We start from the raw sequence: 57,671 nt of genomic DNA, 5'->3' as shown, positions 1-57,671 counted from the left end.
GATTTTAGCGGCCATATCGTGACTGGTCGTTCACTTTCGACCTTTGACATCAGCGTTTCTTGTCTATATTTTTTCGTTTCTGAATAAAATGGTGCACTTATAAGGTGCATTTCCTACATCTGCCCGGGGTCAATGGGGATAGACACCGGGCTTTGCTGTCGAGCGCCACGCGCCTCACAACAAAAAAAACGAGGTCATACATGACGACTGCTCTACGCCAACCCACGCTGTCCAGCCAATGCCTGGCCGAGTTCCTCGGCACCGCCCTGCTGATCTTTTTCGGTACCGGCTGCGTTGCCGCCCTCAAGGTCGCCGGCGCCAGCTTCGGCCTATGGGAAATCAGTATCATCTGGGGCGTCGGCGTGAGCATGGCGATCTACCTCACCGCCGGCATTTCCGGCGCGCACCTGAACCCGGCCGTGAGCATCGCCCTCACCCTGTTTGCCGGTTTCGACAAGCGCAAGCTGCCCTTCTACATGCTGGCCCAGGTGTGCGGCGCGTTCTGCGGGGCAGCGCTGGTGTATACCCTGTACAGCAACCTGTTCTTCGATTTCGAACAGGCCCACGCCATGTTGCGCGGTAGCGAAGCCAGCCTGGAGCTGGCCTCGGTGTTCTCCACCTACCCACACCCGTCGCTGTCCACCGGCCAGGCATTTCTGGTGGAAGTGGTGATCACCGCCATCCTGATGGCCGTGATCATGGCCCTGACCGACGACAACAACGGCCTGCCACGCGGTGCCATGGCACCGCTGCTGATCGGCCTGCTGATTGCCGTGATCGGCAGTGCCATGGGCCCCTTGACCGGCTTTGCGATGAACCCGGCCCGCGACTTCGGGCCAAAACTCATGACCTTCCTGGCCGGCTGGGGCGAAATCGCCTTCACTGGCGGGCGGGATATTCCTTATTTCCTGGTTCCGGTGTTCGCACCGATCCTTGGCGCCTGCGTGGGTGCCGCGACCTATCGCGGCCTTATCGCCCGCAACTTGCCAACGGCACCTGCCGCGAACCCTGAGACAAATGACATCCGCCAGGGCGATACTCAAGCCAGTTGATGCCGGCATCACGCCCAGCCCTGACCCCTATTTTTGCAAGGCCTACGACCATGACAGACACCCAGGATAAGAACTACATCATCGCCCTGGACCAGGGCACCACCAGTTCGCGGGCGATCATTTTCGACCGCGACGCCAATGTGGTGGGTACCTCCCAGCGCGAGTTCGCCCAGCACTACCCGCAGGCGGGCTGGGTCGAGCACGACCCGATGGAGATCTTCGCCACGCAAAGCGCGACCATGGTCGAAGCCTTGGCCCAGGCCGGTATCAGCCATGCTCAGGTCGCCGCACTGGGCATCACCAACCAGCGCGAAACCACCGTGGTATGGGACAAGGAAACCGGTCGCCCGGTGTACAACGCCATCGTCTGGCAGTGCCGCCGCAGTACCGAAATCTGTGCCCAGCTCAAGCGTGACGGGCATGAAGACTACATTCGCGAAACAACCGGCCTGGTCACCGATCCCTACTTCTCTGGCACCAAGCTGAAGTGGATCCTCGACAACGTCGAAGGCGCGCGTGAACGTGCCGAGCGTGGCGAGCTGCTGTTCGGCACCATCGATACCTGGCTGATCTGGAAGTTCTCCGGCGGCAAGGTACACGTCACCGACTACACCAATGCCTCGCGCACGCTGATGTTCAACATCCACAGCCTGCAGTGGGACGCCAAGCTGCTGGAGATCCTGGGCATCCCGCACCAGATGCTGCCAGAGGTGCGCCCGTCCTCGGAAGTGTACGGCCACACCAAGAGCGGCATCGCCATCGCCGGTATCGCCGGCGACCAGCAGTCGGCACTGTTTGGCCAGATGTGCGTGGAGCCAGGCCAGGCCAAGAACACCTACGGCACCGGCTGCTTCCTGCTGATGAACACCGGCGACAAGGCGGTAACGTCGTCCCATGGCCTGCTCACCACCATCGCCTGCGGCCCGCGTGGCGAGGTGGCCTATGCACTGGAGGGTGCGGTGTTCAACGGTGGCTCCACCGTGCAATGGCTGCGTGACGAACTGAAAATCGTCAACGATGCTTTGGATACCGAGTACTTCGCCAGCAAGGTCAAGGACAGCAACGGCGTCTACCTGGTGCCCGCCTTCACCGGCCTGGGTGCCCCGTACTGGGACCCGTATGCCCGCGGCGCGCTGTTCGGCCTGACCCGTGGCGTGAAGGTGGACCACATCATCCGCGCCGCACTGGAGTCGATCGCTTACCAGACCCGCGATGTACTCGACGCCATGCAGCAGGATTGCGGCCAGCGCCTGTCCGAGCTGCGCGTGGACGGCGGTGCGGTGGCCAACAACTTCCTCATGCAGTTCCAGGCCGACATCCTCGGCACCTGCGTAGAGCGGCCGAAGATGCGCGAAACCACAGCGCTGGGCGCCGCCTACCTGGCTGGCCTGGCCTGTGGCTTCTGGAGTGGCCTGGACGAGCTGCGCGATAAAGCCATCATCGAGCGCGAATTCAGCCCACAGCTGGATGAAGCGCAGAAAGAGAAGCTGTATGCCGGCTGGAAAAAGGCGGTCGAGCGCACCCGTGACTGGGAAGATCACGAGGCGTAATGCCTATCGGGGCCGCCTCGCGGCCCCAATCGTCTACTGGCCGTCATCCGCGTCCTACGGCATCATTGCAGAATTTGTCCGGCAGCCCCAAAGGACCGCCCCATGAATCTGCCCCCTCGCCAACAACAAATCCTCGAACTGGTGCGTGAGCGCGGTTACGTCAGTATCGAAGAAATGGCGCAGCTGTTTGTCGTGACACCGCAAACCATCCGCCGTGACATCAACCAGCTGGCCGAACTCAATTTGCTGCGTCGCTACCACGGTGGCGCGGCCTACGACTCGAGCGTGGAAAACACCGCTTACGCCATGCGTGCCGACCAGATGCGCGACGAAAAGCAACGCATTGCCGAAGCGGTAGCCCGGCAGATTCCCGACCATGCTTCGGTGTTCATCAACATTGGCACCACCACCGAGTCCATCGCCCGGGCACTGCTCAATCACAACCACCTGAAGGTCATTACCAACAACCTGCATGTGGCTGCAATCCTCGCCGCCAAGGATGACTTCGAAGTACTGGTGGCCGGTGGCACGGTACGTCGCGATGGCGGGGTGGTCGGCCAGGCCAGCGTCGACTTCATCAACCAGTTCAAGGTCGACTTCGCCCTGGTCGGCATCAGCGGCATCGATGAAGACGGCAGCCTGCTCGACTTCGACTATCAGGAAGTGCGGGTATCCCAGGCCATCATCGCCAATGCCAGGCAAGTGATCCTTGCCGCCGACTCCAGCAAGTTCGGGCGCAACGCCATGGTGCGTCTGGGCTCGATCAGCCTGGTCGATTGCCTGGTAACCGACCAGGCTCCGACCACCACCCTCACCCAGCTGCTCAACCAGTACAAGATCCGCCTCGAAGTGGTTTGAGCCGCCTGCGGGCTGCCAAGCGGCCCGCCATTTTCGTAAATGTTCACTTTATTGTCATCTGATCAGTTTTTTCTATAAAGACTGACTGGCGACCGGCTTTCTCTTGCGCTAGTATTTTCGAAAACGAACATCAATGTTCATATTCGATGTGAACAGCCTCAGGAGGCCTTGCCCGTGTCCCAGCCCGTTTCGTCCCAGCCCCCACTCGCCGACTGCTATGACCTCGCCGTGATCGGCGGTGGCATCAATGGCGTGGGCATCGCTGCCGACGCCGCTGGGCGTGGCCTGAAGGTATTTCTTTGCGAGAAGGACGACCTGGCCCAACACACCTCGTCAGCCAGCAGCAAATTGATCCACGGCGGCCTGCGCTACCTGGAGCACTACGAGTTCCGCCTGGTGCGTGAAGCGCTGGCTGAACGTGAAGTGCTGCTGGCCAAGGCACCCCACATCGTCAAACCGATGCGCTTTGTGTTGCCACACCGCCCGCACCTGCGCCCGGCGTGGATGATTCGTGCAGGCCTGTTCCTGTATGACCACCTGGGCAAGCGCAAGCGCCTGGGTGCCTCGCGCAGCCTGCGCTTCGGCCCGGGGTACCCGCTCAAGCCGGCAATCACCCGCGGTTTCGAATACGCCGATTGCGCGGTGGACGACGCCCGCCTGGTGGTGCTGAACGCCATGGCAGCTCGCGAACATGGCGCACACGTGCGCACCCGCACCCGTTGCCTGCGCGCCGAGCGCGTCGATGGCTTGTGGGAGGTGTCGCTGCAACACGCCGATGGCAGCTTGCAGACCATCCGCGCCCGCGCCCTGGTGAACGCCGCCGGCCCATGGGTCGCCAGCTTCATCAAGGACGACCTCAAGCTTGACGCCCCCTACGGTATCCGCCTGATCCAGGGCAGCCACATCATCGTCCCGCGCCTGTACGAAGGCGAGCATGCCTACATCCTGCAGAACGAAGACCAGCGCATCGTCTTCTGCATCCCCTACCTGGATCGCTTTACCCTGATCGGTACCACCGACCGCGAATACAGCGGTGACCCGGCCAAGGTGGCGATTACCGAGCAGGAAACCGACTACCTGTTGAAGGTTGTGAACGAACACTTCAACCATCAACTCAGCCGCGCCGACATCCTGCACACTTATTCCGGCGTACGTCCGCTGTGCAACGACGAGTCCGACAACCCGTCGGCGGTAACCCGCGACTACACCTTGGCCTTGTCTGCCGCCGAGGGCGAAGCGCCACTGTTGTCAGTGTTCGGAGGCAAGTTGACTACCTACCGCAAACTTGCGGAATCGGCGATGGCGGAACTACAGCCGTTCTTCCCCCAGATGCGCGCCAGTTGGACCGCTGACGCGCCATTGCCGGGCGGCGAGCAGATGACCACCACGCAAGGCTTGTTAGACACTCTGCTTGCCCGACATGGCTGGCTGCCCGTTGACATCGCCAAGCGCTGGGTAGTGACCTACGGCAGCCGCGTGTGGCGCCTGCTGGAGGGTGTTGCCGGCCCGGATGACCTGGGCCAGGCAGTAGGCGGCGGCTTGTTCACTCGCGAAATCGACTACCTGCGCAGCGAAGAGTGGGCGGTTGATGCCGAGGATATTCTGTGGCGTCGGACCAAGCTGGGCCTGTTCACTAGCGCCATGGAACAACAAACCCTGAAAGACTACCTGCAAGACAGCCGCGCCGGTGTCGAAGCCGCTTGAAGCCCCCAGGCGCCGTGCATCGCTCACACGCTGCACGGCGCTGTTGCAAGCAAGCGGTTCAGACTGACCAGCGCGAATAAGCCTCTGCGGTCAATTGCTCGATCAATGCACGCTCACGGACTTCCAGGTCCGTCTTCAGTTCGTTGCATCGTTCCAGATAGGTCAGCTCATCAATACTGCCGTCTGCCACAAGCCTGTCGTACGCTTCCAGAAATTCGCGCTGGGCATCCACCAATGCCCTGAAACGGCCCGAATAGGTCGCCCGCAGATAGTCCTGCCAATACTCCTGATTGGCCAGTGACTGCATCAACCGCTCGCTGCTTTCTGAGGTAAGTATTTTAACCCTGGCAACATTGATGTCCTCGGTCGTCACCAGCGACTCGCGAAGGTAGTGCATGGTCACTGGCTGGCCTGGTATCTGCAATGGCCCCGCCAGCCCCACGCGGTAGGCAAGGTACGTTTCGACATCGTCAATGCTTTCAAGTCGCGCGGGGCTGTTCGCAAATTCTTTCCTGAGGCTGGTGAGTTTTTTCGCCGCAATTCTATCCAGCTCTTGCAACCGATAGAGCGAACGCCCAAGTTTCAGTAACGCTCGCTCACTCTGCATCTGAGGTAGGCCTGCAGTCTCTCGATGAACCAGGGCACGTATTTCCATCTGGCTGAACACCCAAAGCAAGCGATCCTCACAGGTCGCGACCCCGCCCGCCTGCTCGAACAACAGTTCACGCAGCTCGCTGTTCTGCTCGCACGCTTCGATGATCGCCCACACCCTGGCGCGGTAGTACGCGGGGTATTTCAGGTAGTCCGGTGACTGAGCAAAGTCGCGCAGGAAGTTGAAGAAGTCATCGCCGCCAGACGCGTGCCGAAGGTTGCTCCATAACATCTCGCGCTCAATCCTTTGAGCGCCAATCGACCCCGTCAGCCACGTCGATAACTCTGCCTGTCGAACAAGATGATGGCGGTAGTCAGGGCTGTGCCGGACGACGGGTTGAACAGCGCTCGATGGCCCTGGCTGTTCTTGCAGATACCGCTCGCTGGCTTCGTCCAGTGGATTGTCATGCAAGGCCATTTGCTGCAAACGCACACGCAACCCTTGTAGGTCCTGGTTGACTTGCTGAATCCGGTTTTCACGCAGATCGGCAATACCTCGCCACGGCATTTGCTCAATTCGGGCGGGAAGCGCTTCTATCTCGGCCGCACGCATCCCCACTGCTCTCAAGTTCAACATCTGCCGCACAGCAGGCGCGTCGCCCAACGGGTTGTAATTGAGTTCCAGCCTTTCAAGGTTGATCAATGCGTTCAATCGCTGGCTATCGGCTTGCGTAAAAACGATCTGGTTATTGTCCAGGCGCAGCACGCGTAGTTCTGTCAAATGTTCCAGCCCATGGGGAATCGACAACAGCCGATTGCTACGCAAATCAAGTTCCGTCAGGTTCGGGAAGCGGCCTAGGAAGTCGGCATCGATCTCTGCCAGATCCATGTCTCGCAGCACCAACCGGGTAACATGCTCGAACATGATGCCGTCAGGTAACTGCGGCAAGCTGCCCACCCGCTCGCCACGAACTTCAAGCGCATAGGTGCCATCTGCTCGCCGACCCAACTTACGGCGCCAACAACGCCGAATGGTGTTGACCACCCTGCTACGCCTCAACAGATCAACAAGCCTCACATACTCCGCTCGCCAGCTCGCCAGCGCCTGCCTCAGTGCCCCCCATTGTGCGTGTAATGCCTCGTAGTGGGACCATGAGTCGACGCCCCTGGAAACCAGGTCAAGCATGTACTGCTGCATTTGAGCATCATCGAATGTCGGAAAAATTTGCCGAATTCCGCGCCTGCTGGCCTGGCCTCTGCTTTCACCCCGGCCGCTGAGGGGATAGCCAAGTCGACCATCGGCAAAACGCACGGGCGGGCGAACGCCACCAGCGATCGGTACTTGCCCAATAAGCCTGGACGACAATTCCCGATGGTCACGCGCGTATGCCGCCAATTTTTCAACCAGTTGCGGTTCGGTGAGCATCGCATCACCCAACAACGATTTCTGTTCATCCCCCATGCAGAGCAACAGGGCGTTCATGAAGCTGTCGGTTGCAAGGGTATTGGCCTGGGCTCCGACTGTTCGCATATGCACGCTGTAGCCCTGCTCCTGTCGTACGATGCTGATAACCTGCTGTGCCAACTCTGCGCCCACCTGCCCAAGTACCGGCCCCCCGGATGCCCCCTCACGCAGTTCGACACGCAGCGTTTCAGGCCAGGCGGCCAACTCATGTACCAGCCCTATGGCCAGTTTCTCAGTGTCGGTAGTCACAGCCTGCCTCAAGCGCAATCCGGCACACGCGCGGTCCAGACGGCTGTCACCAAGGAACCAGCGCACTCTCTCCGCCATTGCCAGCGGCACACGCCCGGTCTTGTTCAGTTGCTCCAGGTCCCGGCCGTCAACCTGCTTGCGTATTTCCTTGGCACCCCGCACGGAAAGCCCGGGAAAGCTCCGCCGCAACAAGGCATCCTCCACCTCTTCTGCCTCCTGGGCTTGTGCGACCAACACCTCCAAGGCCTGCGCCTCCAGCGTTGGATGCAACGCATGCAGGCGATAGCGCTCGAACGCATCCTGAAGCCGAGCAGGCGCTGGTGCGCCTTCCGCACAAAGCTGCCGCAGCCGCGCCTCATCGAACCCTGTGCAATCAAGCAACGCGGTGGCCTGCTCCTGGGTGATATCGGCAAAACGGGCATCCAGCCGGCGCAAAAGCCGTAGTTCGCCGCCCCACTCCTGGGGCTGCTCCAACGCATGTCGCCAACCGCCACTGCCGTTTCTTTCGAGCCTGGGCCGGTAAGCGCTCTCGCGCAGCGGGTGACGAATCGACAGACCTTTGCCATCCGCCGCCCCAGCCAACTGGAATGCCCCATCATGCAAGTGCAGGTGCCAGCCTTGCGGGTCAGCATGGATCTGCCACACGGACAGGTCTGTATGCTGCTCCAGACGGTAAGCAGCCAAGTCAGTGGTACAGAGTTTCACACGGCCACTTTCAGCCACCACCGGTGCAAGCTCGTCGACGAACATGACACGCTCAAGCACCTTGGCGCCGGCTGCCACCCCCACCCCAACGGCAGCCCCCAGGGCTACGTTTTCTGCTACCGAGAACAGATGCCCCAAAGCGGCCTCACGGTCACCAAGCCGCCAATCCTGATAACCCTCGTACACTTCATCGGCAATCTCCAGCGCAGCCACGCCCATCATGACCTCACCCAACACCGGAACAAACAGCCCGGCAAGGCCAAGTAATGTAAGGCCAGCATTTTCATAGCCTTTCAGGCGCTGGTTGCGAGAGGCAGCGTCCTCGACCCCGGTTGGTACCGCCAGTGCTTTCGCGTCACCCAGAATCTTATTGAGCCGCTGGGCGCGCAGGTAGGCGAACAGTGGCTCGGTAATCGGGAAGTTACGCCCATCAAGTTCGAGTGCAGTACCCACCTTGGTGGCAGTTAACAGGTGCTCAAGCTTGGTACAGAACGCTACGCGGTCTGTCTCGGCAATGAACCGGGAAAAATAACGGGCGTAGGACGCTTCGCGCAGTCGTCCTCCCAGTGCCTGGTAGAGTGCCTGCCACGAACTGTACTGCCGGACAGGCTGCTCTGGGTCACCCGGTGTCCACAGCAGGAGGTTCTGCAGACGGGAGCCCTGGCTATCCCACACCTCGACGACCACTACCCCCTGCACACACTTGCCGAGCACAAAAAGCTGGCGATATTTGAGCTTGGTGGTATCGGCCGGCACGATCGCTTTGCGTGAGAACACTCTCAGCAACTGCAAATAACTACTTTCCTGGATCTGCCCCTTGAGCAAGGCAAGGCGCACGGCCGCCTCCATTGCCGCACGTGATGCCTCTTCCAGCAACGCTTCGACTTGCCTGCGCGGCGCGCCAGCGGGGCTACCGTCAACGTCGGGTGGCAGTAGATGCTCATGCAGCACAGCCTGGTAGCCACCGCCCAGATCAAGTTTGCGACAAAGCTTGGCGAACTGAACGAAGGAAATCGGCAGCAGGGCTCCCGAGGCGCTTTCCAACCGACGACGAACCAGTGGCCGAGCCTGCAACTCTTCCTCGGCAAAATTGTGCAATGCAGCAGCCAAAAGCGGCACTGAAGCGGTTCGTACGGTTCGGACTATAGGTGGCAAAGGAAATATGCTGGGAAACTCCTTGCGCACCACCGTGCACAACACACCATTGCGCACGTCCACCTTGACGTTGTGCTGCGCCTGCAGTGCTTGTTCAAGCAAGGGCGTGGCGTATTCGGTAAGCCCGGGTATACGACCCAGAAGTTGCTTTACCTGCTCTGCACTTGCCTGCTCTTGCTTCAACGCCAGGTGCAATTCGCGCAGCGCGCTGCCGGTAGCGTTGCTGACCCAGGCGGGCAGCTGCCTGGCAAGCAGTGCATCAATGGAGTCTGTGGGGTAAGGGTATTCATTGGAGCTGGACATGGAGCGAGCCTCCTCGATAGGAAGCACGCAAGAAGCCACAGCCCAATTCTCGGGAAGCGGTAATTACATCTGAGGGTAGCTACTCGACCACACACCCATTCGGATTACCGAACAATGGCAGTCGACACATTCGGATATCCGGACGAAAAAGCACGTCACACTTAGGTCAGAAAACTTTAATCCCCAGCATTTTTGCGGCGTTATGATCGGCATCAGGGCTTGGCACGACTCATGCTCTACACTTGGTAGCCGAATGCACTCGCTTCTTGCGGTATTCGTTGAACGAAAGAGTCCGCCAACGGCTCCATAAAAAAAACAAACACGTCGAGGAAAATTTGATGCGTATCGTTCGTCAATTGCTGGGCGCCGCCATCGCGGCCGCTGTGATCGCTTCGCCGGCCATGGCCGAAGAACTGACCGGCACCCTGAAGAAGATCAAGGAATCGGGCACCATCACCCTGGGCCACCGCGACTCCTCCATCCCGTTTTCCTACCTGGCCGGCAAGCCCGAGCCCGTGGGCTACTCGCATGACATCCAGCTGGCTGTCGTCGACGCCCTGAAGAAGCAACTGGGTACGGACATCAAGGTCCGTTACAACCTCGTCACCTCCCAGACCCGTATCCCGCTGGTGCAGAACGGCACCGTGGACCTTGAGTGCGGCTCCACCACCAACAACGTCGAGCGCCAGCAGCAAGTCGGCTTCTCGGTCGGCATCTTCGAAGTCGGTACCCGTCTGCTGACCAAGGTCAAGGACGGTCAGCCGGCATACAAAGACTTCCCGGACCTGGCCGGCAAGAACGTGGTAACCACCGCGGGCACCACGTCCGAACGCATCCTCAAGGCGATGAACGCCGACAAGCAGATGAAGATGAACGTGATTTCCGCCAAGGACCACGGTGAAGCCTTCAACATGCTCGAAAGCGGCCGCGCCGTGGCCTTCATGATGGACGACGCCCTGCTCGCCGGCGAAATGGCCAAGGCCCGCAAACCGTCGGACTGGGTCATCACCGGCACCCCGCAGTCGTACGAAATCTACGGCTGCATGGTGCGCAAGGATGACGCAGCCTTCAAGAAAGCGGTCGATGACGCCATCGTCGGTTACTTCAAGTCGGGCGAAGTCAACAAGAGCTACGACAAGTGGTTCCAGCAGCCGATCCCGCCAAAGGGCCTGAACCTGCAGTTCCCGATGAGCGACGAGCTGAAGAAACTGATCGCCGAGCCGACCGACAAGGCAGCGGACGAGAAGAAGTCCTGATCCTCAGCGTTTAGTGGCCTGGTGCGCATCCGCGCACGATTGAACCCACAGGCCACGCATTAGTGTCTACCCTTTCATCCGAGGGCGCCCAGCGCCCCCGGATGCTCGAAGGTGCCCGTGAAACAACCGTCTGAGGGGAAATCCCGATGAATTACAACTGGGACTGGGGCGTGTTCTTCAAGTCCACCGGCGTGGGCAGCGAAACTTATCTGGACTGGTACGTCACCGGTCTGGGCTGGACCATCGCCATCGCCATTTCCGCCTGGATCATCGCCTTGCTGCTGGGCTCGGTGCTCGGTGTGATGCGCACCGTGCCGAACCGCGTGGTATCCGGTATCGCGACCGCCTATGTGGAGCTGTTCCGCAACGTGCCGCTGCTGGTGCAGCTGTTCATCTGGTACTTCCTGGTACCGGACCTGCTGCCCGAAGGACTGCAGGAATGGTTCAAGCAAGACCTCAACCCCACTACCTCGGCACTGATCAGCGTGGTCATCTGCCTGGGCCTGTTCACCGCCGCCCGCGTGTGTGAACAGGTACGTACCGGTATCCAGGCGCTGCCCCGCGGCCAGGAAGCCGCTGCCCGTGCCATGGGCTTCAGCCTGCCGCAGATCTACACCAACGTGCTATTGCCGCAAGCCTACCGGATCATCATCCCGCCGCTCACATCAGAATTCCTGAACGTGTTCAAGAACTCCTCGGTGGCGTCGCTGATCGGCCTGATGGAGCTGCTGGCACAAACCAAGCAAACCGCCGAGTTCTCCGCCAACCTGTTCGAGGCCTTTACCCTGGCCACGCTGATCTACTTCACCCTGAACATGGGCCTGATGCTGCTGATGCGCATGGTCGAGAAGAAAGTCTCGGTGCCTGGCCTGATTTCCGTAGGGGGCAAATAAATGGACATGGATTTCAGCGAAATCATCCCGGCCCTGCCTGCCCTGTGGGACGGCATGGTCATGACCCTGCAGTTGATGGTCATGGGCGTGGTCGGCGGCATCGTGCTGGGCACCATTCTGGCGCTGATGCGCCTGTCGTCGAACAAACTGCTGTCGAACGTGGCCGGCGCCTACGTCAACTACTTCCGCTCCATCCCGCTGCTGCTGGTGATCACCTGGTTCTACCTGGCGGTGCCGTTCGTGCTGCGCTGGATCACCGGCGAGGACACCCCCGTGGGTGCCTTCACCTCGTGCGTGGTGGCGTTCATGATGTTCGAGGCGGCCTACTTCTGCGAAATCGTCCGCGCCGGCGTGCAGTCGATTTCCAAGGGCCAGATGGGCGCCGCTCAGGCCCTGGGCATGACCTACGGCCAGACCATGCGCCTGATCATCCTGCCCCAGGCCTTCCGCAAGATGACCCCGCTGCTGCTGCAGCAGAGCATCATTCTGTTCCAGGACACCTCGCTGGTGTACACCGTGGGCCTGGTGGACTTCCTCAACTCGGCACGCTCCAACGGCGACATCATCGGGCGCTCCCATGAGTTCCTGATCTTCGCCGGTGTCGTGTACTTCCTCATCAGCTTCTCCGCTTCGTGGCTGGTCAAGCGCCTGCAAAAAAGGATCACCGTATGATTTCCATCAAGAACGTCAACAAGTGGTACGGGGACTTCCAGGTACTGACCGACTGCAGCACCGAGGTCAAGAAGGGTGAAGTGGTGGTGGTGTGTGGCCCGTCGGGTTCGGGCAAGTCCACCCTGATCAAGTGCGTGAACGCCCTGGAACCCTTCCAGAAAGGTGACATCGTGGTCGATGGCACCTCGATTGCCGACCCGAAGACCAACTTGCCCAAGCTGCGCTCCCGGGTTGGCATGGTGTTCCAGCACTTCGAGCTGTTCCCGCACCTGTCCATCACCGAGAACCTGACCATTGCCCAGCGCAAGGTGCTCGGCCGCAGCGAAGCGGAAGCGACCAAGAAGGGCCTGGCCCTGCTCGACCGCGTCGGCCTCGGTGCCCACGCCAAGAAGCACCCCGGCCAGTTGTCCGGTGGCCAGCAGCAGCGTGTGGCCATCGCCCGCGCCCTGTCGATGGACCCGATCGTCATGCTGTTCGACGAACCGACCTCGGCACTGGACCCGGAAATGGTCAACGAAGTACTGGACGTCATGGTCGAGCTGGCCCACGAAGGCATGACCATGATGTGCGTGACCCACGAAATGGGCTTCGCCCGCAAAGTGGCCAACCGCGTCATCTTCATGGACAAGGGCAACATCATCGAGGACTGCCAGAAGGAAGACTTCTTCGGCAACCCGTCGGCCCGCCACGAGCGTACCCAGCACTTCCTCAGCAAGATCCTGCAACACTGATTTTGCCTCACTGAACCGGTCGGCGCCGCTGCCCTTTCGGGCAGTTGGCGCTGGTCGTGACAAGGCCACTGTGATGAAATGCGACCCTTCGCTTCTTCTCCCTGCCAAGCCTGCCGTGAATTCCCGCCTGCTCCGCCAATTGCTGTTGCCGCCCCTGATCATCCTGCTGATGGTCGGCCTGGGAATGGCTGGCTACCTGATCAGCGAAAGCAACGGCATTCGCACCCTCAGCGAAAACGGTGAGCGCCAGCTGGAGCTGCACGCACGCACGGTCGAAAGTGAAATCAGCAAGTACACCTATCTGCCAAGCCTGCTGGAGCTGGAAGACAGCGTCTCGCACCTGCTCACCGACCCGGACGGCGGCTCACGGCAAACCGTAAACGAATACCTTGAAGGCCTGAATCGGCGCAGCCGCAGCCGGGCCATCTTCGTCCTCGACACCAATGGCCGGGTCCAGGCCACCAGCAACTGGCGCGACGCCGACTCGTTCCTGGGTGAAGACCTGTCGTTCCGCGCCTACTTCCAGACAGCCGTGCGCGGTGAGCCTGGGCGTTTCTATGGCATCGGCAGCACCACCGGCGAGGCTGGCTACTACCTGGCTCATGGCCTGGAGGAGCACGGCAAGATCATTGGCGTGGCCGTGATCAAGGTGCGCCTGGACACGCTTGAGGAGCGCTGGCAACGTGCCCGTCTGGAGGCGTTCGTCAGTGACGAGAACGGCATCATCATCCTCTCCAGCGACCCGGCCCGACGCCTGAAGTCGGTGCGCCCGCTGACCCCGCAAATCAAGGAGCGCCTGGCGCGCAGCCTGCAATACTACTGGTGGCCGCTGAACGAGTTGCAGCCACTGGCCCGGGAAACCCTGGCCGACGGTGTGGAAAAACTGACCTTCCCGGCCAACAGCGAAACCGCAAAAGGCAAACCCCACGAGGTTGCCTACCTGGCGCAGACCCGTCGCCTGGTGGATACACCCTGGCATTTCACCCTGCTGACCCCGCTGCAGGACCTGCGCCGCGAGTCCATGGTGCAGGGCATTCTGGTGGGCGTGGCGTTCGCCTTGCTGGCGATCCTCGGCATCGCCTGGAACGAACGACGCAAGGTCATCGCCACCCGCCTGGCAGCCCGTGAAGCCCTTGAGGAAGCGAATAGCCAGCTGGAGCGGCGGATTGCCGAGCGCACCGCCGACCTGCGCGCCAGCAACGAACGCCTGAAGGGGCAAATTCGCGAGCGCCGGCATGCCGAGCAAACCTTGCGCCACGCCCAGGATGAGTTGGTGCAGGCCGGTAAGCTGGCGGCCATCGGGCAGATGTCCACCAGTATCGCCCATGAGCTGAACCAGCCGCTGGCCGCGTTGCGCACCTTGTCTGGCAACACGGTGCGTTTCCTCGAACGTGGGGCACTGGAAACCGCCAGCACCAACCTGCGCACCATGAACGACCTGATCGACCGCATGGGCCGCATTACCGCCAGCCTGCGCTCCTTCGCCCGGCGCGGCGATGACAGCGGCCAGGCCTCGCTGGCCAAGGCGGTGGAAGCGACCTTGCAAGTATTGGCCAACCGCATCAGCGCCTGCCATTTGCAGTTGCACCACCAGTTCGACGACCAGCAACTGGCTATCGACCAGACGCGCCTCGAACAGATTCTGGTCAATCTGATCGGCAACGCGCTTGATGCCATGGCCGCGCAACCGCTGCCCGAGCTATGGCTGGAAGGCGAACTGCAGGGCGACAAGTACCGCTTGCAGGTGCGCGACAATGGCCACGGCATCGATGCCGAGGCGCGCAAGCACCTGTTCGAACCTTTCTTCACCACCAAACCGGGCGAACATGGCCTGGGCCTGGGCCTGACCTTGTCGGCGAGCCTTGCCGCCGCCGCCAAGGGCAGCCTCAACGTCGAGCACCCCGCCACTGGCGGCACGGCCTTCGTCCTGGCCCTACCCCTGGTTTCTCCCCCTAGCGAATCGGCAGAGCACCCATGAACCAAGCGCCTCTTACCGTCCTGATCGTCGAAGACGACCCGCATGTGCTGCTCGGCTGCCAGCAGGCGCTGGCGCTGGAAGATATCGCCTGCGAAGGCGTGGGCAGCGCCGAGCTGGCGCTGGAACGCATCGGCGACGATTTCGCCGGCATTGTCGTCAGTGACATCCGCCTGCCGGGCATTGACGGCCTGGAACTGCTCAACCGCCTGAAGGCCCGTGATCGCAGCCTGCCGGTGGTGTTGATCACCGGCCATGGCGATATCGACATGGCCGTCGGCGCCATGCGTAACGGCGCCTACGACTTCATGGAAAAACCGTTCTCCCCCGAGCGCCTGGTCGATGTGGTGCGCCGCGCACTGGAGCAACGCGGGCTGTCGCGAGAAGTGGTGGCCCTACGCCGCCAACTGGCCGAACAGAGCAGCCTTGAGGGCCGCATCATTGGCCGCTCCCCCGCCATGGAGCACTTGCGCGAACTGATCGCCAACGTCGCCGACACCTCAGCCAACGTGCTGATCGAAGGCGAGACCGGCACCGGGAAAGAGCTGGTCGCACGCTGCCTTCACGACTTCAGCCGCCGCCAGAGCCAACCGTTCGTGGCGCTGAACTGCGGCGGCCTGCCGGAAAACCTGTTCGAAAGCGAGATTTTTGGCCATGAGGCCAACGCCTTCACCGGCGCCGGCAAACGCCGCATCGGCAAGATCGAGCACGCCAACGGCGGCACGCTGTTCCTCGATGAAGTGGAGAGCATGCCGATCAACCTGCAGATCAAGCTGCTGCGCGTGCTGCAGGAACGGACCCTGGAACGATTGGGCTCTAACCAGAGCATCCCGGTGGATTGCCGGGTAATTGCCGCGACCAAGGCCGATCTCGACAGCCTGGGCCAGAGCGGCCAGTTCCGCAGCGACCTGTATTACCGGCTGAACGTGGTCACCCTGGAGCTGCCGCCACTACGCGAACGCCGCGAAGACATCCTGCAACTGTTCGAACACTTCCTGCAGCAGTCGGCCCTGCGCTTCGACCGGGAAACCCCGACGTTGGACAGCCAGACCTTGTCGCGCCTGATGGCCCACGATTGGCCGGGCAATGTGCGCGAGCTGCGCAACGTGGCCGAACGCTATGCGCTTGGCCTGCCGGCGTTCAAGAAAGGCCCCAGCGGCGGCGCCAGCCAGGGTTTGGGCTTTGCCGAGGCGGTGGAGGCGTTTGAACGCAACCTGCTCAGCGACGCACTGCAACGTACCGGGGGCAACCTGAGCCAGGCCAGCCAGGAGCTGGGCATGGCCAAGACCACGTTGTTCGACAAAGTGAAGAAATACGGCCTCGGCTGACCTCAACCCAAACTGGAATAACAACGTGGACCTGGTATTCAAAGCGGCCCTGGGCGCTGGCGTAGTACTGCTGCTGGCGGTGCTGTCAAAGACGCGTAACTACTACATCGCCGGGCTGGTGCCGCTGTTCCCCACCTTTGCCCTGATTGCCCATTACATTGTTGGCAAGGGGCGCAGCATTGCCGACCTGAAGACCACCATCCTGTTCGGCATGTGGTCGATCATTCCGTATTTCGTGTACCTGGCGACCCTGTATGTACTGGTTGACCGCCTGCGCCTGGAGGCATCGCTGGCACTGGCCACGGTGGCCTGGCTGATGGCCGCGACCGTGCTGGTGACCTTGTGGGTGCGGATGCACTGATTGATATCGGCGCGGGTTTCAGAGCCCTGCGATATGCGTGACATCCTGCCGATGCGCCTGCAGATAAGGCAACACAGCCCCCAGCAGCGGTGCCTTGAACGGCTCCTGGAAGCGATGCGCCAGCCCTGGTATCAAGCGCAGCTGGCTGCCTTGAATATGCGCCGCCAGGTGCACGCCATGCATCACCGGCAGCAACGGGTCAGCCGTGCCGTGCACCACCAGGGTCGGCACCCTCAACTGGTTCAATAGCTCGACGCGGCTTGGCTCGGCCAGGATCGCCATGATCTGGCGCTTGGCTCCGTCCGGGTTGAACGCCCGGTCGTAGGCCACCGCTGCCTGGTGCAGCAACACCGCACGGTCATCCCGCACCTCAGGGCTGCCCAACGCCGCCAACAAGTCTGCCTGCTGCTCGATGGCCATCTCGCGGTTGGGCGCGCTGCGCCGGGCCAGCAACTGCACCAGCGCCGGGTCGGGCGCCGGCAACCCCGCCGCCCCGGAACTGGACATGACCAACGTCAGGCTGCGCACGCGCTCGGGAGCCATGGCCGCCAGGTGCTGGGCGATCATGCCGCCCATGCTCACACCCAGTACATGAAACTGGCGCACCCCCAAGGCGTCCATCAGGCGTAAACCATCGTCTGCCATGTCGGTCAGCGTATAGGGCGCCGCCACTGGCAGGCCCAGCTTGTAACGCAGCAGCTCCACCGTCAGGTTGGCCGACGGCGGCATCTGGTTCCAGCGTGACAGCCCGACATCGCGGTTGTCGTAGCGAATAACCCTGAAACCTTGGCGGCACAATGCCTCGACCACATCGTCCGGCCAGTGGATCAGTTGCCCGCCCAGGCCCATGACCAGTAGCAAGGCCGGATCACGCGGCGCGCCCACGCTCTGGTACACCAGGCTGACCGCGCCCAGCTCGGCGCGCTGCACCGGTACGTGGGCGTCACAACGCTGTTCGGCGAAGCTGGCAGGTACGCTGAAAAGGAAGAAAAGAAAAAGCCAAAAAGCCCGCATGAAAGAAACACCAGAATGCAGATCCCCAGTAAAGCGCGAGTCTGATGAATTCTGTTCGGGCGCGCTGCCACAGTTCGGTGACAGTTTCATGACTCCCGCCAGACGGTGCGGCTGAACGCCCAGTCGACAGGCACGGCAACATGAGAGAAACTCAACTCATTCCCTGTTTCTTCAATCCCACACCCCGGAGTCAGCTGTGCTGGAGATCCGTCACCTGAAAACCCTTCATGCCCTGCGCGAAGCCGACAGCCTGGTGGAAGCCGCCGAGCGCCTGCACCTGACCCAGTCGGCGCTGTCGCATCAGTTCAAGGAGCTGGAAGAACGCCTGGGCCTGCCGCTGTTCGTGCGCAAGACCAAGCCGATCCGCTTCACCAGTGCCGGGCTGCGCCTGCTGCAACTGGCCGATGCCACCCTGCCACTGCTGCGCGGCGCCGAGCGCGACATTGCGCGTCTGGCCGGTGGCACCGCCGGGCGCCTGCACATGGCCATCGAATGCCACAGCTGCTTCCAGTGGCTGATGCCGACCATCGACCAGTTCCGCGATGCCTGGCCGGAAGTGGAGCTGGACCTGGCCTCCGGCTTTGCCTTCGCCCCGCTGCCGGCCCTGGCACGCGGCGACCTGGACCTGGTAGTGACCTCCGACCCGGTGGACCTGGCAGGTATCACGTATGTGCCGCTGTTCACGTACGAAGCGATGCTGGCCGTGGCCAACCAGCACGCGCTGGCCAGCAAGCCCTACATCGTGCCGCAAGACTTGCTCGACCAGACGCTGATCACCTACCCGGTGGAGCGCGACCGCCTGGACATTTTCACCCGCTTCCTGGAGCCGGCCGACATCGAGCCGGCTGCCGTGCGCACGTCGGAGCTGACGGTGATGATGATGCAACTGGTGGCCAGCGGCCGTGGGGTCTGCGGCATGCCGCACTGGGCGCTGCACGAGTACAGCTCACGCGGCTATGTGAAGGGCAAGCGCCTGGGTGAAAAAGGCCTGTTCGCCACCCTTTATGCTGCCGTGCGCACCGACATGCTCGATGCGCCGTACATGCGCGACTTCCTGTTGACCGCCAAAGATACCTCGTTCGCCACGCTTGACGGCGTCAGCGCGGTGCGCTGACTGCCTGGCGGTACAGCGGCAGTATCAGGTCGCGGGTCAAAGGCGCCAGTAGCAGGGCTGGTGCCTGATCGGCAGCCAGCCACACCACCTCTTCGATCTCCGCAGCCGGCGTTACCGGCGCGGCGCTGTCGACACGGAACAGTTCGGCTTGCACCTCGAAACCTGGTTCGTTCGCGGCCGGGGCACTGAACCGGCCCAGGTGCACGGCCTGGTCCGCGTTGATGTTCAGCCCCAACTCTTCATGCAGTTCACGCACCAGCGCCTGCACCGGTGATTCACCGGCATCGATCTTGCCACCTGGCTGCATGAAGGCCTCGGTGCCGCGCTTGCGCACCAGCAAGGTACGGCCCTGGGGGTCGATCAGCAGGGCGGCGGCGATGCGGATGATGTTGGGCATGGGAGGGCTCGCTGGAAACAATGGCCGGGGAGGATCCCATGGGGATCATTGGCCTGACAAGGCCAGCGCCCACAAGAAGACCGCTGCTCCCACAGGGCATGTGTTCCGGCTGTGGTCATACCCTCGATTCGAGAATGATTTTCGCTACCCCGATTTTAATTTGCAGCGCCCCGCAACTTGGCTATGGTCGGGGTTTGCCCCCAGGCCCTGAGCCTGACCGCGCCATCGCAAGGACCCCGTATGAGCCTGTCACTTCTCAGTCGCTATGCCTTCTTCGCCGCCTGTGTGCTGTTCACCCTGGCGAGCCTGCCCTTCACCCACCACGAATGGCTGTGGCCGTTCACCCTGACCACTGGCATCCTCAGCCTGATCGGCGTATTCGACCTGCTGCAGCAACGCCATGCGGTGCGCCGCAACTACCCGATCCTGGGCAACATCCGCTACCTGGTCGAAGCCATTCGCCCGGAAATTCGCCAGTACCTGCTGGAATCGGACAGCGACGCCTTGCCGTTCTCCCGCGCCCAGCGTTCGCTGGTGTATGCCCGGGCGAAGAACGAGGCCTCGGACAAGCCATTCGGCACCCTGATCGACGTGTACGAGTCCGGCTTCGAGTTCATCGGCCACTCCATGCGCCCGGCGCCGCTGGCCGACCCGTCCAGCTTCCGCGTCATTGTTGGCGGGCCGCAGTGCAGCCAGCCGTACTCGGCGTCGATTTTCAACATTTCGGCAATGAGCTTCGGCTCGCTCAGCGCCAACGCCATCCGCGCCCTCAACCAGGGTGCCAAGCTGGGTAATTTCCACCATGACACCGGCGAGGGCAGCATCAGCCCTTACCACCGCGAGCACGGTGGCGATCTGGTCTGGGAACTGGGCAGTGGCTACTTCGGTTGCCGCACGCCAGACGGGCGCTTCGATCCCGAACGCTTCGCCGCCCAGGCGCGCAGCCCGCAGGTACGCATGATCGAGATCAAGATGAGCCAGGGCGCCAAACCCGGCCATGGCGGCATCCTGCCCAAACACAAGGTCACCCAGGAAATCGCCGAGACCCGCGGCGTGCTGATGGGTGAGGACTGCATCTCGCCGTCGCGCCACAGCGCTTTCTCTACGCCAATCGAGATGATGCAGTTCATCGCACAGCTGCGTGAATTGTCCGGTGGCAAACCCGTCGGTTTCAAATTCTGCCTGGGCCACCCCTGGGAGTTCATGGGCATCGCCAAAGCCATGCTGGAAACCGGCATCCTGCCCGACTTCATTGTTGTCGATGGCAAGGAAGGCGGCACCGGCGCGGCGCCGGTGGAATTCACCGACCATATCGGCGTGCCGCTGCGCGAAGGGCTGCTGTTCGTGCACAACACCCTGGTGGGCCTGAACCTGCGCGACAAGATCAAGCTCGGGGCCAGCGGCAAGATTGTCAGCGCCTTCGACATCGCCAGCGTACTGGCGATTGGCGCTGACTGGGCAAACTCGGCGCGCGGCTTCATGTTCGCCATCGGTTGCATTCAGTCGCAAAGCTGCCACACCAACAAGTGCCCGACCGGCGTGGCGACACAAGACCCGCTACGCCAGCGTGCGCTGGTGGTGCCGGACAAGGCCCAGCGGGTATTGAACTTCCACCACAACACCTTGCGTGCGCTGGCTGAAATGCTCGCGGCGGCAGGCCTGGAGCACCCTGCGCAGCTTGAGGCCAAGCACCTGGTGCGGCGCATCTCGGCCACCGAGATCAAGCTGTTCTCGCAGATGCATGTGTTCCTGAAGCCGGGGGAGCTGCTGACGGGTGAGGTGAACGGGCAGTTCTATTCGCGCATGTGGCAACTGGCGCGGGCGGACAGTTTTGAACCGCACAGTGAAGTAGCTGCCTGATAGAGCCCCGGGGCTGCTGCGCAGCCCATCGCGACACAAGGCCGCTCCCACAGGAGATTGCGTACTCCTGTGGGAGCGGCCTTGTGTCGCGAAAGGGCCGCAAAGCGGCCCCCGCCATATCAGATCAGGAAGCGGTACTCGCTACACCCTGCACTTCTTTCGGCGCAAGACGGAACGCGTAATACAACACCGTCAACAGCACCAGGAACGCCGGGCCGATGTACAGGGCCACGCGGGTATCCTCGAAGTACGCCATCAAGCCAACCACCAGCACCAGGAACGCCAGCGCCAGGTAGGAGCTGAGCGGCCACAGCCACATGCGGTACTTCAGTGCCTTGCGCTCGGCAGTGGTAAGGCCTGCACGGAACTTGAGCTGTGCGAGCAGAATCATCACCCAGGTCCAGATCGCGCCGAAGGTGGCGATCGAGGTGACCCAGACAAAGACTTTTTCCGGCACCAGATAGTTGGCCAGTACACCCAGCAACAGCGCGCCGATCGACAGCAGCAGCGCATTGCGCGGTACGCCATTCTTCGAAGTGCGGGCGAAGGCCGCTGGCGCCTGGCCGTTCTGCGCCAGGCTGTAGAGCATGCGCCCGGTGCTGAAGATGCCGCCGTTGCACGACGACAGTGCCGCTGTGATGACCACGAAGTTGATGATGCCGGCCGCAGTCTTGATACCGAGGCGCTCGAAGGTCATCACGAACGGGCTGCCCTGGCTGCCGATTTCGTTCCACGGGTAGATCGACAGGATCACGAACAACGCGCCCACGTAGAACAGCAGGATGCGCCAGAACACCGAGCCGATGGCCTGCGGGATGGTCTTTTGCGGGTTACGTGCTTCGCCGGCGGTCAGGCCGATCATTTCCACGCCCAGGTAAGCGAACATCACCATCTGCAGCGACATCAGCACGCCGGTCACGCCATTGGGCATGAAGCCACCGTTGCTCCACAGGTTGGAAATGCCCATAGCCACACCGTCATTGCCAAAACCAAAGGCAATGATGCCGATACCGCCCAGGACCATGGCGATGATGGTGACGATCTTGATCAGGGCGAACCAGAACTCGAATTCACCGAAGGCCTTCACCGCTACCAGGTTGACCGCGCCCATGCTGCCCAGCGCCGCCAGGGCCCAGATCCAGCGCGGTACGTCGGGGAACCAGATGCCCATGTAGATGGCCACTGCGGTAATTTCGGCAACGCAGGTCACCAGCCACAGGAACCAGTAGTTCCAACCGGTGAGGAAGCCCGCCAGCGGGCCGAGGTAGTCCTGGGCATAACGGCTGAAGGAGCCGGCGACAGGGTTGTGCACGGCCATTTCACCAAGGGCGCGCATGATCACAAGGATGGCCAGGCCGCCGATGATGTAGGACAGCATGATCGCAGGGCCGGCCATTTCGATGGCCTTGGCCGAACCCAGGAAAAGACCGACACCGATACAGGCGCCCAGCGCCATCAGACGGATGTGCCGTTCGCCCAGTTCACGCTTGAGCGGGCCGCCTTCAGTGGCAGGGCCGTGGGCAGGGTGGTTGCCGACTGGCATAGCAATACAACCTCATTTTGTTATTGGATTTGACCTTCGTGCAGCACCGGCCATGCCGATAGGCGTGGCGTTGGCTTGCCAGGCTGGCCTTGTGGGCCGGCCCGTATGCCGGAATAGAGCGCCCGGCAGGTCGAAGGGGGCGAGCAGTATAGGAAGTGCGTTGTAGGGGTTTTCACTGTATATGTGCAGAAATTTGGCGAGAACCCCGGGATCGCGTCGCACTCATCACGATCGCCCGGGCACCATAGCAACATCCCGGTACGAAGAAACCCACACCAAAGCCGCATAGCCCTACCTCGCCTTTCTTCCCTTCCTACAAATTTTTCACCTCACCCGCTCAACGTCTAAGCTTCAGACAAGCAAGACGAAAATACCTGGCCGGATAGAAGACTATGGGCGCACTGTGGCAATCGGAACCAACCAGAACGGAAGCACCCGAGATACCTCCGGCCGAGACGCCACAACCCAAGTCACCCCGTCAGCGTCGGCTATGGTGGCGGCTGATCATCCTTATTCTGCTGGTGGCGCTGGTTGCCATCGGCTTTGCGGCGTATGACGAATTCCGCACGTCCGAGCTGCAATCGCGAGAATTCAGCAAACTGGCCGGCACGCTGACCTATTCGCTGCAGCCAGGCCCCAGCGATGCCATCGTCTACCCGGGGGAAGGGCCGTTCGACAAACGCCTGGGCTACAGTGCGTTGGGCGAATTCCTGCCACGGCTGCTCAAGCGCGACTACCTGATCAGCGAGCAGGTGAAGTTCTCGCCAGCGTTGATGAACTACGTCGATCACGGGCTGTTCGTGCCCTACATCGAGAAAATCCAGGCCGGCCTGTCGATCACTGACTGCCGTGGCGACACGCTGTACCAGTACAACTACCCGCAGCACCTGTACCCTGATTTTGCGGCGATCCCGCCGGTGATGGTCAACAGCCTGCTGTTCATCGAAAACCGCGACCTGCTCGACACCCAGGACCCACGCAACAACCCGGCCGTGGACTGGCCACGCTTTGCCAAGGCAGCCTACAGCCAGGTGGCCAAGTACCTGGCCTTGCCCGGCCAGTCCGCTGGCGGGAGTACCTTGGCCACGCAGCTGGAAAAGTACCGCCATTCGCCAGACGGCCTGACCGTCTCGGGGGCCGAGAAAATCCGCCAGATGATTTCCGCCAGCGTGCGCGCCTACCAAGGCGGCCCTGACACGACTGAGGCTCGTCAGCGTATCGTGCGTGACTACCTCAACAGCGTGCCTCTCTCGGCTGTACCGGGGCATGGCGAAGTGCATGGCATGGCCGAAGGCCTGCGGGTGTGGTACGGCGCCGACTTCGACCAGGTCAACCAGGCCCTGACTTCCACGGCCAGCGACCCCGAGAGCATGGCCGCACGTGGCCTGGCCCTGCGCCAGGTGCTGTCACTGATGATTGCCCAGCGCCGCCCCTCGCATTACCTGTCCAAGGGCCGGGTCGAGCTGGCAGAACTCACCGATTCGCACATCCGCGTGCTGGCCGCCAACAAGGTGATCGAGCAGCCCTTGGCCGATGCCGCGCTGGCCAGCAAGGCGGTGTACCGCGACTGGGTCGCGCAGCCGACCATCGTGCCGATTGTGACCAACAAGGGCATCAGCCTGGCACGCAACCGCCTGGCCGCCATGCTCAACCGCCCTTTGTACGACCTCGACCGCCTCGACCTGTCGGCCACCAGCACCTTGCAGGCAGATTTGCAGTTGCAAGTGAGCCAGTACCTGAAGAACCTTGCCGACCCCGAATTCGCGGCGCAGATCGGCCTGATCGGCGAGCGCCTGCTGACCAGCAAGACCACCGACCAGGTGAGCTACAGCTTTACCCTGTTCGAGCGCACCGGCGACGGCTCACGGGTGCGGGTGCAGACCGACAGCACCAACCAGCCTTTCGACATCAACGAAGGCAGCAAGCTGGAGCTGGGCTCGACTGCCAAGCTGCGGGTGCTGACCACCTACCTGGAAATCATCGCCGAGCTGCACGACAAGTACGCGGGCAAACCCGCCGCCGAGTTGAAAAAGGTCGAAGTCGCCGAACTCGACCGCATTACCCAGTGGTCGCTGGAGTGGCTTGCACAAAACAGCAAGAACCAGAGCCTGGATGCCATGCTCGATGCGGCGCTGGAGCGCAAGTATTCCGCCAACACCGGTGAAGCCTTCTTCACCGGTGGCGGCATGCACGTGTTCAACAACTTCCGCAAGGAAGACAACAACCGCAACCCGACGCTCAAGGATGCCCTGCGCGAATCGATCAACCTGCCGTTCATCCGCCTGATGCGCGACCTGGTGCGCTACGTGACCTACCAGCAGCCGTACAACCGCGTGCCGCTGCTAAAGGACGACGCCGACCCGCGCCGCCAGGAATACCTGGCCCGCTTCGCGGACAAGGAAGGCACCAATTACCTGATGCGCTTCTGGAAGAAATACCAACGCAAGACCTCGCAGCAGCGCCTGGACACCTTCCTCGACAGCATGCGCGTGACGCCGCAGCGGCTGGCGGCGGTGCACCGCTACCTGTTCCCCGAAGCCGGCCAGGAAACCTTCAATGCCTTCGTCCGTGCCCACCTCAAGGGCGACAAGATTGCCTTGGGCAAGCTGACCGACGGTCGCCTGTCGGAAATGTACGACGCCTACGGCCCAGGCAAGTACGACCTGCCTGATCAAGGCTATATCGCCAAGGTCCACCCGCTAGACCTGTGGCTGCTCGGCTACTTGCTGAAGAACCCCAGCTCGACCCTGACCGAGATGGCCAACGCCAGCCGCTTCGAGCGCCAGGAAGTGTACGGCTGGTTGTTCAAGAGCCGTCACCAAGGCGCCCGCGACAGCCGCATCCGCACCATGGTCGAGATCGAAGCCTTCCTCGACATCCACCAACGCTGGAAACGCGTGGGCTATCCATTCGACCACCTGGTGCCTTCGCTGGCCACTGCCATCGGCAGCTCGGGCGACCGCCCTGCTGCCCTTTCCGAACTGGTCGGCATCATCCAGAACGACGGCGTTCGCCTGCCAACCTTGCGTATCGATACCCTGCACTTTGCGGCCAACACACCTTACGAAACCAAGCTGATCACCGACCCTGACCGGGGTGTGCGGATTCTGCCGGTTGAAGTCGCGCGTGCCCTGAAAGGCGCCATGTCGCAAGTGGTAGACGCAGGTACCGCACGGCGTATTTCCGGCAGCTTCAAGCTGCAGGACGGCACACCATTGGTGATGGGCGGCAAGACCGGTACCGGTGACAACCGCATCGAAAGCTTCGGCGCCGGCGGTCGGCTGATTGGCTCGCGCTCGCTCAACCGTACCGCCACTTTCGTGTTCTTCCTGGGGGACAACCACTTCGGCACCCTCACCGCCTTCGTCCCGGGGCGCTCGGCAGAGGCGTTCAAATTCACCTCGGCGCTGCCGGTGCAGGTGCTCAAGGGCATGGCCCCGATCCTCATGCCGTACCTGCAACCGGGCAATCCGAATGAATGCAAACCGCCTCAGGTTGCCCTGCACACACCACCAGCGGCAGGGAACTTATCGAACGACTAGATGATAATCATCTGCATTGAAGGGCTTGTCTTTAGATATATCTTGAGTAATATCTTACGATATATCGCAAACGACGGAGCCCTGCCCCCATGCGCGAACACACCCCCCATGATCCCTTCGAACGGCGCCCTGGCCGTGGCGAGCGCGGCCCACGCGTTTTCGCCCCCGGAGACCTCAAGCTATTGATGCTCGACCTGCTGGCCGAACAGCCCGGCCACGGTTACGACCTGATCCGCCAGATCGAAAACCTGTTCGATGGCAGCTACAGCCCAAGCCCCGGGGTGATCTACCCCACGCTGAACTTCCTTGAAGAAGCCGAGCTCATCAGCGGCCAGATACAGGGCAGCAAACGCCTCTACGCCATTACCGATGCCGGCCGCCATGCGCTGGCCGAGCAAGCTGTCGCGCTGGACGGCGTACGTATGCGCATCGAAGTCAGCAAACGCGCCCTGCGCGGCCATGACCGCCCGCCAGAAATTCACGAAGCGGTCGGCAACCTGCGCCACGCACTGCACATGCACAGCGGCCGCTGGACACCGGAAGAAATCGAACGGGTTCGCGACCTGCTCAACCATACCGCCAAGGCCATTGCCTCCGGGCCGGCCGAACCTGTCAGGGAGACTCCCCATGAGTGACACCATCCACCGCGTCAACCACGAGATCCGCCAACGCCGCCTGCAGGTACTGCGGGTCACCGACCTCACCCCGCGCATGCGCCGCATCACCCTGGGTGGTACCGAGCTGCAAGGCTTCACCAGCGTGGGCAGCGACGACCATATCAAGCTGCTGTTCGCCGAAACGCCAGAACAACAGCAGGCCATCGAGGCCCGTAATCTGGGGCGTGACGGTGGTGCACGGCCCACCATGCGCGAGTACACACCACGGCGTATCGACCTGGTGGCCAATGAGCTGGATATCGACTTCGTGCTGCACGGTGACGGCCCTGCCTCCACCTGGGCTGCGCAGGCCGCGCCGGGGCAAACGCTGGATATCGCCGGGCCACGGGCGTCGATGGTGGTGCCGGACATTTTCGACAGCTATTTGCTGATTGGTGACGAAACGGCCATTCCGGCGATTGGCCGTCGGCTGGAAGAGTTGCCAGCGGGCCGCCAGGTGCTGGCGGTGATCCAGATCGAAGATGAGCAGGAGCGCCAGCCACTGCCGAGCAAGGCTCAGGTTGAAGTGATCTGGGTGCGCCGCCAGCAGGAAGATTTGCTGGCACTGGTGAAGAACCTGACCTTGCCGCAAGGCCGGTTGTATGGCTGGGTGGCGCTGGAAAAAGCCCTGACCCGCCAGGCCAAGGCGCTGCTGCTGGAGAAAGGGGTGCCGGAAGATGCGCTGAAGGCTGCAGCCTATTGGCGTGCCGATGGGACTGCGGACGACGAGTGATCGTTGTTGCCTGTTCCGGCCCTTTCGCGGGTAAACCCGCTCCCACAGGTACAGCGCCGCTCTTGAGGGCTGCGCTGTACCTGTGGGAGCGGGTTTACCCGCGAAAGGGCCGGAATAGACACAACATATCTAGAGACTTTCAGCCGTCCGTCGCCCTTGCCATTTGTCCAGCCCCAACAAAACGACTCCAATCCCCCAAAAGCCCGCCAGCACCCCCAAGGCATTGAGCATCACCTGCCCATACCCCAGGCTCGACACATCGATGAACGGGTAGGCATACACGCCAATCTCGCTCCCCCGCCACAGCGCATAGGCAAAGTACACCGCCGGGTAAATCGCCCAGACCGCCAGGTGCCATAGCCGCAACGTGCCCTTGCGCACCTCGCACCACCAATACAAGGCATACAGCACCGGCATCACGTCGTGCAGCAGTTCATCCGCCAGCCACTGCCAGCCTTGCGGCTGCCACAAATGGCGCAACAACAGGCTATAGGCCAACGCAACCAGCAGGATGCTGGCAGCAATGGCTGAACTCACCGAAGGAGACAGGAAAAAACGCTTGGCACGCCCTTCCCGCCCAAACGCCGCATAACTGAGCACCGTCGCCACCAAGGTATTGCTCAGCACCGTGAAGTACCCGAACACGTTGATCAGGCCGCCAATCAGGCTGGCCTGTTCCTGCCAGCGCGCCACCAGCACCAGGTACACCTGCACAGTCAGACCGAACCAGCCCAGTACAGCCATACCGCTCAGCCATGGACGCTGTGCCATGTCAGGCCTGGCGCTGCAGCTTCACATACAACTGCTCGACCTTTTCCCGCGCCCACGGTGTTTTGCGCAAGAAGGTCAGGCTCGACTTGATGGTCGGGTTGCTCTTGAAGCAGCGCACATCGATGCGTTCGGCCAGGCCCTGCCATTGGTAGTGCGCCACCAGCTCGGTAAGGATCTGCTCAAGGGTCTTGCCGTGTAGCGCGTTGTGTTGGGCCGTGCTCATGCTGTGCTCCGTAGGAAAGATGCGCACCTTACACGAGTGTAGTGGTGGGTGGGATCAGTCGACTCGACAGAAAAACCGCTGGCCATGGGCAAAACCTCTGTGCTGAAATAGATATGTTATGTTGTAACATTACAAAAGCCTCTGCCAAGGAACGCCCCATCCCCATGCTGTACTCACCGCTTCGCCTCTCCCCCCTTGCCGTCGCGCTCTGGCTGGCTGCATCGCCCAGCCAGGCCGTGGAACTCGAACCCCAGGTCATCACCGCCAACCCGCTGGGCAATCGCCAGCTGGCCGCCCCCAGCACCGTGCTGGAAGGCGACAACCTGTTGCAGCAACAGCACGGCAGCCTCGGTGAAACCCTGAACAAACAGCCCGGTGTCGCCTCCACTTGGTTCGGACCGGGCGCCAGCCGCCCGGTGATTCGTGGCCTGGACGGCGACCGCATTCGTATCCTGCGCAATGGCGTCGGCGCGCTGGATGCCTCGTCGCTGTCCTACGACCATGCCGTGCCGCTGGACCCGGTCACCGTCGACCGTGTCGAGATCGTCCGTGGCCCTGCCGCCCTGCTGTACGGCGGTAACGCCATCGGCGGTGCGGTCAACACCTTCGACAACCGCATCCCGGATACGCCCATCGAGGGCATTCATGGTGCCGGTGAGCTGCGTTACGGCGGCGCCGACACCACCCGCAGCAGCGCCGGCAAGCTGGAGGCCGGCAACGGTGCCTTTGCCCTGCACCTGGATGCCAACAGTCGCCAGTTCAACGACCTGCGCATCCCCGGCTATGCCCGCAGTTCCAAGGTACGTGACGCTGACGAGCCCGGCAGCAAGCACCGCCTGGAAAACAGCGACGGTCGCCAGGATGGCGGTGCGGTCGGTGGCGCGTACCATTGGGATCACGGCTACGCTGGCCTGTCCTACAGCGGCTATGACAGTAACTACGGCTCGGTGGCCGAATCCGGCGTGCGCCTGGACATGAAGCAGGACCACTACGCCTTCGCCTCCGAACTGCGCGACCTCGACGGCCCGTTCAGCTCGGTCAAGGTCGATGCCGGCTACACCGACTACGAACACAGGGAGATTGAAGAAGGCGAGGTGCACACCACCTTCAAGAACAAAGGCTACGAAGCGCGCATCGAAGCCCGCCACCAACCGCTCGGGCCGGTGGAAGGGGTGATTGGCGCCCAGGTCAGCCGCAACGAGTTCTCTGCCCTGGGCGAAGAAGCCTTTGTCCCGCACACCGATACCGACAGCCTGGCGCTGTTCATGCTCGAACAGTGGCAGGCCACCGAGCGCCTGAACCTGAGCCTGGGTGCACGCATGGAACACACCCGGGTAGACCCCGACGCCAAAGGCAACGAAAACTTCGTCGATGCCGACAGCGCCAGCAGCTTCAACGCCTTCAGCCTGTCTTCAGGTGCGGTGTACCAGCTCGACCCGATCTGGTCGCTGGCCGCCAACCTCGGCTACACCGAACGCGCCCCGACCTTCTACGAGCTGTATGCCAATGGCGCACACGTGGCCACTGGCGCCTTTGAAGTTGGCGATGCCAGCCTGAACAAGGAAAAGGCCATTTCCGCCGACCTGGCACTACGCTTCGACAATGGCACGCACAAGGGCAGTGTCGGGGTGTTCTACAGCCACTTCCGCAACTACATCGGATTGATCGGCACCGGCAACACCCGCGAAGGTGGACATGACCACGACCATGGCGAGGACGACCACGACCACGATCATGACCACGACGGCTTCCCGGAGTACCAGTACCAGGGCGTGCGTGCGCGCTTCTATGGCATCGAAGCCCAGGACCGCTGGCAACTGGCCGAGAACCGTTACGGCAGCTTCGCGCTGGAACTCTCCGGCGACTACACCCGGGCCAAGAACCTCGACAGTGGCGAGCCGCTGCCACGCATCGCCCCGCTGCGCCTGAACAGCGGGCTGGTCTGGGAACTGGACCGCTGGCAAGCACGGGTCGATGTGCAACATGCGGCATCGCAACACCGCAAGCCGGCCAACGAAACCAGCACCGATGGCTACACCACGCTGGGGGCGAGCGTTGGCTACCGCTTCGATGTCGGCCAGAGCCAGTGGCTGGCGTTTGTGCGCGGTGAGAACCTGACCGACCAGACTGTGCGTTATGCCAGCTCTATTCTGCGCGACATTGCCCCGGCACCGGGGCGCAGTGTGGAAGTCGGCCTGCGTACTACCTTCTGAAATCGCGGGGGCGCTTGGCGCCCCCTACAGGCCATTGTTACCAGACAAACAATAATGACCTGCGACATTTTGTCTTTTTTTCTTACAACTTCCCCTATATCCTCCTCGCCGCAAGCTGAAACGCTTCATCGAAACCATCTTGTCGCCATATCCATTGAAGGGCCCGCCCTTCGATGCGCTTGCCGTTTTTTCAATAATCAAAAGATAGCGCTATCTCATGTTTCAACTGCCCAAACCCTGTTACATCGGCCTTGCCCTCAGTGCCTTGGCGACACCCGCCAGCGCCAGCGAAATGTTCGCCAACGACTCCCCCTGGATGCTCGGCGACTGGGGCGGCACCCGCAGCGAATTGCTGGAAAAAGGCTACGACTTCACCCTCGGCTACACCGGCGAGATGGGCAGCAACCTGCACGGGGGCTACGACCACGACCGCACGGCGCGCTACAGCGACCAGTTCACCTTTGGCAGCCACCTGGACCTGGAAAAGATCCTGGGCTGGCATGACACCGAGTTCCAGCTGACCATCACCGAACGCCACGGCGACAACATCAGCAACGACCGCATCAACGACCCACGCGTCGGCGGCTTCACCTCGGCCCAGGAAGTCTGGGGCCGTGGCGAAACCTGGCGGCTGACCCAGATGTGGATCAAGCAGAAGTACTTCGACGGCGCGCTGGACGTGAAATTTGGCCGCTTCGGCGAAGGCGAGGACTTCAACAGCTTCCCCTGCGACTTCCAGAACCTGGCCTTCTGCGGCTCGCAGGTGGGCAACTGGGTGGGCGGCATCTGGTACAACTGGCCGGTCAGCCAGTGGGCCCTGCGCGTGCGCTACAACCTGAACCCGGAGCTGTACGCCCAGGTCGGCGTCTTCGAGCAGAACCCTTCCAACCTCGAATCCGGCAACGGCTTCAAGCTCAGCGGCAGCGGCACCCAGGGCGCGGTAATGCCGGTGGAACTGGTGTGGAGCCCGCGCCTGAATGGCCTGAAAGGGGAATATCGCGCCGGCTACTACTACAGTAATGCCAAGGCACAGGATGTTCTAAAGGACAGCAACGGCCAGCCGGCAGCCCTGAGCGGCGCCGCCTACCGCAGCAGTTCCAGCAAACACGGCATGTGGCTCGGCGCCCAGCAGCAGGTGACTTCGCTGGCCTCCGACCAGTCGCGTGGCCTGAGCCTGTTCGCCAACGCCACGGTGCACGACAAGAAGACCAATGCCATCGACAACTATGTGCAGGCAGGACTGGTATACAAAGGGCCTTTCGACGCCCGCGCCAAGGACGACATCGGCTTCGCCCTGGCCCGCGTGCATGTCAACCCTGCCTACCGCAAGAACGCCCGCCTGGCCAACCAGGCCGCCGGCCTCGATGACTACGACAACCCCGGCTTCCTGCCCGTGCAGGACACCGAATACAGCGCCGAGCTGTACTACGGCATTCATTTGGCCGACTGGCTCACGGTTCGCCCCAACCTGCAGTACATCCGCCACCCGGGCGGGGTGTCGCAGGTCGATGGCGCCCTGGTCGGCGGCCTGAAGATCCAGAGCAGTTTCTAACCCCTTTTTGACCTGACGGAGAACCTACGATGAGCACTGAAAGTGCCAACAATGGAAGCCGCTGGCTACCGCGCCTGATGGGCGCGCTGCTGTTGCTGATGGGCCTGGCCCTGCTGGCCGGCGGCATCAAGCTGAGCCAGCTGGGTGGATCGCTGTACTACCTGATCGCCGGTATCGGCTTTGCCCTGTCGGGCATCCTGCTGCTGGCTCAGCGCCGTATCGCCCTGGGCCTGTATGGCCTGGTACTGCTGGCCAGCACCGTCTGGGCCCTGCTCGAAGTGGGCCTGGACTGGTGGCAACTGGTGCCACGCCTGGCTATCTGGTTCGCCATCGGCGTGGTGCTGCTGCTGCCATGGGCACGTCGCCCGCTGATCGGCCCGGCCAGCAAAGCCAACACTGCGCTGCTGAGCGTTGCCGTGGTCGCATCCGGCGCTTGCGCGGTCGCCAGCCAGTTCACCCACCCCGGTGAAGTGTTCGGTGAACTGGGCCGCGAAAGCAGCGAAATGGCCAGTGCCGCCCCGGCCATGCCCGACGGCGAATGGCAGGCCTACGGCCGTACCGAACATGGCGACCGCTACTCGCCACTGCGCCAGATCACCCCGCAGAACGCCTACCGCCTGGAAGAAGCCTGGCGTATTCGTACCGGTGACCTGCCGACCGAAAACGACCCGGTGGAGTTGACCAACCAGAACACCCCGCTGAAGGTCAACGGCATGCTCTATGCCTGCACCGCGCACAGCCGCCTGCTGGCCCTGGACCCGGACACCGGCGCCGAAATATGGCGCTACGACCCTCAGGTCAAAAGCCCGGTCGGCACCTTCAAAGGCTTTGCCCACATGACCTGCCGTGGCGTTTCGTACTATGACGAAAACCGCTATGTCAGCCGTGACGGCAGCCCTGCGCCGAAAATCACCGACGCAGGCCAGGCCGTGGCCCAGGCCTGCCCGCGCCGCCTCTACCTGCCTACCGCAGATGCCCGCCTGATCGCCATCAACGCCGACAACGGCAAGGTGTGCGAAGGCTTCGCCAACCAGGGCGTAATCGACCTCACCACCGGCATCGGCCCGTTCACCGCTGGCGGCTACTACTCCACCTCGCCTGCTGCGGTTACCCGTGACCTGGTGATCATCGGCGGCCACGTGACCGACAACGAGTCGACCAACGAACCGTCCGGCGTGATCCGCGCCTACGACGTGCACGACGGCCACCTGGTATGGAACTGGGACAGCAACAACCCGGACGACACCAAGCCATTGGCCCCCGGCAAGCAGTACAGCCGCAACTCGGCCAACATGTGGTCGATCGCCAGCGTCGATGAAGACCTTGGCATGATCTACCTGCCGCTGGGCAACCAGACCCCGGACCAGTGGGGTGCCGACCGCACACCGGGCGCCGAGAAGTACAGCGCCGGCGTGGTCGCGCTTGACCTGGCCACCGGCAAAGCCCGCTGGAACTACCAGTTCACCCACCACGACCTGTGGGACATGGACGTCGGCAGCCAGCCGACCCTGGTGCACCTGAAGACCGACGATGGCGTGAAACCGGCAATCATCGTACCGACCAAGCAAGGCAGCCTGTATGTGCTCGACCGCCGCGACGGCACGCCGATCGTACCGATTCGCGAAATCCCTACCCCGCAAGGCGCGGTGAAGGGCGACCACACCTCGCCGACCCAGGCCCGCTCCGACCTCAACCTGCTTGGCCCTGAGCTGACCGAACAGGCCATGTGGGGCGCCACGCCGTTCGACCAGATGCTGTGCCGCATCCAGTTCCGCGAGCTGCGCTACGAAGGCCAGTACACCCCGCCGTCCGAGCAGGGCTCGCTGATCTACCCAGGCAACGTCGGCGTGTTCAACTGGGGCAGCGTGTCGGTTGACCCGGTGCGCCAGCTGCTGTTCACCTCGCCCAACTACATGGCCTTCGTTTCGAAGATGGTCCCGCGTGAGCAGGTTGCCGAAGGCAGCAAGCGCGAAAGCGAGACCAGCGGTGTGCAGCCGAACACCGGCGCACCGTACGCCGTGACCATGCACCCGTTCATGTCGCCACTGGGCGTACCGTGCCAGGCCCCGGCCTGGGGCTACGTTGCCGCCATCGACCTGTTCACCAACAAGGTGGTGTGGAAGCACAAGAACGGCACCACCCGCGACAGCACCCCGGTGCCGATCGGCCTGCCAGTTGGCGTGCCGAGCATGGGCGGCTCGATCGTGACCGCTGGTGGCGTCGGCTTTCTCAGCGGCACCCTCGACCAGTACCTGCGCGCCTATGACGTGAACAACGGCAAGGAACTGTGGAGCGCGCGCCTGCCAGCAGGTGGCCAGGCCACGCCGATGACCTACACCGGCAAGGATGGCAAGCAGTACGTGCTGGTGACTGCTGGTGGCCATGGCTCGCTGGGTACCAAGATGGGCGATTACATCATCGCTTACAAACTCGCGGAGTAATCCTCAAATGCGGCGGCGCCTGCACCGCCGCATTCGCGGCTAAAGCCGCTCCTACAGGAATTGCGCTTTACCTGTAGGAGCGGCTTTAGCCGCGAAGAGGCCGGTACAGCCAACCAAAGATGAAAGCCCTGCCTGCTGCCTTCGTCTACCATTGAAACCCATCCCCCCCTGCCCCATCTAAGCACCATAGTCATTCACGCAGGTGCCCCATGAGCGACCAGCAGGATTTCCCGGAACACCCCGACGAACACAGCGAAGTCGAACACACCACCACGCAGGCCGAAGCCGGCCATGCCCTCGCCCTGCCCGGCCAGCAGCTGCCGGACAAGGTCTATGTGATCCCGATCCACAACCGCCCGTTCTTCCCGGCCCAGGTACTGCCGGTCATCGTCAACGAAGAACCTTGGGCCGAAACCCTCGACCTGGTGGCCAAGTCGCCGGACCACTGCCTGGCACTGTTCTTCATGGACACCCCGCCAGAAGACCACCGCCACTTCGACACCGCCGCGCTGCCGCAGTACGGCACGCTGGTCAAGGTACACCATGCCAGCCGTGAAAACGGCAAGCTGCAGTTCGTCGCTCAGGGCCTGACCCGGGTACGCATCCGCACCTGGCTCAAGCACCACCGCCCGCCCTACCTGGTTGAAGTCGAATACCCGCGCCAGCCCGCCGAGCCCACCGACGAGGTCAAGGCCTACGGCATGGCGTTGATCAACGCGATCAAAGAGCTGCTGCCGCTCAACCCGTTGTACAGCGAAGAGCTGAAGAACTACCTCAATCGCTTCAGCCCCAACGACCCGTCGCCGCTCACCGACTTCGCCGCCGCGCTCACCTCGGCCACCGGCAACCAGTTGCAGGAAGTGCTCGACTGCGTACCCATGCTCAAACGCATGGAAAAGGTGCTGCCGATGCTGCGCAAAGAGGTGGAAGTCGCGCGCCTGCAGAACGAGATCTCGGCCGAGGTCAACCGGCAGATCGGCGAACACCAGCGCGAGTTCTTCCTCAAGGAACAGCTCAAGGTCATCCAGCAAGAGCTGGGCCTGACCAAGGACGACCGCAGTGCCGACCTCGAACAGTTCGAGCAGCGCCTGGAAGGCAAGACCCTGCCGCCCCAGGCACGCAAGCGCATCGACGAAGAGATGGGCAAGCTGGCCATTCTCGAAACCGGCTCACCCGAGTACGCCGTTACCCGCAACTACCTCGAATGGGCCACCGCCCTGCCATGGGGTGTTTACGGCAAGGACAAGCTCGACCTCAAGCATGCGCGCAAGGTCCTCGACCAATACCATGCCGGCCTCGACGACATCAAGGAACGCATCCTCGAATTCCTCGCCGTAGGGGCCTGGAAAGGCGAGATCAGCGGCTCGATCGTGCTGTTGGTCGGCCCGCCCGGGGTGGGCAAGACCAGCATCGGCAAGTCCATCGCCGAGTCGCTTGGCCGGCCGTTCTACCGCTTCAGCGTTGGCGGTATGCGTGACGAGGCCGAGATCAAGGGCCATCGCCGTACCTACATCGGCGCCCAGCCCGGCAAGCTGGTGCAAGCCCTGAAAGACGTCGAAGTGATGAATCCGGTGATCATGCTCGACGAAATCGACAAGATGGGCCAGAGCTACCAGGGCGACCCGGCTTCAGCGCTGCTGGAAACCCTCGACCCGGAGCAGAATGTCGACTTCCTCGACCACTACCTCGACCTGCGCCTGGACCTGTCCAAGGTGCTGTTCGTGTGCACTGCCAACACCCTCGACTCGATCCCCGGCCCACTGCTCGACCGCATGGAAGTGATCCGCCTGTCCGGCTATATCACCGAGGAAAAACTGGCCATCGCCAAACGCCACCTGTGGCCCAAGCAACTGGAAAAGGCCGGCGTGGCCAAGACCAGCCTCAGCATCAGCGACAGCGCCCTGCGTATGGTGATCGAAGGCTACGCTCGCGAAGCCGGCGTGCGCCAGCTGGAGAAGCAACTGGGCAAGCTGGTGCGCAAGGCCGTGGTCAAATTGCTGGAAGACCCTGAAGCCAAACTGAAGATCGGCACCAAGGACCTGGAGGCCGCGCTCGGCACGCCGGTGTTCCGCAGCGAGCAGGTACTGGCTGGCAAAGGCGTGATCACGGGCCTGGCCTGGACCAGCATGGGCGGCGCCACGCTGCCGATCGAGGCGACCCGCATCCACACACTCAACCGTGGCTTCAAGCTGACTGGCAAGCTGGGTGACGTGATGAAGGAGTCGGCCGAAATTGCCTACAGCTATGTCAGCTCCAACCTCAAGCAGTTTGGCGGTGACCCTGGCTTCTTCAACGAAGCGTTCATCCACCTGCATGTACCTGAAGGAGCTACACCCAAAGACGGCCCGAGCGCTGGCATCACCATGGCAAGTGCCCTGCTGTCGCTGGCCCGCGACCAGGCGCCGAAAAAAGGCGTGGCCATGACCGGCGAGCTGACCCTCACCGGCCAGGTGCTACCGATTGGTGGTGTGCGCGAGAAGGTGATTGCGGCGCGGCGGCAGAAAATCTTCGAGCTGATCTTGCCAGAGCCTAACCGAGGGGACTTCGAAGAACTGCCGGACTATTTGCGCGAAGGCCTGACGGTTCACTTCGCCAAGCGCTTTGCGGATGTGGCCAAGGTCCTGTTCTAACCTGCACCGGCCTCTTCGCGGCTTTAGCCGCGAGGAGGCCGGCACTGACAACACAAAACCCAACAGCATCGGTTATCCTCGGGCCATCGCCAGCCCCCGGAGCCAACATGACCGCCCCTCGTCTGCTCGTTCCCCTGAGCTTCGCCCTGCTTTCTGCCTGCGCCCAGCACCCCACACAGCCCGTCGAACTGGATGCCGAGAGTGAATGCCCAACACGGCTGCAGGTAGGCCAGGCACTCACCCTGAGCTTGCCCAGCAACCCGTCCACCGGCTATCGCTGGCGTGTCGAAAACCCAGCCTCAAGCATACTGCTCAGCCTCGGCCCGGAGGTGTACAGCGCCCCCGAAGAAGAAGACGTGGTCGGCAGCGCCGGTGTTTCCACCTGGCGCTTCCAGGCCAGCAACACCGGGGACGCCCAACTGGTGCTGGTCTACCAGCAGCCGTGGGCCGCAGACGTCGCCCCGGTGCAAACCTTCGACTGCAAGGTTATCGTCCGCTGAGCACGATCAACTGCGGTCATACGCCATCTGCACGACCTTCAGGTAGTCACAGAGGTCTTTCAGCGCGACCGTGGCAGCATCCAGCCCCATCGTCGCGCTGAGCTTCGCGGCCTGAGCCTGCCACTCCAGTTCCACCTTGCGCAGTTCGTGCAACCACTCGTTCTTGAGCGGCTCAAGGCCGGACAAGGCCTTGAGCGCCTCCTGCTCATCCTGAGCAGTTTGCAGCGCTCGCTGTAGGTGCCGCTGGTCGCCCAGCGCTTCCTCTATTTTTGCATCAAGCCGGGTGCGGACCTTGCTCAAGTCGCTGAACGTCTTGGCCCCCTCCAGTGCATCAGCATGCTTGGCCAACTTCCCGGTCATAACCTTCAACAGGCTGGCATCAACTTTCGGGTCCTTTATCAACCCTATCACCTGGTCGATTTCTTCATCACTCGGGATCAATCCCTTCAATGCACTGGCAACTGAAGGCCTCTCGAACAGCTCGATAGCTTGGCCGATATCTACACGCTGCTGACGCAACTGAGCCAACCGCAGATCGAATGCTGCCGCCTGATCCTGGAGGGTGACGATTCTCTTTTCCAACTCCGCCAACGGCTCTGCCAAAGCCGACAGCGAGAAGAGTTCCAATCGCAGATTCTGCCTGGCCAATAGCACATGAAGCTGGTCCAGACGGCTCAGCACACTGGCAAGCCTGTAGTGGGTATCCGTCCCCAGTTTGCTCGGAATGAAATCCCGGTCCTCCAGCAAAACGATACCGCCTATCAGGCTCTCCTTGAAGGCGCGCTCTACAGCCAACAACAGCGTGCGCAATTCTGTCAATTGCTCACGCGCCCCTGGCAGCACGTTCATATCCCAGCTTTCGATCAGGTGGAATACATGATCTTGCACCTTTTGCATCTGTACAAAATCAGGCAGGCTTGCATTCGCGTCAATAACATCCATGTCAAACATCCTCATACTCCTCGATCAGTTCATTGAACAACTCGGACAATGTATGGCAAATATTGCCTATCTTGCTCCACGGTTTGATAACTTCAGAAAAATCATGAACGAACGACTCAAGTTGAGTGATGCTGCTCAGCTCTTTGGCCTCGTTGACAGAGTTATTGGCGTAAGAGGCCAGAAACAACCAGACGTCTGCCAGGCGCTTGGTCGCTGCCGAGAGGTCCTTGCACCTGAACTGCAGGTCCCTGACCAATGTCGAAACGCGCTCGAAGTCGATCAAGGCGGGGGCCATCTTGCCCAGCGCATCCGCAAGCTCTTCACGCTGTCCGATCAACGCATTTTTGCTTGCCCGGATCTTTTCTGCCTTGTCACCGAATACACCACCGGTTATTACCAGACCGAGAGGACCCAGCAAGATACCTGTAAACGCGTAGCCCACATTGGTGTCATACTCAGACTTCAACTGATCGATCTGTACGTCCCATTGATCCAGTTGCTGGCGTTTTTTCAAAATTTCTTCATGGGAAACTTTCTCGTCGAAGTGCTTCAACAACCGCACCATTCGCGGCCTTAGTTCGCGCTTGATCTCGCTGTTAAACCAGTTGGCGCGTGCATCCACCTCATCGATTCGCCGCCGGGTGCCTTCAATCTCCCTGACGAGTTCGTTGATGCCAACTCCCAACACACTGGCGATCTGCACTTGTTCCTCTTCGCTCAGTTCCAAGGTGTATACATCATCGCCTTGTTCGGCCTTGCGCTGCTTGATCGCCACGAAAACATCGCTGCTTTCAAGATGTTCCAGCAGGCTGCCACCACGCTGTACCAGGCTTTCGGCGAACAGTTCTATTTCAGGCCCCAGTTGCTTGATGCTACGCTCCAGTATGTCCCATTCGTACACATGCCTGTGCAGCGCCGTATACAGTTCATGTACCATCGAAGCATCTAGGCCCAGTGTCGCATAATCGACTTCTCGTTCAATTTCGACTCGCGTACGGGGCAACTGATTCACGGTATTGGTGTAGCGCTTGATGGCCTTCAGATTATCAGCTGTCAACAGACTACCGACATGCTGTCCCCCCTCCAGTCGGTTCTCGATAAATGAAAAATAGCGTTCCGGCAACATTTTAACCCTGGACACCGGATCCAGCTCTTCCACGGTAACTTCATCCCGCCCACTCATGGCACTCATCACTTAATCAAAACCCCTTTTCAAGCCCAATGAACATGCGCTGAAAGTGTCCACCTTCCCCACGCTCAGTTCATTCACCTTGATAACTTAACGCTGTGGGAAAGTTCACTGCTCCCGGTCTGAACGCTCCGACCCTGAAGCATTGCCATGGCAAGATGCGCGGCCATTGGATAAAATGCGCCCCCGTTTCACCCTGTATCGAGCCTGCCGTGAGCAAACAACCCGACCGCCTCTTCTCCCAACCCCTGGAGCAGGTGCCTGATTTCGTCTTCAACGAGGACGTGGTGCGTGTGTTCCCGGACATGATCAAGCGCTCGGTGCCCGGATACCCGACCATCGTCGAGAACCTCGGTGTGCTGGCCGCGCGTTTCGCCCAGCCAAATACCGCGCTGTACGACCTGGGCGCATCGCTGGGCGCAGTCACCCAGTCGCTGCGCCGCCATGTACGCAGCGACGGCTGCCGGGTGATCGCAGTGGACAATTCCGCCGCCATGGTCGAGCGTTGCCGCCAGTACCTCACCGCCCAGGACTCGATGTTCCAGGAGCTGCTGCCGGTGCACGTGCTGGAGGCAGATATCCTTACCCTGCCCTTCGAGCCCGCCTCGGTAGTGGCGATGAACTTCACCCTGCAGTTCATCGCCCCCGACCAGCGTCTGGAACTGCTCGGCCGTATCCGCCAGGCACTGCTGCCCGGTGGCGCGCTGATCCTCTCGGAAAAGCTGCGGTTCGCCGATGAGCAAGAGCAGGACCTGCTCAATGAACTGCACCTGGACTTCAAGCGGGCCAATGGCTACAGCGAACTGGAAATCGCCCAGAAGCGCAGCGCCATTGAAAACGTGATGCGCCCCGATACCCTCGAAGCCCACCAGGAGCGCCTGCGCGCCGCCGGTTTCTCGAAAGTGGTGCCCTGGTTCCAATGCCTTAACTTCGCCTCGTTGATAGCCCTGCCATGATCGATCTGTCCCCCCTCGTCCGCCGCCTGGCGGGCACGCCCCTGGCTTCCTGGTCGCAAGGCCTGCAAGCGCAACTGGAAGCCAAGCTGGAGAAAGGCCACGGTGACCTCGACCGCTGGCGTGGTGCGCTCGATGCGCTGCCCGCCCTGCAACCCAGCGATATCGACCTGGTCAACGGGCTGCGTCTGGACTGCGACTGCGACGACGCCACCCGTGCGCAAATGCGCCAGGCACTGATGGACCTGTCGCCTTGGCGCAAAGGCCCGTTCGACCTGTTTGGCGTGCATGTGGACACCGAGTGGCATTCGGACTGGAAATGGTCACGCGTTGCGCCGCACCTGGACCTCAAAGGCAAGCGCGTGCTCGACGTGGGCTGCGGCAACGGCTACTACCAATGGCGCATGCTCGGTGCCGGGGCCGACATGGTGATTGGCGTCGACCCCAACTGGCTGTTCTTCTGCCAGTTCCAGGCCGTGCAGCAATACCTGCCGGAGCTGCCGGCGTGGCATTTGCCGTTCGCCCTGGAGGACCTTCCCGCCAGCCTGGAAGGTTTCGACACGGTGTTTTCCATGGGCGTGTTCTACCACCGCCGCTCCCCCATCGAACACTTGCTGGCGCTGAAAGACTGCCTGGTCAAAGGTGGCGAGCTAGTGCTGGAAACCCTGGTGATCGAAGGCGACGAAAACCAGGTACTGGTACCTGAAGACCGTTACGCGCAGATGCGCAACGTCTGGTACTTGCCATCGGTTCCGGCCCTGGAGCGCTGGTTGCGCCGTGCCGGTTTCAGCGAGGTGCGTTGCGTCGATGTAAGCGTGACCAGCGTCGAGGAACAGCGCAGTACCGAGTGGATGCGCTACCAGTCGCTGGGCGACTTCCTCGACCCGAACGACCACAGCAAGACCATCGAAGGCCTGCCGGCCCCACGCCGCGCCACCCTGCTGGCGCGCAAATAAAAAAGGCGCCCGGTTGGGCGCCTGAATACACCTGCGCCGAGGAGCTGTCGCGCGCAGGTGCTGTTACCTCAGTCCTTGGCCACCTCACGGGCCTTCTCTTGCGCCTTGCGCTCGCGTTCGGCAACGGCTTGTTGCTTGTCGCCGTGCAGGCGCTGCTGGTCTTCGCGGAACGCTTGCCAGAACTGCCTGGAACGCTCCGCACCGCCCTCGGCGTAAACACTGGCGCTGCCCAGGGCAAGGGTGGCCAACAGCAGGTATTTGGTCAGGTTCATCGTGGTTGCCTCGTGATAACCGATCAGACACGGCCATCCTAGTGAGGGGTAGCTAACAGCAAGGTGAGGCGAGGATTACAGTCCTGCAATCTGCGCAGAACAGACAGCCAGATAACCGCAGCATTACAAATCCGTTATCTGCGCCGCGATTGCTTTCTCATGCCGTAACATCCCGCCCCTTGACCCTGATGCCACTACAGGGTCGAGAATCGCCCCCTTTCATCACACCGAGCCCCTTCATGCGCCTACTGATCATCGAGGACGAACTGCGTACCGCCGATTACCTGCAACAGGGCCTGCGCGAAAACGGCTACGTGGTCGACTGCGCTCACACGGGCACCGACGGCCTGCACCTGGCCCGCCAGCAGCCGTACGACCTGGTCATCCTCGACGTCAACCTGCCAGAACTCGATGGCTGGACCGTGCTGCAGCGGCTGCGTGCCGAATCGGCTACGCGCATCATGATGCTCACCGCTCACGGCCGCCTCGCCGACCGGGTCAAAGGCCTGGACCTGGGTGCCGATGACTACTTGCTCAAGCCCTTCGAGTTCCCCGAGTTGCTGGCCCGCATCCGCAGCCTCCTGCGGCGCAACGACCAGCAACTGCAGCCCAGCACCCTGCGCGTCGCCGACCTGGAGCTGGACCCCGGCCGCCACCGCGCCTACCGCGCCGGGCAACGCATCGACCTGACCGCCAAGGAGTTCGCGCTGCTCCACCTGCTGATGCGTCAGACCGGCGAAGTGTTGTCGCGCACACAGATCATCTCGTTGGTCTGGGACATGAATTTCGACTGCGACACCAACGTGGTCGAGGTCTCGATCCGGCGCCTGCGGGCGAAGATAGACGACCCCTTCGACAACAAGCTCATCCACACCCTGCGTGGCGTAGGCTATGTACTTGAGGCGCGCTTTTGAAAAACCCCAGCCTGTCGCTGCGCCTGGGCCTGAGCGTCACACTGATGGGCGCCGCACTCGTGCTGCTGCTTGCCTGCCTGGCGGTGTTCGCTCTGGATCACGAACTGGACAACCGCGCACGCAAAGACCTGGCGCGCAAGATGCTGCAGGTCGAGCACAACCTGCGCGTTGACCTGCGTAGCGAGGACCTGGGCAGCCGCGCCCACCCCCTGCTCGACCTGGTAATGGGGCATGACAACCTCAGCCTCAGCGTAATGGCCCTGGAGGGCCGCCACCCGCACCTGCTCAGCCTCGGCCCGGCTTTGGAGTCGCAGGTGGGCGAATTGCACACCGATGCCCGCCTGAGCTTTCACGCCTGGCGCGACAGCAGCGGCAATCAGATCCTCACCGTGACCCGGCTGATGCGCCTGCGCGACAACACGCCGGTGAAGGTGATGATGTCGCTCAACCGCGCCGACGACAACGCCCTGCTGCAGGCTTACCTGCATTCCACTTTGCTCGCTCTGCCGCTGCTGCTGGTCTTGATTGGCGCGGGCGCCTGGTGGCTGATGCAACGCGGCCTGAAACCCCTGCGGCACTTCCGGCGCATTGCCGGGCAGGTATCGGCCCAGGACCTGCAGCATCGTTTGCCCGCCACTGGCTTGCCACAGGAGCTGGCAGAACTGGCCAGCAGCATCAACGTCATGCTCGATCGCCTCGATCAGGGCGTGAGCCAGTTGTCGCAGTTCTCCGACGATCTGGCCCATGAACTGCGTACGCCATTAAGCAATCTGATGGGCAAGGCGCAAGTGACCCTGGCCCGTGAGCGGGACAACGCCAACTACCGGGAAGTGCTGGAAGACAGCATCGAGGAACTGACGCGGCTCAACCGCATCATCAACGACATGTTGTTTCTCGCCCAGGTCAGCCAGCCTCAGGCGCAGATCGCGCTCAAGCCGATGGCATTGGCCGACGAGGCTGCAAGGGTGGTCGAGCTGTTTGCTTTCAGCGCCGAGGTGAAAACGATTGAATTGCGGGTTCAGGGCTGGGGTACGGCACTGGGTGACCGTTTGATGTTCCAGCGGGCGTTGTCGAACCTGCTGAGCAATGCGATACGGCATGGCCCTGAGGGTGACCCCATCGAACTGCGTATCGAACGCTCTGGCAGCGAAGTACGGCTATCTGTGGAGAACCAGGGGCCTGGCATCGCTGCCGAGCACCAGTCGCGGTTGTTCGAGCGGTTTTACCGGGTAGGATCGGGGCGCTCGCGGCTGGAGGGCGGGACCGGGTTGGGGTTGGCGATCGTGAAGTCGATCATGCAGTTGCATGGTGGGCAGGTTGAACTGATTAGCAGCCCCCCAGGGCCTACCCGCTTTACCCTGGTGTTTCCTGCCGAGTAATCTGCAGCCTGTACTGGCCGCTTCGCGTACCCGCGAAGTGACCAGCACAGGCGGCCCAAAAATCAGCGCGAAGCCGCCACGATCAACGCCTTCATCTCGGCAACGGCAGCCTTGAAGCCAACAAACAGCGCATGCGCCACCAGCGCATGGCCAATGTTCAGCTCATTGATACCCTTGATCGCCGCCACCGCCTCAACGTTGTGGTAATGCAGCCCGTGACCGGCATTGACGATCAGTCCCTGCCCCACGCCAAACGCCACGCCATCGACGATACGCTTGAGTTCCTCAGCCACTTCAGTCGGGGTTTCGGCATCGGCATAACGCCCGGTGTGCAGTTCGATGGCCGGTGCCCCCACGCGGCGTGAAGCCTCGATCTGCCGCTCGTCGGCATCGATGAACAGCGACACTTCGGCACCGGTGCGCGACAGGCGCTCCACGGCTGCCTTGATCCGCGCCTCTTGCCCGGCCACATCCAGGCCACCTTCGGTGGTCAGCTCCTGACGGGTTTCGGGGACCAGGCAAATGTGCGCCGGGCGGATCTTCTCGGCAAACGTCATCATCTCTTCGGTGACGCCCATCTCGAAGTTCATGCGCGTCTGCAGCACATCCTTGAGCAGCACCACGTCACGCTCCTGGATGTGCCGGCGGTCTTCGCGCAGGTGCACGGTGATGCCATCGGCGCCCGCCTCTTCGGCGTCCAGGGCAGCCTTGACCGGATCAGGGTAACGCGTGCCCCGGGCCTGGCGCAGGGTCGCCACGTGGTCGATGTTTACGCCAAGAAGCATGCGGTTGCTGTGAGTCACGAAAGGCTCTCCTGAAGATTGAGCCCCACAGCATACGTCGTGATCAGCGCTTGCGAAACAGTTCCCGGCTGACCAGCGGTTTTGCGCCCAGGTGAACGGCCAATGCCTGGCGCATCAGGCGTTTGGCGGCGAGCAAAGCGCCTGGGGCGTTCCAGTCAGCTTCTGCCAGGGCCATGAGCTCGGTGCCGCGAAACAGGCCGGGTTGCACCAGCTCGACCCGCTCCAGACCGGCATCCACGCGCAAGCGGTAAAGGCCGTCGGCCACGATGGGGTGGTCGTTGACGTCATGGTTCAAGGAAAACGCATAACCAAGCTCGTCCAGCAGCCGCCATTCGAACGAACGCAGCAGCGGCTCCAGCGGGCGCCCGGCGGCCAAGGCTTGCAGGGTCAATGTGTAATGCTCGAACAGGGCCGGGAACGGTGCTTCAGCCGGCAGCAGGCGCATGAGCAGCTCGTTGAGGTACAAGCCGCTGAACAGGGCATCACCGTGTAGCCAGGCCGCAATCCCGGCGCTGTCCATGCGACCGACATTCTTCAGCTCGCCACGCCCGCGCAGCTCCACCTCTAGCGGCACGAACGGCCGCACCAGGCTGCCGCCCTTGCCGCGCGCACGGCGCAGTACAGCGCGCATGCGGCCCTGCGGGGTGAAGAAGTCTACCAGCGCGCTGGTTTCCTTGTAGGCACGGCTGTGCAGCACATAGGCTGGCTGGCCGACGGGTTGTTCCATGGGCGATCACTCGTTCCCTGTAGCCAGGAATAACCGCATATTGGGGCTGCTGTGCAGCCCATCGCCGGCAAGCCAGCTCCCACAGGTACTGCACAAGCCTTGAAGTCGATGCGGTCGGTGTGGGAGCTGGCTTGCCGGCGATGGGCCGCACCGCGGCCCCAACAGTATTGCTTACAGGTCGCCGTAACCCAGCGAACGCAGGGCGCGCTCGTCGTCGGACCAGCCGCCTTTCACCTTGACCCACAGGTTGAGCATGACCTTGGAGTCGAACAGCACTTCCATGTCCTTGCGCGCCTCAGAGCCGATGCGCTTGATGCGCTCGCCCTTGTCGCCAATGATGATCTTCTTCTGGCCATCACGTTCAACCAGGATCAGCGCGTGGATGTGCAGCACATGGCCCTGCTGCTTGAATTCTTCAATTTCCACGGTGATCTGGTACGGCAGCTCCGCACCCAGCTGGCGCATGATCTTCTCGCGCACCAGTTCGGCGGCCAGGAAACGGCTGCTGCGGTCAGTGATCTGGTCTTCCGGGAAGAAGTGATCGTTTTCAGGCAAGTGCTTGGCGATCTGTGCTTCCAGCGCTTCGAGGTTGTGCCCCTGCTGCGCAGAGATCGGCATCACCTCGGCGTTCGGCAGTTGCTCCTGCAGCCACTGCAGGTGCGGAATCAACTCGGCCTTCTCTTCCATGCGGTCGGTCTTGTTGACCGCGATGATCAGCGGGCCAGTCACGTACTGCACACGCTCCAGCACCAGTTGGTCCTCGTCGGTCCACTTGGTGCGGTCGACCACGAAAATCACCACGTCGACGTCCTTCAGGGCTGCCGAGGCGTTGCGGTTCATGTAGCGGTTCAGGGCCTTGTCGTTGGCCTTGTGCATACCCGGGGTATCGACGTAGATTGCCTGCACGTCACCCTCGGTCTTGATGCCGAGCATGTTGTGGCGGGTGGTCTGCGGCTTGCGCGAGGTAATCGCCAGCTTCTGGCCGAGGATGTGGTTAAGCAGGGTCGACTTGCCGACGTTGGGGCGGCCGACAATGGCGACGTAGCCGCAGCGGGTCGGGTTGTTATCAGTCATTGCCATTCTCCACGCCCAGGGCGATCAGTGCAGACGCGGCAGCTACTTGCTCGGCAATACGCCGGCTAACGCCCTGACCACGGCTTTTGTTGTTCAGCAGCACCACTTCGCATTCGACGAAGAACGTGCGGCAGTGCGGTTCACCCTGGATATCCACCACTTCGTAGCGCGGCAGCTCACAGCTGCGCGACTGCAGAAACTCTTGCAGGCGGGTTTTCGGGTCCTTGTTGGTATCGACCAGGGTCAAGCCTTCGAACTCATCGGCAAGCCAGGCCAGGACGCGCTCCCGTGCGGTTTCCATATCGGCGTCCAGGTAGATGGCACCGATCAGTGCCTCCAGGGCGTCGGCCAGGATCGACTCGCGGCGAAAACCGCCGCTCTTGAGCTCACCCGAACCCAGGCGCAAGTATTCGCCCAGGTCGAAGCCACGGGCCAGCCGGGCCAGGGTTTCGCCCTTGACCAGCCGCGCACGCAGGCGCGACAGCTGGCCTTCACGGGCCTGCGGAAAACGCTCGAAAAGCGCTTCGCCGGCGACGAAGTTGAGAATGGCGTCACCGAGAAACTCCAGGCGCTCGTTGTTGCGCCCGGCATAGCTGCGATGGGTCAGCGCCAGGAGCATCTGGTCCTGGTTCTTGAAGGTATAACCGAGCTTTCGCTCCAGACGGGCAAGGGAAGCACTCATGCGGCCACCCGTTCGTTGTTCAACGCGTTGTTCAAATCAACATCCTGAAAGACTGTTTGGCTGTGGTTCGCCACGCGATGTGCGGCGAATCTCCCGATCCCTGAGAACACAGCCTATGTCAGAAATGCATTCGGCGCTGTCTGCTGGACAGCGCCGATGGGTATCAATGGATCAGGCCAACCCGCGACAGGTTGGGCAGGTGGCTGAGCTTGGGTTCTGGCCAGCTCATCCACACCGCAAAGGCCTTGCCGACGATGTTCCGGTCCGGAACCATGCCGTGCAGCTCCTTGGGAATGTTCGGGTCATCCCAGAAACGGCTGTCGTTGGAATTGTCGCGGTTGTCGCCCATCATGAAGTAATGGCCTGCCGGCACGGTCCATTGCTGGTCTGGCGGCATGCGATAACGGCTCATTTCCTTGCGGATCAGGTGTTCGGCCTCGCCGAGTTTTTCCTTGTACAGCTCGGCGCTGCCCAAGGTACCTGGCTCGGTGCCCACCAGTTGTTCGGCAATCGGCTGGCCGTTGACGAACAGCCGCTTGTCGTTGGTGTAGCGAACCACATCACCCGGCAAGCCAACCACACGCTTGATGTAGTTGACGTTCGGGTCGCTCGGGTAGCGGAACACCATTACATCACCGCGTTGCGGGTCACCGACCTCGATGACCTTCTTGTCGATCACCGGCAAACGAATACCGTACGAGAACTTGTTCACCAGGATGAAATCGCCCACTTCCAGGGTCGGTTTCATCGACCCCGAAGGGATCTGGAACGGCTCGACCAGGAACGAGCGCAGCACCAGCACGATGAACAGCACCGGAAAGAACGACTTGCCGTACTCGACCAGCAGCGGTTCCTTGTTCAGGCGCTCGACCACGGCCATCTCGGGCTGGCTGACGCTGCCCTGGTAGTTGGCGATTGCTGCGCGCCGGCGCGGGGCCAGGAACAGCAGGTCGATCAAGCCCAGCAGACCGCAGACGAAGACGGCGATGACTAGCAACAGCGGGAAATTTAGCGACATAGGACCTAGCTATCCAACCTGAGCACGGCGAGGAAGGCTTCTTGTGGAATCTCCACGTTGCCCACCTGTTTCATGCGTTTCTTACCGGCCTTCTGCTTCTCCAGCAGTTTCTTCTTACGGCTGACGTCACCGCCGTAGCACTTGGCCAGTACGTTCTTTCTGAGCGCCTTGACGGTTGTCCGCGCGATGATCTGGCCGCCGATAGCTGCCTGGATCGCCACGTCGAACATCTGCCGAGGGATCAGTTCCTTCATCTTTTCGGTCAACGCACGGCCTTTGTAGGCCGCGTTGTCGCGGTGCACGATCAATGCCAAAGCATCGACCTTGTCGCCGTTGATCAGTACATCCAGCTTGACCAGGTTGGCCGACTGGTAGCGGTCGAAATGATAGTCCAGCGAAGCATAGCCGCGGCTGGTGGACTTGAGGCGGTCGAAGAAGTCCAGTACCACTTCGTTCATCGGCATGTCGTAACGCACCTGAACCTGGCTGCCGAGGAACTGCATGTCGCGCTGCACGCCACGCTTCTCGATGCACAGGGTGATCACGTTACCCAGGTGCTCTTGCGGTACCAGAATGGTCGCGGTGACGATCGGCTCACGGAAGTCGGCCACAGCCGATACGTCTGGCAGCTTCGACGGGTTGTCGACAACGATGGTTTCGCCGGTTTTCAGCTCCAGCTCGTAGATCACGCTAGGTGCGGTGGTGATCAGGTCCAGGTCGTATTCGCGCTCCAGGCGCTCCTGGATGATCTCCATGTGCAGCATGCCAAGGAAGCCGCAACGGAAGCCGAAGCCCAAAGCGTCAGAGCTTTCCGGCATGTACTGCAGCGACGAGTCGTTCAGGGTCAGCTTCTGCAGGGCATCGCGGAAGTCTTCGAAGTCGTCGGAGCTGACCGGGAACAGGCCGGCGTATACCTGCGGCTGGATCTTCTTGAAGCCTGGCAGCACTTCGACCTCAGGGGTCGAGGACAGGGTCAGGGTGTCACCCACAGGGGCACCGTGAATGTCCTTGATGCTGGCGATGATGAAGCCTACTTCGCCGGCTTTCAGGTCTGCGGTCTGGGTGTGTTTCGGGGTGAATACACCCACGCTGTCGACCAGGTGCACCTTGCCGGTGGACTTGACCAGGATCTTGTCACCCTTCTTGACGCGGCCCTGGCGCACGCGCACCAGCGAGACCACGCCCAGGTAGTTGTCGAACCAGGAGTCGATGATCAGTGCTTGCAGCGGGGCATCGATCTCGCCCTCGGGTGCAGGAATGGAGTGCACCAGGCGCTCGAGCACCTCGTCCACGCCCATGCCGCTTTTGGCACTGCAGGCCACGGCGTCGGTAGCATCGATGCCGATGATCTTCTCGATCTCGTCCTTGACGCGGTCCGGGTCGGCCTGGGGCAGGTCCATCTTGTTCAGCACCGGCATGACCTCCAGGCCCTGCTCGATGGCGGTGTAGCAGTTGGCCACGGACTGGGCCTCTACGCCCTGGCCGGCGTCGACGACCAGCAGCGCACCTTCACAGGCCGCCAGCGAGCGCGAGACTTCATAGGTGAAGTCGACGTGGCCGGGGGTGTCGATGAAGTTCAGCTGGTAAGTCTTGCCGTCTTGCGCCTTGTAGTGAAGCGTGACGCTGTGGGCCTTGATGGTAATACCGCGTTCACGCTCCAGGTCCATGGAGTCAAGCACCTGGGCTTCCATTTCGCGTGCCGAGAGGCCACCGCACATCTGGATGAAACGGTCGGCCAGCGTCGACTTGCCATGGTCGATGTGGGCGATGATGGAGAAATTGCGGATATGACTCAAATCACTCACGGGTCAACACTCGAAAAGGCTGCGAGCCGGACGCCCGCCGAAAAATAGCCGGGAATTGTACCTCAAGCTGCCGGGATATGGGAGATTCCTCTGTCCGACTGTACACAGCAATCCACCGTCCAATTGTGAATAATCATGAAAAAGGGCAGCCGTAGCTGCCCTTTCTCCCTTGCCAGGCCGCTTATTCAGCGAGCTTGAAGGTGATGAAGCTGGCACGGCCCTGACGCAGCACGCGCATCGACACCGAACGGTTCTTCGGCAGCTCCTTGGCGATTTCGGTGAACTCTTTGGCCGAACCGATGGCCTGGTTGTTCAGGTGGCTGATGACATCACCCGGACGCAGGCCGATCAGCGCTGCCGGGCCATCCTGCACTTCCTTGATGACCACACCGCCTTTGAGCTCCAGGGATTTCTTCTGCTCGGCGGTCAGGTCGGCGACCGACACACCCAGACGGTTACTGCTGCGCTCTGCACTGCCATCGGCACCGGTGCCGATGTCGGCATCATCGTCCGGCAGCGCGCCGACGCTGATGTCCAGGGTCTGGCGCTTGCCGTTGCGGATGATTTCCAGCTTGGCCTTCTCGCCATCCTTGAGGCCGCCGACCAGGTGTGGCAGGTCGGCCGACATGACAATTGGCTGGCCGTTCATGCTCAGGATCACGTCGCCCACCTGCAGGCCGCCCTTGGCTGCCGGGCCGTTTTCCAGCACCTGGGCCACCAGGGCACCGGCCGGTTTGTCCAGGCCGAAGGATTCCGCCAGGTCCTTGTTGACCTCCTGGATGACCACGCCCAGCCAGCCGCGGCTGACCTTGCCGTCTTTCTTCAGCTGGTTGGACACATCGATCGCCACATCGATCGGGATGGCGAACGACAGGCCCATGAAGCCACCGGAGCGGGTGAAGATCTGCGAGTTGATACCCACCACTTCGCCCTTCATGTTGAACAGCGGGCCGCCGGAGTTGCCCGGGTTGATGGCCACGTCAGTCTGGATGAACGGTACATAGGTGTCGTTTGGCAAGGTACGACCCTTGGCGCTGACGATACCTTTGGTCACCGAATGGTCGAAGCCGAACGGCGAACCGATGGCCAATACCCATTCGCCCACCTTGAGCTTCTCGGAGTCACCCAGCTTGACCGTCGGCAGGTTCTTGCCTTCGACCTTGAGCAGGGCCACGTCGGTGCGCGGGTCGGTGCCGACCAGCTTGGCCTGCAGCTCGCTGCGGTCCGACAGACGGACGATGATCTCGTCGGCATCGGCCACCACATGGTTGTTGGTCAGCACGTAGCCATCGCTGGAAATGATGAAGCCCGAGCCCAGCGACTGCGCCTCGCGCTGGCGGTCACCACGCGGCGAACGCGGCTGCTGCGGCATGTTGCGCTCGAAGAACTCGCGGAACATCGGCGGCAGGCCTTCCAGGTCCGGCATCTGCCCGGCGGCGACGCGGTCGGGCAGCTTCTGCTTGGTACTGATGTTGACCACGGCCGGCGAGGCCTGCTCGACCAGGGTGGTGAAGTCCGGCAGGGCTTCCTCGGCCTGGGCGGTGAGCACCTGGCCAAGCATCAGCACGGCGGCGAACATCGTTAGGTAGGATTTCAAGCGTGGTATTGACATACGGCTCCCGTCACAACGAGCGGTAGTTTAGAAAGACCCCTGCACAAAGCAGGAAAGGCCAGGCTCCTGAAAGCCTGACCTATAGAAAATTTGCCGATGGATTGCAAATGACAATGCTTTAATTTCATTTCAGCCGTATGTCCGCCTGCCTTGGCACGGCCCGCAAACGCGCGCCATCACTGGCGCGCCTGGGCATCCTGAGGGCGCATCGACAAAGCGACGCGTTCTGCCGTACCGAGCGGAATTTCGCCCACCACGGTCACCATCACCTTGCCCTTTGGCGTATTCAGGCGACGCGAAACAGCCGAAGTCGGGCCGAGCTGGGTGCGCATGTCGGTGCCGCCGTCATCGTTCACCGGTTCAAGGAACACGGAAAAACGTGCGAGGCCATCGTCATACATGAGGCTACTGACCGAACTGTTGCGTTTGGGGTCGCGACGCACCGAACTGTTGACCAGTTCGAACCCGGGCGGCAGCCAGTCCGAGCGCCAGCCAGCAACGCTGTCATTGCTGACGGGCGCGCCATGCTGCACAGGCTTGCAGGCAGCGCTGGGGCGCAAGTCATCGTCGCCAGGCGGCTCGTCGGTATCGAGGCGTGTCATCTGGAAGCGCTCCAGCAACTGCCCTTTGTCGTTGAGCATCAACGAGCGCAGTGGCAGGCCGGTATTACGGTCCAGGTGCAGTTCGAAGGCATAGCGATGCTGGTCGCGGGGCGTGAGCGTCACGATCACGGCGTCGCGCCCGGCGACCCGTGACTTGCCCGCCACGCTCAAATCGTACCAGCCCATCAGTTTCAGCGGATCAAGCACACGCGGCGCGGTCTCAGGGGGTGCCGCAACACTGCTGACCAAGGCCCCACTGACACACTCCACCCTCCCATCCACGCGCACGATTTCCTGGGCGGCGCCATCGAGCTGCAGCAGCCGCTCGCTGACCTTGCCGTCCTCGACCCGGTGCCAGATATCGTGGGAAGAGAAGCTGCCGTTGCGTTCGTAGACGAAAGAACCTTGGTAGCTCTGCTTTTGCTCGGCCTGTGCCAGCTTGTTCAGCCACTCACTCGCCTGGGGCGAGGAGTTGGCCGCCAATGCTGGCACCATCATGCAGCTGCCAATCAGCAGCGACAGGAGAGGTAGCGCGCGCATGATCCTCCTTACTTAACGGTTTTCCAGGCTGGCGGCGCGGGCATAAGGCAATGCGGTTTCAGTGCCTTTGAGCGCAGATTCCTGGGCATGCTGGCGCAGGTAGCCTGGCAGACGCTGATCCCAGCCGGCCTGGTTCTGCAGCACGCCGTTGGCCATTGGCCCGGTCGGTTGCTCACTGCTCTCACTATAGCCTGCCAAAACGGCCGGGCCTTGTGCTTGTGGCACGCTCAGGCCTTGCTGGGCAGGCTGCTGGGCTGCAAGCTCGGCACCGGTGATTTCGTCCTGGTTGTACATGCGTACACCGGCAAGCACCGCAACGGTGACCGAAGCCGCTACAGCCAGGCGACCAATGCTGCGCCACGGGCCTTTCTTGACCTTGGCCGGCACCGCTTCGTCAGCCAGCGCAGCAGACACCGCCGAGGCGATATCCAGGTTAGGCAGCAGCAGCTCCTTGTGCATGGCTGCACGGGCAACCTGGTAACGCGACCAGGTGGCACGGGTTTCGGCATCGTCGACGGCGTTCAACACCCGACGCAATTCCAGTTCGTCCGCTTCGTTATCCATCACCGCGGACAGCGATTCCTGCAAAGCTTCACGACTCATGGCGGTTCCTCTCTTGGCTGTCGCCGCTGTCTCAGGTTTCCTGCAACAACGGCTGCAGGGCTTTGTCTATGGCCTCCCGAGCGCGGAAGATTCGAGAGCGCACGGTACCCACCGGACATTGCATGACACTGGCAATGTCTTCGTAACTCAGTCCGTCGAACTCGCGCAGGGTCAATGCCGTGCGCAGGTCTTCGGGCAGTTGCTGGATGGTGCGATGGACGGTGCCTTCGATTTCATCCCGCAACAACGAGCGCTCTGGGGACTCGAGATCCTTGAGGCCATGATCGCCGTCGTAAAACTCCGCATCCTCGGAGCTCACATCACTGTCTGGCGGCCGTCTTCCACGGGACACCAGGTAGTTCTTCGCCGTGTTGATGGCGATGCGGTACAGCCAGGTATAAAACGCACTGTCACCGCGAAAATTGCCAAGCGCACGGTAGGCCTTGATAAAGGCTTCCTGCGCCACATCCTGGGCCTCGTGGGTATCGTGAACGAACCGCACGATCAACCCGAGAATCTTGTGCTGATACTTCAGCACCAACAGATCGAACGCTCGCCTGTCACCGCGCTGAACGCGCTCGACAAGCTGCTGATCCTCTTCCTGGGTTAGCATGAACACTCCTCAGTGAACTCGAAGGAGCGTTGCAACAGCCATCGTTCAGGCTTGCAACCATAGACTCGGGCTTTACGCAAAAGTTCTCCCCTCCAAGCAAGTTTCCTGCAGCCCTTGGTCGGCTTGCACGGAAGACGCGGCGCGGTCACGGCCGGCTACGTCGATAATCAGGTTTCGAATACGCAGAGACAGCCCGGACAGGCCTGCCGCCCTGCGTCGCCGCGGCAAATTGTGGCGTGCGGGCAGCCTTCATAGGATTTCCGGCCATGTCGGAAAGTTCCCACAAAGGTTGCCGCAACCTGGCAAGTGGCATGGAAATTGGCCACCCCGGGCTGCTATAAAGGCATCCCGGCCAAGTTTAACGATAGTTTCACAATGCCATCTGCGCGTGACTATTGTGCCGCGCCCCTTCCAAAGATTACTAGTGTCCCGACATGAGCCAACAATTCCAACATGATGTCCTGGTGATCGGCAGCGGTGCCGCCGGTCTCAGCCTGGCACTTAACCTTCCCAGCCACCTGCGCGTTGCCGTGCTCAGCAAGGGCGACCTGGCCAACGGCTCGACCTTCTGGGCCCAGGGCGGGGTCGCTGCGGTGCTCGACAACACCGATACCGTGCAGTCGCATGTCGAGGACACCCTCAATGCCGGCGGCGGCCTGTGCAACGAAGAGGCGGTGCGCTTTACCGTCGAGCACAGCCGGGAAGCCATTCAATGGCTGATCGAGCAAGGCGTGCCCTTTACCCGCGACGAGCACTACAGCGTTGATGACGGCGGTTTCGAGTTCCATCTCACCCGTGAGGGGGGCCATAGCCACCGGCGCATCATCCACGCCGCAGATGCGACCGGCGCGGCCATTTTCACCACGCTGCTGGAACAGGCTCGCCTGCGCCCGAACATCCAGCTGCTGGAGCAGCGTGTAGCGGTCGATCTCATCACCGAACGCCGCCTGGGCCTGCCTGGCGAACGCTGCCTGGGCGCCTATGTGTTAAACCGCAATACCGGCGAGGTAGATACCTTCGGCGCACGCTTCACCGTACTGGCCACCGGTGGTGCGGCCAAGGTCTACCTCTATACCAGCAACCCCGATGGCGCTTGCGGTGACGGTATCGCCATGGCCTGGCGGGCGGGTTGCCGGGTGGCCAACCTTGAGTTCAACCAGTTCCACCCGACCTGCCTGTACCACCCGCAGGCCAAGAGCTTCCTGGTCACCGAAGCCCTGCGCGGCGAAGGCGCGCTGCTGCGCCTGCCCAACGGCGAACGTTTCATGCCGCGCTTCGACCCACGCGAAGAACTGGCCCCGCGCGACATCGTGGCCCGCGCCATCGACCATGAGATGAAGCGCCTGGGCGTGGACTGCGTCTACCTGGACATCACCCACAAGCCGGCCGATTTCATCAAGAGCCACTTCCCCACCGTGTACGAGCGCTGCCTGGCATTTGGCATCGACATCACCCGCCAGCCGATCCCGGTGGTACCCGCAGCGCACTACACCTGCGGCGGGGTGATGGTCGACGACCGTGGCCACACCGACGTGCCCGGCTTGTACGCGATTGGCGAAACCAGCTTCACCGGCCTGCACGGCGCCAACCGCATGGCCAGCAACTCATTGCTGGAATGCTTCGTCTACGGCCGCGCCGCCGCCGCCGACATCCAGGCCAACCTGGAGCAAGTGGCCATGCCCAAGGCCCTGCCGGGCTGGGACGCCAGCCAGGTGACCGACTCGGACGAGGACGTGATCATCGCGCACAACTGGGACGAACTGCGGCGTTTCATGTGGGACTATGTCGGCATCGTGCGCACCAGCAAACGCCTGCAACGCGCGCAGCATCGCATTCGCCTGCTGCTGGATGAAATTGACGAGTTCTACAGCAACTACAAGGTCAGCCGCGACCTGATCGAACTGCGCAACCTGGCGCAGGTGGCCGAGTTGATGATCCTGTCGGCCATGCAGCGCAAGGAAAGCCGTGGGCTGCATTACACCCTGGATTACCCGGGCATGCTGGACGAGGCCAAGGATACTATCCTCAGCCCGCTCTGAAATCGGCGTCACGGCCTTCGCGGGCTCGCCCGCGAAGAAGCCAACCCGGTCTGTAACTATGTGCGGGCCACTTCTGCCCACCTGCGCCTGCTGAACTTCAACCTTACCCGCAAGCGCCGATGCTCATCCGCCCCCAACGCATCGCGCGCTATGCACTGGCTCTCCTCCAACCACCGCCCTACCCGCTCAAAGCGCAACACCACCACCCCCGGCAGCGCCACGCTGTCCCGGCACAAGCGCACCGGCTGCCAGCCACGGGCACGGCTGAACACCTGCCAGCCGCGCACATCACGGCGCAAGCCAACAACGGCATGCTCATGCGTCAACAGGATACGTCGGGGAATGGCCCAGCCAGCGTGGGCAATACAGGCGGCGACAACAGAGAGGGCCAGCCACCCGGGCAGTGGGCTCGCCCACACGGCAAGCCACGCCAGTACCTGGCACACCAGATAGGCCGCTAGCAGCAGGCGTGAGCCTTGCCAGCGGCACTCGAAGCACTCACTTGGGCTGGACACGGTCCAGAATGATGCGAACCATGCGCTGCAGCTCCGGGTCTTCAGACTCGGTGCGCTCCATGAACCAGCCGAACATGTCCTGATCCTCGCAGCTCAACAGACGCACGTACAGTTCGCGGTCGGTCTCGTTGAGGGTGGGGTAGACTTCCTGGGTGAAAGGCACCAGCAGCACGTCCAGTTCCAGCATGCCACGGCGGCTGTGCCAGAAAAGCCGGTTGAGTTCAGTTTGTTCGACCATGGGGCCCTCCTCGAATGGCCCGCCAGTATACAGCCAGGCACGCGAAGCGACACCGGGCGTTGGTCTAGTCACCTACCTATTTTGTTACCGGCGTTCTATGATGGCCGCCAGTCTTTAGCCACCGCGATGACCCATGGCCGATTCCGCTTTCTTCTGCC

48 protein-coding genes (1 of these 48 cut by a window edge) are annotated in these 57,671 nt (G+C 61.9%); 27 read left to right on the top strand and 21 right to left on the bottom strand.

Going from position 1 to position 57,671, the window contains the following annotated elements:
• Positions 1-200: 200 nt before the first annotated feature.
• The 4 genes from A0O30_RS05600 (at position 201) to glpD (ending at position 5,164) form a co-directional block, all read left to right on the top strand.
• The gene (locus A0O30_RS05600) at positions 201-1,052 is read left to right on the top strand and encodes an MIP/aquaporin family protein (protein ID WP_028698555.1); all 852 of its coding nucleotides are present in this window, start codon (positions 201-203) and stop codon (positions 1,050-1,052) included.
• A gap of 50 nt (positions 1,053-1,102) precedes the next feature.
• Entirely contained in the window at positions 1,103-2,602 is a 1,500-nt protein-coding gene (gene glpK / locus A0O30_RS05595) for a glycerol kinase GlpK (RefSeq protein ID WP_105945837.1), read from the top strand.
• A gap of 102 nt (positions 2,603-2,704) precedes the next feature.
• The gene (gene glpR, locus A0O30_RS05590; RefSeq protein WP_016713733.1) at positions 2,705-3,460 is read left to right on the top strand and encodes a DNA-binding transcriptional repressor GlpR; all 756 of its coding nucleotides are present in this window, start codon (positions 2,705-2,707) and stop codon (positions 3,458-3,460) included.
• 174 nt (positions 3,461-3,634) lie between these two features.
• Positions 3,635-5,164, top strand: a complete 1,530-nt coding sequence (gene glpD, locus A0O30_RS05585; protein ID WP_105945836.1) for a glycerol-3-phosphate dehydrogenase — start codon at positions 3,635-3,637, stop codon at positions 5,162-5,164.
• A gap of 58 nt (positions 5,165-5,222) precedes the next feature.
• Here the strand turns inward: glpD and A0O30_RS05580 are convergent, their stop codons facing one another.
• Positions 5,223-9,632 (bottom strand): NEL-type E3 ubiquitin ligase domain-containing protein, encoded by a 4,410-nt coding sequence (locus A0O30_RS05580; protein WP_105945835.1) that lies wholly within the window; start codon positions 9,630-9,632, stop codon positions 5,223-5,225.
• A gap of 338 nt (positions 9,633-9,970) precedes the next feature.
• Between A0O30_RS05580 and A0O30_RS05575 the strand changes: the two genes are divergently transcribed.
• The 7 genes from A0O30_RS05575 (at position 9,971) to A0O30_RS05545 (ending at position 16,848) form a co-directional block, all read left to right on the top strand.
• Positions 9,971-10,888, top strand: a complete 918-nt coding sequence (locus A0O30_RS05575) for a glutamate/aspartate ABC transporter substrate-binding protein (protein WP_015271573.1) — start codon at positions 9,971-9,973, stop codon at positions 10,886-10,888.
• A 146-nt stretch (positions 10,889-11,034) separates the two neighbouring features.
• Positions 11,035-11,781 (top strand): amino acid ABC transporter permease, encoded by a 747-nt coding sequence (locus tag A0O30_RS05570; RefSeq protein WP_019096550.1) that lies wholly within the window; start codon positions 11,035-11,037, stop codon positions 11,779-11,781.
• On the top strand, positions 11,782-12,453 hold the full coding sequence (locus A0O30_RS05565; RefSeq protein WP_060497899.1) for an amino acid ABC transporter permease: 672 nt from the start codon (positions 11,782-11,784) through the stop codon (positions 12,451-12,453).
• Positions 12,450-13,184: an amino acid ABC transporter ATP-binding protein gene (locus A0O30_RS05560; protein ID WP_003258023.1), complete on the top strand. Its 735-nt coding sequence runs from the start codon at positions 12,450-12,452 to the stop codon at positions 13,182-13,184. The genes A0O30_RS05565 and A0O30_RS05560 overlap by 4 nt, the downstream gene beginning before the upstream one ends.
• A 73-nt stretch (positions 13,185-13,257) precedes the next feature.
• The gene (locus tag A0O30_RS05555) at positions 13,258-15,162 is read left to right on the top strand and encodes an ATP-binding protein (protein WP_025754577.1); all 1,905 of its coding nucleotides are present in this window, start codon (positions 13,258-13,260) and stop codon (positions 15,160-15,162) included.
• The gene (locus A0O30_RS05550; protein ID WP_105945834.1) at positions 15,159-16,487 is read left to right on the top strand and encodes a sigma-54 dependent transcriptional regulator; all 1,329 of its coding nucleotides are present in this window, start codon (positions 15,159-15,161) and stop codon (positions 16,485-16,487) included. Before A0O30_RS05555 ends, A0O30_RS05550 begins: the two co-directional genes overlap by 4 nt.
• 25 nt (positions 16,488-16,512) lie before the next feature.
• Complete coding sequence (locus A0O30_RS05545; protein ID WP_025754578.1) at positions 16,513-16,848, top strand: GlpM family protein; 336 nt, start codon at positions 16,513-16,515, stop codon at positions 16,846-16,848.
• 18 nt (positions 16,849-16,866) lie between these two features.
• Here the strand turns inward: A0O30_RS05545 and A0O30_RS05540 are convergent, their stop codons facing one another.
• Positions 16,867-17,862, bottom strand: a complete 996-nt coding sequence (locus tag A0O30_RS05540; protein ID WP_105945833.1) for an alpha/beta fold hydrolase — start codon at positions 17,860-17,862, stop codon at positions 16,867-16,869.
• Positions 17,863-18,058: 196 nt separating this feature from the next.
• Between A0O30_RS05540 and metR the strand changes: the two genes are divergently transcribed.
• Complete coding sequence (gene metR, locus A0O30_RS05535; protein ID WP_019097212.1) at positions 18,059-18,976, top strand: transcriptional regulator MetR; 918 nt, start codon at positions 18,059-18,061, stop codon at positions 18,974-18,976.
• Here the strand turns inward: metR and A0O30_RS05530 are convergent.
• Positions 18,960-19,373 (bottom strand): NUDIX domain-containing protein, encoded by a 414-nt coding sequence (locus tag A0O30_RS05530; protein WP_105945832.1) that lies wholly within the window; start codon positions 19,371-19,373, stop codon positions 18,960-18,962. The two genes, metR and A0O30_RS05530, sit on opposite strands and share 17 nt — an antisense overlap.
• 240 nt (positions 19,374-19,613) lie before the next feature.
• On the opposite strand from A0O30_RS05530, the gene A0O30_RS05525 reads away from it, so the two are divergent.
• Positions 19,614-21,233, top strand: coding sequence for an FMN-binding glutamate synthase family protein (locus tag A0O30_RS05525; RefSeq protein ID WP_016713720.1), 1,620 nt, complete (start codon positions 19,614-19,616; stop codon positions 21,231-21,233).
• A 124-nt stretch (positions 21,234-21,357) separates the two neighbouring features.
• On the opposite strand, the gene A0O30_RS05520 is transcribed toward A0O30_RS05525, so the two are convergent.
• Positions 21,358-22,776, bottom strand: coding sequence for an amino acid permease (locus A0O30_RS05520; protein WP_105945831.1), 1,419 nt, complete (start codon positions 22,774-22,776; stop codon positions 21,358-21,360).
• 392 nt (positions 22,777-23,168) lie between these two features.
• Here A0O30_RS05520 and A0O30_RS05515 point away from each other — a divergent pair, with 392 nt between their 5' ends.
• From A0O30_RS05515 to A0O30_RS05505, 3 genes are all read left to right on the top strand, one after another.
• On the top strand, positions 23,169-26,318 hold the full coding sequence (locus A0O30_RS05515; protein ID WP_105945830.1) for a transglycosylase domain-containing protein: 3,150 nt from the start codon (positions 23,169-23,171) through the stop codon (positions 26,316-26,318).
• A gap of 89 nt (positions 26,319-26,407) precedes the next feature.
• Positions 26,408-26,953 carry a PadR family transcriptional regulator gene (locus A0O30_RS05510; RefSeq protein WP_028698561.1) on the top strand — a complete coding sequence of 182 codons (546 nt, stop codon included), beginning with the start codon at positions 26,408-26,410 and terminating at the stop codon, positions 26,951-26,953.
• Positions 26,946-27,707: a siderophore-interacting protein gene (locus A0O30_RS05505; RefSeq protein ID WP_105945829.1), complete on the top strand. Its 762-nt coding sequence runs from the start codon at positions 26,946-26,948 to the stop codon at positions 27,705-27,707. The genes A0O30_RS05510 and A0O30_RS05505 overlap by 8 nt, the downstream gene beginning before the upstream one ends.
• A 129-nt stretch (positions 27,708-27,836) precedes the next feature.
• Here the strand turns inward: A0O30_RS05505 and A0O30_RS05500 are convergent, their stop codons facing one another.
• Positions 27,837-28,478: a Pr6Pr family membrane protein gene (locus A0O30_RS05500; RefSeq protein WP_105945828.1), complete on the bottom strand. Its 642-nt coding sequence runs from the start codon at positions 28,476-28,478 to the stop codon at positions 27,837-27,839.
• 1 nt (position 28,479) lies between these two features.
• Positions 28,480-28,701 (bottom strand): VF530 family DNA-binding protein, encoded by a 222-nt coding sequence (locus tag A0O30_RS05495; protein ID WP_003252112.1) that lies wholly within the window; start codon positions 28,699-28,701, stop codon positions 28,480-28,482.
• Positions 28,702-28,865: 164 nt separating this feature from the next.
• Between A0O30_RS05495 and A0O30_RS05490 the strand changes: the two genes are divergently transcribed.
• The 5 genes from A0O30_RS05490 (at position 28,866) to A0O30_RS05470 (ending at position 38,037) form a co-directional block, all read left to right on the top strand.
• Positions 28,866-30,914 (top strand): TonB-dependent receptor, encoded by a 2,049-nt coding sequence (locus A0O30_RS05490; RefSeq protein ID WP_105945827.1) that lies wholly within the window; start codon positions 28,866-28,868, stop codon positions 30,912-30,914.
• A gap of 217 nt (positions 30,915-31,131) precedes the next feature.
• Positions 31,132-32,466 (top strand): carbohydrate porin, encoded by a 1,335-nt coding sequence (locus A0O30_RS05485; RefSeq protein WP_105945826.1) that lies wholly within the window; start codon positions 31,132-31,134, stop codon positions 32,464-32,466.
• Between the two features lie 29 nt (positions 32,467-32,495).
• A complete protein-coding gene (locus tag A0O30_RS05480) occupies positions 32,496-34,907 on the top strand; it encodes a glucose/quinate/shikimate family membrane-bound PQQ-dependent dehydrogenase (protein ID WP_105945825.1) in 2,412 nt (803 codons plus the stop codon).
• A gap of 209 nt (positions 34,908-35,116) precedes the next feature.
• Positions 35,117-37,537: an endopeptidase La gene (gene lon / locus A0O30_RS05475; protein ID WP_105945824.1), complete on the top strand. Its 2,421-nt coding sequence runs from the start codon at positions 35,117-35,119 to the stop codon at positions 37,535-37,537.
• Between the two features lie 107 nt (positions 37,538-37,644).
• The gene (locus A0O30_RS05470; RefSeq protein ID WP_105945823.1) at positions 37,645-38,037 is read left to right on the top strand and encodes a protease inhibitor I42 family protein; all 393 of its coding nucleotides are present in this window, start codon (positions 37,645-37,647) and stop codon (positions 38,035-38,037) included.
• A 6-nt stretch (positions 38,038-38,043) separates the two neighbouring features.
• Here the strand turns inward: A0O30_RS05470 and A0O30_RS05465 are convergent, their stop codons facing one another.
• Both A0O30_RS05465 and A0O30_RS05460 read right to left on the bottom strand, forming a co-directional pair.
• Positions 38,044-38,979: an alpha-xenorhabdolysin family binary toxin subunit B gene (locus tag A0O30_RS05465; protein ID WP_105945889.1), complete on the bottom strand. Its 936-nt coding sequence runs from the start codon at positions 38,977-38,979 to the stop codon at positions 38,044-38,046.
• Between the two features lies 1 nt (position 38,980).
• On the bottom strand, positions 38,981-40,171 hold the full coding sequence (locus tag A0O30_RS05460) for an alpha-xenorhabdolysin family binary toxin subunit A (protein ID WP_105945822.1): 1,191 nt from the start codon (positions 40,169-40,171) through the stop codon (positions 38,981-38,983).
• A 209-nt stretch (positions 40,172-40,380) separates the two neighbouring features.
• Here A0O30_RS05460 and cmoA point away from each other — a divergent pair, with 209 nt between their 5' ends.
• Positions 40,381-41,124, top strand: coding sequence for a carboxy-S-adenosyl-L-methionine synthase CmoA (gene cmoA / locus A0O30_RS05455; RefSeq protein ID WP_019097224.1), 744 nt, complete (start codon positions 40,381-40,383; stop codon positions 41,122-41,124).
• Positions 41,121-42,077: a tRNA 5-methoxyuridine(34)/uridine 5-oxyacetic acid(34) synthase CmoB gene (gene cmoB / locus A0O30_RS05450; protein ID WP_105945821.1), complete on the top strand. Its 957-nt coding sequence runs from the start codon at positions 41,121-41,123 to the stop codon at positions 42,075-42,077. The genes cmoA and cmoB overlap by 4 nt, the downstream gene beginning before the upstream one ends.
• A 68-nt stretch (positions 42,078-42,145) precedes the next feature.
• Here the strand turns inward: cmoB and A0O30_RS05445 are convergent, their stop codons facing one another.
• The gene (locus A0O30_RS05445) at positions 42,146-42,349 is read right to left on the bottom strand and encodes a hypothetical protein (RefSeq protein ID WP_009684756.1); all 204 of its coding nucleotides are present in this window, start codon (positions 42,347-42,349) and stop codon (positions 42,146-42,148) included.
• A gap of 239 nt (positions 42,350-42,588) precedes the next feature.
• On the opposite strand from A0O30_RS05445, the gene A0O30_RS05440 reads away from it, so the two are divergent.
• Together A0O30_RS05440 and A0O30_RS05435 are read left to right on the top strand one after the other, a co-directional pair.
• Positions 42,589-43,263 (top strand): heavy metal response regulator transcription factor, encoded by a 675-nt coding sequence (locus tag A0O30_RS05440; RefSeq protein ID WP_003258489.1) that lies wholly within the window; start codon positions 42,589-42,591, stop codon positions 43,261-43,263.
• The gene (locus tag A0O30_RS05435; protein ID WP_105945820.1) at positions 43,260-44,642 is read left to right on the top strand and encodes a heavy metal sensor histidine kinase; all 1,383 of its coding nucleotides are present in this window, start codon (positions 43,260-43,262) and stop codon (positions 44,640-44,642) included. The genes A0O30_RS05440 and A0O30_RS05435 overlap by 4 nt, the downstream gene beginning before the upstream one ends.
• Positions 44,643-44,704: 62 nt before the next feature.
• Here the strand turns inward: A0O30_RS05435 and pdxJ are convergent, their stop codons facing one another.
• From pdxJ to rpoE, 10 genes are all read right to left on the bottom strand, one after another.
• Entirely contained in the window at positions 44,705-45,427 is a 723-nt protein-coding gene (pdxJ, locus tag A0O30_RS05430) for a pyridoxine 5'-phosphate synthase (protein ID WP_371920892.1), read from the bottom strand.
• Between the two features lie 61 nt (positions 45,428-45,488).
• Positions 45,489-46,172 carry a DNA repair protein RecO gene (recO, locus tag A0O30_RS05425; protein WP_060497921.1) on the bottom strand — a complete coding sequence of 228 codons (684 nt, stop codon included), beginning with the start codon at positions 46,170-46,172 and terminating at the stop codon, positions 45,489-45,491.
• A 171-nt stretch (positions 46,173-46,343) separates the two neighbouring features.
• Positions 46,344-47,246: a GTPase Era gene (era, locus tag A0O30_RS05420; RefSeq protein ID WP_016498176.1), complete on the bottom strand. Its 903-nt coding sequence runs from the start codon at positions 47,244-47,246 to the stop codon at positions 46,344-46,346.
• On the bottom strand, positions 47,239-47,928 hold the full coding sequence (gene rnc / locus A0O30_RS05415; protein WP_016713699.1) for a ribonuclease III: 690 nt from the start codon (positions 47,926-47,928) through the stop codon (positions 47,239-47,241). The genes era and rnc overlap by 8 nt, the downstream gene beginning before the upstream one ends.
• 163 nt (positions 47,929-48,091) lie before the next feature.
• Positions 48,092-48,946, bottom strand: a complete 855-nt coding sequence (gene lepB / locus A0O30_RS05410; protein ID WP_016713698.1) for a signal peptidase I — start codon at positions 48,944-48,946, stop codon at positions 48,092-48,094.
• 5 nt (positions 48,947-48,951) lie between these two features.
• Positions 48,952-50,751, bottom strand: coding sequence for a translation elongation factor 4 (gene lepA, locus A0O30_RS05405; RefSeq protein WP_025754588.1), 1,800 nt, complete (start codon positions 50,749-50,751; stop codon positions 48,952-48,954).
• A 181-nt stretch (positions 50,752-50,932) separates the two neighbouring features.
• Positions 50,933-52,330, bottom strand: coding sequence for a DegQ family serine endoprotease (locus tag A0O30_RS05400; protein ID WP_371920893.1), 1,398 nt, complete (start codon positions 52,328-52,330; stop codon positions 50,933-50,935).
• 209 nt (positions 52,331-52,539) lie between these two features.
• Positions 52,540-53,505 carry a MucB/RseB C-terminal domain-containing protein gene (locus A0O30_RS05395; RefSeq protein ID WP_105945817.1) on the bottom strand — a complete coding sequence of 322 codons (966 nt, stop codon included), beginning with the start codon at positions 53,503-53,505 and terminating at the stop codon, positions 52,540-52,542.
• A gap of 12 nt (positions 53,506-53,517) precedes the next feature.
• Positions 53,518-54,108 carry a sigma-E factor negative regulatory protein gene (locus tag A0O30_RS05390; RefSeq protein ID WP_015271600.1) on the bottom strand — a complete coding sequence of 197 codons (591 nt, stop codon included), beginning with the start codon at positions 54,106-54,108 and terminating at the stop codon, positions 53,518-53,520.
• Between the two features lie 31 nt (positions 54,109-54,139).
• Entirely contained in the window at positions 54,140-54,721 is a 582-nt protein-coding gene (gene rpoE, locus A0O30_RS05385; RefSeq protein WP_003252049.1) for an RNA polymerase sigma factor RpoE, read from the bottom strand.
• Positions 54,722-55,155: 434 nt separating this feature from the next.
• Here rpoE and nadB point away from each other — a divergent pair, with 434 nt between their 5' ends.
• On the top strand, positions 55,156-56,760 hold the full coding sequence (gene nadB, locus A0O30_RS05380) for an L-aspartate oxidase (protein ID WP_105945816.1): 1,605 nt from the start codon (positions 55,156-55,158) through the stop codon (positions 56,758-56,760).
• A gap of 56 nt (positions 56,761-56,816) precedes the next feature.
• On the opposite strand, the gene A0O30_RS05375 is transcribed toward nadB, so the two are convergent.
• Both A0O30_RS05375 and A0O30_RS05370 read right to left on the bottom strand, forming a co-directional pair.
• Entirely contained in the window at positions 56,817-57,275 is a 459-nt protein-coding gene (locus A0O30_RS05375) for a protein YgfX (RefSeq protein ID WP_105945815.1), read from the bottom strand.
• Positions 57,259-57,513 (bottom strand): succinate dehydrogenase assembly factor 2, encoded by a 255-nt coding sequence (locus A0O30_RS05370; protein WP_003252043.1) that lies wholly within the window; start codon positions 57,511-57,513, stop codon positions 57,259-57,261. Before A0O30_RS05370 ends, A0O30_RS05375 begins: the two co-directional genes overlap by 17 nt.
• A gap of 133 nt (positions 57,514-57,646) precedes the next feature.
• Here A0O30_RS05370 and A0O30_RS05365 point away from each other — a divergent pair, with 133 nt between their 5' ends.
• Positions 57,647-57,671, top strand: the 5' end (the start) of a protein-coding gene (locus tag A0O30_RS05365) for a folate-binding protein YgfZ (protein ID WP_105945814.1). It continues 917 nt past the right edge of the window; the window shows 25 of its 942 coding nt (coding positions 1-25); it begins with the start codon at positions 57,647-57,649; the stop codon falls past the right edge of the window.

This window comes from Pseudomonas sp. LLC-1 (assembly GCF_002992185.1).
Taxonomy (GTDB): domain Bacteria; phylum Pseudomonadota; class Gammaproteobacteria; order Pseudomonadales; family Pseudomonadaceae; genus Aquipseudomonas; species Aquipseudomonas monteilii.
This window is presented reverse-complemented; position numbering and strand designations above follow the sequence as displayed.

Coding starts and splice junctions, on each gene's coding strand:
- recO (WP_060497921.1), bottom strand. CDS start 46,172: ATGGAACAACCCGTCGGCCAGCCAGCCTATGTGCTGCACAGCCGTGCC.
- A0O30_RS05470 (WP_105945823.1), top strand. CDS start 37,645: ATGACCGCCCCTCGTCTGCTCGTTCCCCTGAGCTTCGCCCTGCTTTCT.
- A0O30_RS05570 (WP_019096550.1), top strand. CDS start 11,035: ATGAATTACAACTGGGACTGGGGCGTGTTCTTCAAGTCCACCGGCGTG.
- A0O30_RS05525 (WP_016713720.1), top strand. CDS start 19,614: ATGAGCCTGTCACTTCTCAGTCGCTATGCCTTCTTCGCCGCCTGTGTG.
- A0O30_RS05400 (WP_371920893.1), bottom strand. CDS start 52,330: ATGTTCGCCGCCGTGCTGATGCTTGGCCAGGTGCTCACCGCCCAGGCC.
- A0O30_RS05440 (WP_003258489.1), top strand. CDS start 42,589: ATGCGCCTACTGATCATCGAGGACGAACTGCGTACCGCCGATTACCTG.
- A0O30_RS05495 (WP_003252112.1), bottom strand. CDS start 28,701: ATGAGCACGGCCCAACACAACGCGCTACACGGCAAGACCCTTGAGCAG.
- rnc (WP_016713699.1), bottom strand. CDS start 47,928: ATGAGTGCTTCCCTTGCCCGTCTGGAGCGAAAGCTCGGTTATACCTTC.
- A0O30_RS05395 (WP_105945817.1), bottom strand. CDS start 53,505: ATGCGCGCGCTACCTCTCCTGTCGCTGCTGATTGGCAGCTGCATGATG.
- glpK (WP_105945837.1), top strand. CDS start 1,103: ATGACAGACACCCAGGATAAGAACTACATCATCGCCCTGGACCAGGGC.
- era (WP_016498176.1), bottom strand. CDS start 47,246: ATGACTGATAACAACCCGACCCGCTGCGGCTACGTCGCCATTGTCGGC.
- pdxJ (WP_371920892.1), bottom strand. CDS start 45,427: ATGCTTCTTGGCGTAAACATCGACCACGTGGCGACCCTGCGCCAGGCC.
- A0O30_RS05510 (WP_028698561.1), top strand. CDS start 26,408: ATGCGCGAACACACCCCCCATGATCCCTTCGAACGGCGCCCTGGCCGT.
- A0O30_RS05530 (WP_105945832.1), bottom strand. CDS start 19,373: ATGCCCAACATCATCCGCATCGCCGCCGCCCTGCTGATCGACCCCCAG.
- A0O30_RS05505 (WP_105945829.1), top strand. CDS start 26,946: ATGAGTGACACCATCCACCGCGTCAACCACGAGATCCGCCAACGCCGC.
- lon (WP_105945824.1), top strand. CDS start 35,117: ATGAGCGACCAGCAGGATTTCCCGGAACACCCCGACGAACACAGCGAA.
- A0O30_RS05600 (WP_028698555.1), top strand. CDS start 201: ATGACGACTGCTCTACGCCAACCCACGCTGTCCAGCCAATGCCTGGCC.
- A0O30_RS05500 (WP_105945828.1), bottom strand. CDS start 28,478: ATGGCACAGCGTCCATGGCTGAGCGGTATGGCTGTACTGGGCTGGTTC.
- A0O30_RS05575 (WP_015271573.1), top strand. CDS start 9,971: ATGCGTATCGTTCGTCAATTGCTGGGCGCCGCCATCGCGGCCGCTGTG.
- A0O30_RS05465 (WP_105945889.1), bottom strand. CDS start 38,979: ATGGATGTTATTGACGCGAATGCAAGCCTGCCTGATTTTGTACAGATG.
- A0O30_RS05485 (WP_105945826.1), top strand. CDS start 31,132: ATGTTTCAACTGCCCAAACCCTGTTACATCGGCCTTGCCCTCAGTGCC.
- A0O30_RS05565 (WP_060497899.1), top strand. CDS start 11,782: ATGGACATGGATTTCAGCGAAATCATCCCGGCCCTGCCTGCCCTGTGG.
- A0O30_RS05370 (WP_003252043.1), bottom strand. CDS start 57,513: ATGGTCGAACAAACTGAACTCAACCGGCTTTTCTGGCACAGCCGCCGT.
- lepB (WP_016713698.1), bottom strand. CDS start 48,946: ATGTCGCTAAATTTCCCGCTGTTGCTAGTCATCGCCGTCTTCGTCTGC.
- A0O30_RS05555 (WP_025754577.1), top strand. CDS start 13,258: ATGAAATGCGACCCTTCGCTTCTTCTCCCTGCCAAGCCTGCCGTGAAT.
- A0O30_RS05540 (WP_105945833.1), bottom strand. CDS start 17,862: ATGCGGGCTTTTTGGCTTTTTCTTTTCTTCCTTTTCAGCGTACCTGCC.
- A0O30_RS05460 (WP_105945822.1), bottom strand. CDS start 40,171: ATGAGTGCCATGAGTGGGCGGGATGAAGTTACCGTGGAAGAGCTGGAT.
- cmoB (WP_105945821.1), top strand. CDS start 41,121: ATGATCGATCTGTCCCCCCTCGTCCGCCGCCTGGCGGGCACGCCCCTG.
- A0O30_RS05515 (WP_105945830.1), top strand. CDS start 23,169: ATGGGCGCACTGTGGCAATCGGAACCAACCAGAACGGAAGCACCCGAG.
- rpoE (WP_003252049.1), bottom strand. CDS start 54,721: ATGCTAACCCAGGAAGAGGATCAGCAGCTTGTCGAGCGCGTTCAGCGC.
- A0O30_RS05550 (WP_105945834.1), top strand. CDS start 15,159: ATGAACCAAGCGCCTCTTACCGTCCTGATCGTCGAAGACGACCCGCAT.
- A0O30_RS05490 (WP_105945827.1), top strand. CDS start 28,866: ATGCTGTACTCACCGCTTCGCCTCTCCCCCCTTGCCGTCGCGCTCTGG.
- A0O30_RS05580 (WP_105945835.1), bottom strand. CDS start 9,632: ATGTCCAGCTCCAATGAATACCCTTACCCCACAGACTCCATTGATGCA.
- A0O30_RS05520 (WP_105945831.1), bottom strand. CDS start 22,776: ATGCCAGTCGGCAACCACCCTGCCCACGGCCCTGCCACTGAAGGCGGC.
- A0O30_RS05390 (WP_015271600.1), bottom strand. CDS start 54,108: ATGAGTCGTGAAGCTTTGCAGGAATCGCTGTCCGCGGTGATGGATAAC.
- glpR (WP_016713733.1), top strand. CDS start 2,705: ATGAATCTGCCCCCTCGCCAACAACAAATCCTCGAACTGGTGCGTGAG.
- nadB (WP_105945816.1), top strand. CDS start 55,156: ATGAGCCAACAATTCCAACATGATGTCCTGGTGATCGGCAGCGGTGCC.
- A0O30_RS05560 (WP_003258023.1), top strand. CDS start 12,450: ATGATTTCCATCAAGAACGTCAACAAGTGGTACGGGGACTTCCAGGTA.
- A0O30_RS05480 (WP_105945825.1), top strand. CDS start 32,496: ATGAGCACTGAAAGTGCCAACAATGGAAGCCGCTGGCTACCGCGCCTG.
- A0O30_RS05445 (WP_009684756.1), bottom strand. CDS start 42,349: ATGAACCTGACCAAATACCTGCTGTTGGCCACCCTTGCCCTGGGCAGC.